This window comes from Nocardia arthritidis (genome assembly GCF_011801145.1).
In the GTDB taxonomy this organism is placed as follows: Bacteria; Actinomycetota; Actinomycetes; order Mycobacteriales; family Mycobacteriaceae; genus Nocardia; species Nocardia arthritidis_A.
The window spans coordinates 1,209,909-1,267,579 of record NZ_CP046172.1; the positions used below are offsets into that span (position 1 = coordinate 1,209,909).

Sequence of the window (57,671 nt, forward strand, 5' to 3'; positions counted from 1 at the left end):
CGGCGTGGAACACGTCGCGGTCGATGCGAGCTTTTTCATCGAACACGGCGACTCGGTCGACGCCAGGCTCGAGAAAATCTTCGAGGAGGCGGGCAAATCGGGCAAGGTTGTGGTCATCAACCGTCAGGGCGGCCGCGGTGTCGACGTCACCGTCAGTCCCGAGGTCGAGGCCAAAGGCGGCCTGCGCGTACTGATTTCGAGTCATTCGGAAAATCGCGACGAGGACATCCAGGTCGAGAACCGCACCGCGCGCGGCGGCAAGCAGGGTAAGGCGGTGTACTTCAACTCGCCGGATGATGCGCTGTACAAACGACTTGCGGACAATCCGTTGATCGAGCACGCGGTGGTCCAATATGTCGGCGACGTCAACGCGCACGACGCGAACCCGACCCCGGAGACGAAGGGCCGGGCCGAGACCGCGGTGGAGCAGCTACGCAAACTGATCGGCCTCGGGCAGAGCCGATTCGCGCGTGCCGCGAATATCCCGGCCCCCACCGCGACGCACGAGCCCAACGCGCCACCGGAAACCGACGAGACCGATAAGCGCGCTCCGCCCGACCCGAACTTCCTGAAACCGCTGCATCCGCCTCCGCAGAGTCAGGGGGCCAACGGCTCCCAACCTGTGTCGTCGAACACCGGCGTGCCGTCCGGGAACGGGTCGACCAGCACCGCTCTCGGCGCGAATCCGCAAGGTGCGCAGGGTGTTCCGCGGCTCAATACACCGCAGACATCGGCGCCCGGAACGACATCCGCGACCCCATCGGGGAATACCGCGTCCCCAGGCACGACGCCCGAGCCGACGAATGGTGCTGCGCCATCGGATACGGCTGCACCATCGAGCACCAGCGCGCCGTCGAGTGCAGCCACGCCGCCGCACACCGCCGCGCCATCGGGTACTACCGCGCCGTCGAGTACCGCAGTGCCGACGAATATTTCCGTCCCGTCGAACACCAGCGTCCCGTCGAGCGCCGACTTCGCCGTCGACACCGACGGCAATCCGGGGCTGACCGGTGTCGGCACCGGCGCCGTACACGCGCCCGGCGGCCCGAACCCGTGGACCCTCCACGCTTTCGATCCGGAAGACCCCACCGCGCCACACAGCGCCGGTTACCGCCCGAACACCCCATCCACCGAATCCGGCACCCCGACATCGGAATCCAACGCGACGTCGCAGCGTCAGAACGGCCTGCCGATCCCCGGCTCCGAAACAGCAACTCCGCAGCCGGAATCCGTTGGCGAACCGCTCACCGACCGCCAGCCCCGGATGGAGAACCCGGACGAATCCAATAATCAACCGCGACAAGGTGCTTCGGCGGGTGCCGGAACACCTGATGCGAACCGGGCCGGAACAACGCTCGCCGTGGACGTCGTACCGCTCGCGGAACTCACCCCGATCCGTACCGATAGTGGCTTCGGCACGGATGATCTCGGTCCGCGCAAGGTCGAGATTCTGCGGATGATCGCATCGGGGCGGTCCGATCTGGAGATCGCGCGCCGGTTGGGGCTGCGCCTGGATACGGTGAAGACCCACGTCAAACAGATTTTCAAGCTGTTGCGGGTCGGGGATCGGACCTTGGCCGTTGTGGAGGCACTGCGGCTGGGCATCCTCACCGAGGATGAGCTCGCCGGGCCGTATGGCGAAGCGCCGGGCGATGATGTGCGCGAGCTGTCGGATCGGGAAAAGCAGATCCTGGTGCTGGTCGCGCACGGCTGGTCGAATCGCGCTATCGCCACGGCGCTGGGACTTTCCTGGAAGACGGTGACGCAACACCTGCGGCGGGTCAATGCGGTGCTGGGCACCGTCAATCGGACCCAGGCGGTGGCGTCGGCGATTTCCTGGGGAATTCTCGACCGGCGGGCCGTCGCCATCGAGCCTTTCATGCGACTGCTCGAGGTCGCCGATCCCGGGCTGTGGCTGACCGCGGGACGAACCGCGGATGCGCTGTATGACGCTGTGCGGCAGGCGATTCGAATCGGTCTGCTGCCCGTCGGCGCGCGATTGCCGACGGAGCCCACGCTCGGTAACCATCCGCTCCTGGCGCAGGAAACGGTGCAGCGCGTCTTCGACAGGTTGCGGGACGAGGGCTACCTGAGCCGCGGCGAATCCAGGGCGACGGTCGCGGGTGTAGAGAGGTGGCCGACCGATACGGCGGATTCGAGGGTCTCGCTCACCCGGCTGTTGGAGCTGTTCGGCACCGAATCACCCAGCGCGCCACAGCAAAACCGCGCCCTCGCGCGGTTGCGCGATGCGTTGCGTGCCGCGATTCGCGCGGGCGAGCTGCAGCCTGGCTGGCGGCTGCCGACGCTGCGGGAACTGAATGCCGATCCCGCCCTGTCGCGCTACGGGTTGCGCCGCGTCTTCAAGGACCTGAGCGACGAGGGGTATCTGATCTCGGGTCGCAGGATCGGCACCGTGGTGTCGAACCCGGAGCGATGGCCGGAATCCGTTGCACCAGAAGCAGATCCGGGGACCGGCGACAAGTTCACCCCCGCCCGCCTGCTGGCGATCCTCGGCGCCGAACCCGGCGAATTCGAGGCACGGCTGGGCACCGGCCGACCGCTGGAGTTGCTGCGCACCGCGCTGCGGGACGCGATCCGCGGCGGTCGATTGCCGGTCGGTGCACAGTTGCCGACAGTCCGCGAGCTCAGCGGTCGATTGGGTATTTCGCCGGGTGTCGTCGAACGCGCATACGACCGACTGCGGGTCGAAGGCTATCTGTCCCGGAGCCGAGGGCCGGGAGGCACCACCGTGGCCCGGTCCGACCAATGGCCGGAGGTGCCCGAGCAGCTCACCCCGGCTCAGGTCTTGGCCACCCTCGGTATCGAGGCGCACGAGGTCGAATCACGCACTGGCCAAGCGGCGTTGCTCGCGGCGCTGCGTGGGGCGCTCGGGCGCGGCGCCCTCGCACCGGGTGTGGTGCTGCCGCGGCCGGTCGATTTCGCCGATAGGGTGGGGATATCCGCGGCGAAAGTGCGGGCGGTCTATCGGGACCTGCGCGCCGCCGGATATCTGCGAGAGCAGGGCGGCGTCGGCACCCTGGTGGCGGATACGGCCCGCCGGCAGGGTCGGCGACCCGCGGCTAGCGCGAATATCTTTGTACGCCCGGTGATTTCGCCGGACGATCTGTTGCGGACGCTCGGCATTGCGCAATCGGACGCCGCCGCACCGGTCGATTGGCGAATGCTGATGGACCGGTTGCGCGATGCGATTCGCACCGGACGACTGGCCGTCGACGACGTATTGCCGCCCGCGCGGGCCTTTGCCGGGTCCACGGTAGTGTCGTCGGCCGGTGTCGAGCGGGCCTATGGACAGCTGCGGTCCGAGGGGTACCTGGTACGGCTGCGCAGCGTCGGTACCAAGGTGGCGAACCCGGCCGGTGATTCGTCCCGGCGGCGCAAACCCGGTGCGCTGCCGAATGTTCCAACTCGCGGCCGGAACGGATTTGTGCCCGGGCCGATCAACGCATTCGATTCGCCCGATCGGGCGGTGTCCGGCGAATGGGCGCCTACTGCGGCCGACGCGTTCGAGCGGCCCGGGTCCGCGCGGGCATCGGAACCTGCCGCCGGGGCGCGGCCCGACGCCGCCGTGCCATCGAACGGTCGATCGCGGGCCGCGTCGGCGGATGCGGTGGCGCGCGCGGCCGCCGCCTCCGGCACTGCCGCGCCGATGGCCCCGATTCAGCTCGAAAATGGTTCCCCCGTCGCGGATCTCGGTTCGCGCCGGGTCGAGATCCTGCGGCTGCTCGGGCAGGGACTGTCCGTCGGGCAGATCGCGCGCCGGTTGGGAATGACCACGAACGCCGCCAAGGTCGAGGTCCGTCAGGCGCTGCGCCTGCTGCGGGTCGAGGATCGGACCGCGGCGGTGGTGGAGGCGCTGCGGCTCGGCGTCATCACCGAGGACCAGCTCGCCGAGGCGTACGGGGACGCGCCCGCGATGCGCGAGCTGACGCACCGGGAAACGCAGATCCTGACCTTGGTCGCGCACGGTTGGTCGAATGCGGAGATCGCGGCGGGGCTGCGGCTGTCCCGGCTGACGGTGCGCAAGCAGCTCGAGCGGATCAACAGACTGTTCGGCACCGCCAATCGAACCCAGGCGGTGGTATCGGCGCTCGTTTGGGGAATTCTCGACCGGCGGGCGGTCGCGTCCGAGCCCTTCATCCGGCTGCTCCGCGCCGCGGATCCCGGGCTGACCTTCACTGTCGGCCGGACCGCCGACTCGCTGTATCACGCTGTGCGCGAGGCGATTCGGCTCGGTCTGCTACCGACCGGCGCGCAGTTGCCATCGGAGCAGGAGGTGAGCGGCCATCCGCTGCTGACGTTGGCGACGGTGCGCGGCGTCTTCGCCAAACTGCGTCGTGAGGGCTATCTGGACGGCAGCAGCCGGTCCGGGTCGACGGTGGCGCCGCCTGAGCGGTGGTCGACCACCGCGCCCGCGCTGCCGGAGATCCCGCTCGCGAAGGTGCTGGAGCTGTTCGGCGGGTCCGGATCCAACCTTTCCGCCGCACGAGTGCGCGATGCGCTGCGCACCGCGATCCGCTCGAACTATCTGCCGCCCGGTACCCCCCTGCCCACGGGCCACGATCAGGGCGACCATCCGGTGCTGTCGCCCTCCGCGTTGCGGCGCATCTACGAGGAGCTGCATGCCGAGGGTTATCTGCGTGTCGGCCGACGGGGCGCCGTGGTGGCCGGCTCGGAGCTCTGGCCGAAATCTGCTGTGCCCGAGGCCGATTCCGGCCCGGCGGAAAGGCTGACCGCCGCCCGGCTGCTGGCGTTGCTCGGCGCCGGATCGGCCGATTTCGAGACGCGGTTGCGGACCGGTCGAACGCTGGAGGTGCTGCGGACGGCGCTGCGCGAGGCGGTTCGCGAGGGCCGGTTGCCGGTGGGCGCGCAATTGCCGTCGGTCCGGGAACTCGGCGCTCGTCTGGGTATTTCGACGGGCTTCGTCAAGGGCGCCTATGCCTCGGTGCGGTTCGAGGGATATTTGACCCGCGGCGCCGGTTCGGCGGGCGCGGCGGTGGCCCGATCGGAGGACTGGCCGCGCGCGGTCAGTCAGCAGCCGACCGCGCCCGTGCCGAAGATCGGTGAACCCGTTGCCCAGCCGGTGATTTCGGACTCGTCCGGCACCGACGGACCGGTGGACGGGCTCGCCGATTACCAGCTGCCCAGCGCCGAACAACTCACTGATTCGGCTGCGCCGCACGGCTGTTGGCAGTACGCGATCCAGGCGGCCGAGCAATTCGGCTACCACAACCTCGATTTCGACATGTTGCGCGAGCACGGCGAACGCTGGCTGCTGCAGGGCGTGCCGACGGACGAGTTCGCGAAATTCGTTCGCGCCGACTGGCAACCGTTCGAATCGCTCGATGAAATGATCGGCCATGTCCGCGAGCACGGCGGCATGATCTTCGGCGCGCTGGTCGCCAACGGCCGCACGGGGTTCTCGCACCTGTTCGTCGTGCATCGGGACAACGCGGGCCGTCCAGTGGTCTCGGAGCAGGTCGGCACCGAGGTCAGAGAGAATATTCCTGAGCAGCAATGGCTGTCGGCGCAGCAAGAGCGTGAGCTGCAGCCGTCCGGAATCGTCATCCGAGCCGCTAAGACCGCCGTGCACCCGCTCGCGCCCGGACAGGAACCGCGCTCGGTGGCCGGTGTCGATCGCTCGGCGTTGCCGCTCGGCGCCCGTGCCGAGGAATCCGGGCTCGCGCCCCGGCTGCGCGAGCTGCACTCCGCGATGCGTACCGCGCGTGCCGACGAATTGCGCACGCGCGCAACGGCTCTCGAACGCCGTGCGGAGGCGGATGCGGCGGCCGCGGCCCACAAGCGCAAACAGGCGCGCCGTCTCGGTCTGCAAGCGGACCGGCTGGACGCCAAGGTGGCGGAGGCCGCCGAACACGTGGAACAGCTGCGCGCTCAGGCCGTCGCGCTGCGCCGCGCCGCGAACGAGCGGACACAGCAGCGGCTGCAGGACGGCATCCAGCAGCTGCGAAACCGGTTGGCCGCGCAGCTGGACGATCCGGATCTGGTGGACGCCCTGCGCACCGACCTCGCCTTGCTCGACCGCGCCGACGCCGCGGCCTATGAGCTGGCGCAGGTGCGGTTGGCGCAGGCAGGTTTGGCGGATCTGGCGCGGCAGATTGAGCGCGGCCGGGCCGGGGTGCGCGAGCTGGCCGACGCGATCGAGGCCGCCGAGCAGGAAGCGTCGGACCTACCGGAGGCCGAGCGGTTGGCGGGGTTGCGCGCCGCCGCGTTGGAGCTGATCGAGGCCGATCAAGCGGTGTTCATGCTCGAGAAGGCGCACCGGGAGCTGACCGAAGCCCTCGAGCAGACCGGCCCATTGGCCGACCGGGAAGCGGCGCTGACTCGGGAGGTCGAGGCGGCGACGCAGGCGCGGGAGCGGTTGGCCGAGCAGTTCGGCGTCTCCCATCCGATGGAGTTGACGGCCGGTAACCGTGGCGCGTTGTCGCCGGGTGGGCAGCGGGTTCGGGCGCTGCGGGCCGTGATCGAGCAATGGAAGGCGCTCGAGACCGAATCGGATCGGTTGGCGCAGCGTCGTGCTGCGTTGCAGGCGATCGATGATCTCGGGTTGTTCCCGATCGCGGCTCGGGTTGGTGTGGAACCGGCGGCGGATGGTTCGACGACCTTCCCGAATCGGCGAGTGGTGGTGGTCGGCACCGAGGCGGAAACCACCGGTTACCGGCAGGCGTTGCAGCGGGTGCTGGCTCCGGGTGCCGACGTGAATCTCATTCTGGGGCTTGCGAAGTCGGACACGATCCCGATGGATGTGGAGTTCGTCCGGTACACGGTGGACGAGCAGGGGCGGCCGACCGGACTCCAGCCGCTGGCCTCGACGGATGCGGTGACGACCAGCAAGGTCGGCCCGCAGTGGGAGCCGGCCAAGCATGCGCGGTCGTGGGAGAAGGAGAAGTGGACGGCCGTCCTCGGGCCGTACTCGCTGTCGTATGGCGCGGTGCCCTATTTCGATGATGTCACCGCGATAAATCACCGTTTCAAGCCGGGCGAAACCATCGAAACCGTTTTCCCGCAACAGCTTCCGCAGACCAAGCCACAGTTCGTTGTGCCGGAGGGTGTGAACGCCTACCACTCCGATCTCGGTAAGAACGTCGTATCGGCTCGGATGCTCAGCGTCGCGATGGCCGCGCGGGTTCCCAATCACCCGTGGGTGGCGGAGTTCGTGCAGAACCGGGAATGGTTGGGTCGCGGCATCTTGCGCCTCACCCAACGGTGGTTGCCCGCGAATACCGAGCACGGACGGGCGGTCCGGCCCACGATGTCCTCGGCGTTCATCAACGGACATCCGCGCCTGGCGTTCGCGGTGGCCAACGTGACGCAGTGGGTGCCGAGCGTGACCAAGGGTCGATGGGTGCAACTGCTCCCGGTGATCCGCGGCACGGGAACGCACCAGTGGTTCGACTACTGGCAGCACGACCCGCAGCAGCTGCGCCGGGCGGATCTGGCGAAGCCGGCTGTCAGCCCGGCGGCGGTGCATCTCGTTGGCACGACGACCCGGGTGTACACCGGGGAGAGCGTCGAGATCCCGGAAACGCTCGCCGAGCGCTGGGCGGCGAATGATCAAGAGCGCGAACGGATTCAGGAGGAAACCGAGCGCGACTACGACCGCTTCGAGCACGACCGCGTACACGGTGGCGACAGCTTCCTGCACCGGATCGCCGAATACGCGGCGCAGAATCCGGATGCCTTCTCCGGCGGCAGCAAGACGCGCTGGACCTACGCCGACGGCAAAGTGGTGCTCGATCCGACGGGTTCGACGATGCCGAAGCACGCCGACGGTTCCACCTGGCTGCGTGATCCCGATGGCAATGTGCGCCCGCACGCGGAGCTCGTGGCGAACCTGGAGTGGGTCCGCGATTATCTGATGCGCAATGCCGAAATGAACCACATCGCAGACATCGTCGCGATGTGGAAGCGGCTGCTGCTCGGAAAACCGTTGCGCGAGGACATTATTGCGATCGAGGCCGCGCTGGCCGAGTCGCAGTACCGCGCGCTGCACCCGAACGCCACCCAGGAACAGGCTCTGGCGTATGCGAAGTCGCTCGGTTACGACTGGGATCGCAGTCGCCCGCATCTGCCGAATGAGCGCAGCCTTTGGGCGAAGCTGACCGGCGCGCGGTCCACCAGCCCCGTCGATTTCACCCCGGAGCTGGATCCGAACGCACCCGACCCCGCGCGCACCCGGCGCTTCGGCACCACCCTGTACTTCGGTGACGGCGGGCAGGGCCGCAGGTACGTGCTCGATCAGCTGCGTCAGATCATGCGCGGTTTCCCGGAGGCGCAGATCGACGAGGCATGCGCGAAGGCGGACGCGCGGATCAAGGCGGCGACGAAGAACTATCGCGGCCCGGTCGACATGGCCAAGGGCGGTGTGCACGTTTCGGCGAAGGTGACCGGCCCGGCCGGGCGGCGCAAGCTGCAGGTCGTCATCGAGGCCGAGGGCGGCGGTGGCATCCTCTACGAGCCGGTCGAACCCGCGACGGGTGCTGTCCGGCGACTCGTCCGCTTCGTCGGCAACCTGATACCGGGCGTGCACACGGAGCGGCCCGGCCCGGATCTGCCGCACCGGATCCAGGGCTACAACCTGACGGAGGATCCGCGCGGGCATATCGGTGCGGAACTCGAAAACGATTCCGGGACAATGCCGTCGGGCGGCGCGCTGCCGACGGGCCGGTCCGCCGGGGATGCGGCGTCGGTCCCCGACGGATCCAGCCCAGCCGCGACCCGTCCCGGCCAGGAGCGGTCCGGTTCGGTGGATCCGCTTGCCGCACAGGCGGAGTCCGGGACGGTAGGTTCGGTCGCCGAGCAGGCGCAGCCGGGTTCGGTGGATCCGCTTGCCGCACAGCCGCAATCCGGGGCGGTAGGGGCGGTCACCGAGCAGACGCGCCCCGGATCGGTCGGCCCGGTTATCGGGCAAGTGAAACCCGGATCTGCGAATAGCACTGCCGCGCAATCGAATACCACGTCCGACGGCTCGACATCGGTTCCGGAGCGGACCCGGCAGCAGTTGACGAGCCTCGCGCCGGTCACCGGCCTGCCCGCGGATGCGCAGGCCGAGCTCGATCGGCTGGTGGCCGAACGCGCGGTGGTATCCGAGCAACTGCCCGCTCTGCGCGCCGCCGTGGCCGAGGCCGCGCCAACAGAGCTTCAGCAGGCCACCGAGCAGCTCGACGCGGCGCTGACCCGGGTGGGTGAACTCGCCGACGAGCTGACGGCGCTGGCCGGTGCCGCCTATTTGGCGGCGCAGGGCGCGGTACCCGTCCGCGACGCGGCGGGCACGCCGATACCCGGAATAGGCGTTGTCGACGACACTCGGGTGATCGTGGTGGGCCGGGGATTCGATCCGTCCGTCCACCGCGCGCTACTCACCGACGCCGCGCGCCGCAGTCCCGGATTGGCCGCGGCGCTGGCCCGTCCCGGCGCCGAAATCCATTTCATACGAGTGGTCGTCCATCCGGACGGCGTGCCGCACGTGGCCGGGCTCGCGTCGCCGTCGGCGCCGGAATTCGTCGCGGAATCGGCCGCCGCGGCGATGCCGGTGGGCCATGTCGTTACGGTTCAAGCGAATTCCGCGACGGTTCGAGACGACCCGCAGGCCGCCGAGCGCGGACATATCGTCTTCGACATCGACGGACAACTGGTGCCGATGCGCCTGGTCGAGGGGCCGGACGGCTGGCAGTTGGTCGCTCCCGATCCGGCGGATCCGGCGGAAACCGCCGCACCGGAACAGGTTTCGCCGTCGGCCGTAACTCGGAGGGAGTCGGCGGGGCGCCGGTTCGCGCAGTGGCTGAAGCAGGCCGTGCGCTACCACAAGGTGAACCCGATTCACCCGCCGTCGGAAATGGTGCCCGCGGGCCAGGCCGTGGTGATCATGTCCATCGGGCAGCTCGCGCACATCGGGCCGCTGGAGCCCGAACACCTGTACGCGGCACATTCCAAGGCGCACAAGGCGAGTCCGCTGATCACCATCCGCGAGATCGTCACGTTCTGGAAGTCGCGCCACCAGATCGCGCGCTTCTTCCGCCCGGGCGCCGGCATGGTCGAGACGCCGATGCCGACGACCAGGGACGGCCGGGAGTACACCTACTGGCGCGACCCGAGCAGCCCCGAGGCGCGGGCGATGTCGGCCGAGCTCACGCGCCTCGGACTACAGCGCTTCGATCCGGTGACACAAGCCGAAAACGCTGCGCCGCAACCGGTTACGACCGGCCCCGAATTGGCAGGCGACGTCGCGGCGCCCGTGCCGGACGCGCGGCCGCAGCCCAGCTCCGCCGCGGCGCGCGCCGAACTCGCCGACTGGAGCGAGCAACTCGCCGATACGGCGCGGCCGCGCGCGGAGGAGGGCGCGCGGCTTTACGCCTTGGCCGCCGAATACGATGTGACACTGGTCGATACGAGTCCGGAATCGGTGCAGGCCGCCCTCGACGAACTGCACTACCGGGCGATGCGCCAGGCGGCTACGGTGCGCGAGCTCGAGGCGGCGCTGCTGCGCCTGGAAGCGGAGGCGCAGCGGATCCCGTTCAACGGGGAGGTCAACTTCATCGCGCCCGACCCGCTCGGGAATTTCGAGCGGGAGGTTCGGGAGGCGACCGCCGCGGTCAAGGCGGCGGCCGAGGGTAAGAGCCTGGTCGAGGGCAAGGGCCGCGGCCTGCGGTGGGCGCTGCGCCTCGGCCGCGCCCTCGGCCTGTGGGAAGGGGTGAACAACCGGAGCCAGCCGGGACACCGCTGGTACGACCTGAACCAGCGCGATACACCGACCGGACGCGCGTACGTCGCGGACGTCGCCCGGCGCGCCGGGCTGCAGAGCGAGGTCGGCATGCGGGCCGAGATCGTCGGCGCCGATCCGGCCGCGGTCGATCCGGCGGAGTTGGCCGCACAGCGCGAGCGGGCAGCCGAATTGGCCCGTATCGCAGACGAATTCGAGGCGCAGGCGGCTCGCTACCGCGCCGCGGACGCGGCGTTCGGTGAGGTCGTCGAGGTGATGGCGGACGTTGCCGGACAGGACTGGGTCCGCTCCCAGGGCGGCGCGGCGCTGGACGCGGCGAAGCATCCCGGCATCGCGCTGGTCGGCGACGACCGGCTCACCCTCGTGGTCATCGACGACGGGTCCGGTCACGACCGGATGCTCGCGAAGCTGCTGGCCGATCCGGATTACGCCGATGTGGCCCGGGCGCTGAATCGCGATGAGATCGGGCTCGAGTACCGGGTGGTCTGGGCGGACCATGCCGGGACGGTGCTCAGCGCCGCGATCGAGGCACCGGAGGTCCGGCACTTCGCCGGTGAGATCGCCGGGCGCCGTCTCACCGCGACGATGTTGCGCGACGCGGACGGCCGCTGGCACGTGCTCGCGGACGGCGTGCCGCCGGAAGTCGCCGCACCGCAGGAGCGTTCGAGCCTGGACCAGCTGACCAGGGCAGAGCTGGAGCAGGGGCTCGCCGAACTGCGCGAACACTTCGACCTGAAACCGGAGCAACTCGCCCCCGGACAGTTGGCCGCGACGATCGCCGCGCTGCGCGACCGCAACGCACTGGACGCGATCGCCGACGAGGCGCTGCTCGACCACGCCCGTACCCTGCTCGCCATCGATCGGTTCAACGCGTTCTACGAGCTGGCCGCGATCCGTGCCAAAGTGGGGCGCATCGCCGCGATCGCCGAGGCGGACCTGACGCCGCACCGGCTCGCGGAGGTGATCGCCGATCCGGAGCAAGGGAATTCGGTCCGTAAGAAGCAGGTGACCGCGCTGCTCGGTTACGTGCAGAAGTTGCGCGGCATCGATGCCGCGGCCGTCGACGCGGCGCGCGACCGGTTGGCCGAGGCGCTGGGTATCTCGGCCGACGACCTTTCCCTGAAGAAGTTCACCAAGAACCCCCGGACCCAGAACCTGCACTACGTTCTGGATAAAACACGAATCGGCCCCACACAGCTGAGCCGGGCGCTCGGCAAGGCGATCCGCGCCGACGCGGCCCGCGCCGTGGCCGCGCTCACCGAATACCTGGACGCGATCGGCGCGATCGATCCGCACACCGACGGGCTGCGGCCGAATCCCGATGCGGCGCCGAGCGATCCGCGCCCCGTCGACCGCGAACTGCCCATGCGGGATCCGACCACCCCCGACTACATTCGCGAGCTCGTCGAGGATCGGGACCGACTGCTGGCCGCGGCGGCGGAATATCCGAGCGCGAATCTCGACCCGGCCGGGCCGCAGCAGCCGAGCCGTAGTTGGCGGCAGATCGCCGGTGTGGTGCTCGAGGACCTGTCACCGGCCGATTACGCGAAGGCCTACGCGGCGATCCGCGCCGGAAAGTTCGCCGATCTCGGTGCCCGCGACGAGGCGCGGCTCGCGGCGATCCAGGAAGTGCTGCGGGATCGGGCACGGAACACCGACGCCGAGATCAGCGCGCTCGAAGAACTGGCCGAACACCTCAACCGCCGCGCGGGGCTTACCGGTGACGGGTCGGCGAATTTCGTTGCACCGCAAGGTGATTCGGCGGACGCTGGACAGGCGAACCGGCCCGTCGCAGCGCGGGTGGCGGATCCTGCTGGTGTGGCGTCGGATCCTGCTGGTGTGGCGTCGGATCCTGCTGGTGTGGCGTCGGATCCTGCTGGCGCGGTGGCGGATCCCGCTGGCGCTGTGACGGATCCCGCTGGCGCTGTGACGGATCCCGCTGGCGCTGTGACGAATGCCGGTGGCGTGGTGGCAAACCCCTCCGGCGCGACGGTGAATCCCGACGGAACCGTGGCGAATACCGCTGGCGCGGTGAAGAATTCGCCCGGCAATGCGACCGACACGCAGGGGTGGACCCGGGGCGAGTCGAGCGCTTACGTACCCGCCGATGCGCAAACGCGCGCCGCGCTCGTCGCACACGGCGCCGCGATCACGGCAGCGCAGCGGCAGCTCGACGCCGTCGCGGACGCACAGCGCGAGGTGCTGCGTGAGCTGGGGGTCGCCGATCCTGCCCTGTTGAGCCCCACTCAGTTGATGGAGGCCGCCCAGCAGCAGGTGTGGCGCTGGCGTGCCGAGAGCGACGAGCTGGCGCGCCGCGAAACGGAGGGCGGTATCCCCGCCGCCGAACTCGTCCAGCATTTCGCGGACCGCAGAAACGCTGTGGCACAGGCACAAAGGGCCCGAGTCGCGGCGACGGCGCTCAGGTCGGCCATCGAGGCCGTCGCGGCTGCCCGGCACACGGCCGCCGTCGCCGGTGCCGGTGCCCTGCTCGATTCGGTGCCCGGACGACGGGTCACCGAGGATGCGGTGGTCACCGACGGCGCGTCGATGCGCGTCACGGTGGCGACGCCCTTCGCCTCGGCCGAGCACGTCGTCAATGCCGAACTGCGGGCGGCCTGGGCGGAACAGGGCGTCGAAACCCGTTATCTGATGGTGCGGGTCGGCACGGACGGCACGGTGCGCGTCACCGAGCTGCACGCGCCGTCGAGTGGTGTCACGTCCGCGACCACGCGGCAGCCCGGCCCGGCCGCCGGCCCCGCAAACGCGACGAACACCGCCCAGCCGAACACCGGGCAGCCGGCCGCATCGAGCGCCGAAACAGCCGTTCCCGCAATCGAATCCAAGCCGCGGCAGACCAGTATCGCGCCCACCCCCGGCAACGGTGACGGCTCCACCGCCCATCCGCGCCCGGCGACGGCGGGCGACCCGGCCGAGCTCGCGGAGCAACTGGCCCGGGCCATCCAGGGCCGGACCGGTGCGGACCGCAACACCTGTGTCGCGGACACGGCGGCCGAGGTTCGGTCACAGCAGGGCGATGTGATGGATGAGCCCGCACCCGAACTCGGCGACGGGCTCGGCCTGGACGGCGAGATCGTCGCGGGATTGCTGCGCGGCGCGCGGCCGACGATATTCGAGGATGCGAACGGCGGCGCGGATTACGGCGCGCTGCTCGATGCGATGGAGCAACACGGCGCGGGCACAACGGGTTTCGTGGTCGAGCTGCGCAACGTTCCGAACGCGGACGATGGCGTCGGCGGGCACACGTTCGCCGTCACCTACCAGGGCGAAACCGCACCCGGCGTGCACACCTACCTGATCGGCGGCAGGACCTACGTCCGCACCATCGGGCAGTGGTTCGAGGACCCCGCCGACGTGCAGCGATCGATTTCGCTGACCGAACTGGCCGGCGGTTCGATCGACAACGTCCGGCAGACCGCCGCCGTGATGTGGCGCGGCGGACGTCTGCTCGCCAACCCGGGCCGCGCGCTCGAGCTGGTGGCCGCCGACCTCTTCGGCGCGACACCGGCACCCCGGCAACCGGGGCATGGCTCGGAAGTTCGCGCGGCGGTCCGGGAGATCCGCGATGTGCTCGCCGAGGAATTGCGGCTGCGTGGTCGCGCGGCCGCGGCGCTTGCCGACGCGCGGGCCGCGCGCGCGGCGGGCGACGACGACCTCGCCCAGCAGTTGGACGAGCGGGCACAGCGCACCGGGCAGCAGGCCGATCGGGTACGTGAACGCGCTGATCGCTTGCGCACCAGGGTGATTCGCCTCCAGCTGGCTGACAACGTCGCGGCGCGTAATGCGCTGCGGGCCCGCCTCGCCGCGCTGCGAACCGAATTCACCGCAGCGCTCGGCGGCGACGCCGCGGCGCGGGAATTCCGCCGCACCCTCGAACGAGCCGATTCGGTAACGGGTCTGGAACGCGACCTCGGCCGCGCCAGCACCGCCGAACAGGCACTGCGCGACCGGGTTCGGGCCGGTGAGCAGGCGCTCGCCCGTCCGCGGGCGGAAATCCAGGCGCTGCGGGCAGTACTCGACCGAACGCTGTCGGCCCCGATTCCGGCCGCGGACAAGCATGCGGCCGTCTTGCACATCCGACGCGAACTGGACCGTATCCGAGCGGAATTCGCGCCGGCGGAGGCCGCTCAGCGTCAGCTTGTCGACCGGTACGAAGCGGCCGTAGGCATGCACGCGGATCTGCTGGAACAACTGGCGCAGGCCAGGGAGGCGCGTGCCGAGCTGGCGCGCCGGTTCGGCATCGCGGATCCGGCCGAACTGGATCCGATGAGCGATCGGGCGCCGTCGACCGCGGTGGAGCGGGTGCGTGACCTGCGCGCGACGCTCGACCAGATACGTCGGGCGGAGCTGGCGCTGGCCGAGCTTCAGCAGCGTCGTGCGGCATTGCGTGCGCTGCATGACGAAGGCGCGATCCCGATTTCGGACCGCGTCGGTGTCGTGCCGAGCGGGCTGCACGATGACGGGCGGATCGCGTTCGGGCGCATCGTTGTTGTCGGCGGGGACACCGGCACGACGGATTACCGTCAGGCGTTGCAGCGGGTGCTGGGTGTGGATGTCGAGGTCGCGATCCGGTTGGCGCGGTCGACGGCGTTCCCGTTCGACGTCCGGTTCAGCGAGGTTCTGGTCGATGCAGGGGGCCGTTATCAGGGCACCCGCGTCTTGTCCTCGCTCGGCCCCGGGGTCGTCATCAAGAAGGGGCCCAAGGGTCGATACCCGGCGCGTTGGACCGTGCCGCAGCCGCCGTTCCTGGCGAAGGCTCCGATCACCGCGATGGGTGATGCGATCGGCTCCTTCGATCATCACTTCAAAGATGGTGAGACGCTCGAATCGGTTTACCCGCAGAACATTCCGTTGTCGAAGCCATTGTTCATGGTTCCGAAGGGTGTGCACGCCTACCACTCCGATCTCGGCGATTACATCTTCAACGCGTTCATCTACACGGTTCGGATCGGCGCGTCGATTCCGAAGCATCGGTGGGTGGTCAATTTCCTGCGCAATCACGAGTGGCCTGGGCGTGTGGTGTTGTGGAGTACGCGGTGGATTCCGACGACGAAGGAGCCGGGGCGTTCGATCCGGTTGCCGCTGTCGGCGGAGTTCGCGCGCAAGCATCCGCGCATCTCGTGGATGGTCGGTGGTGCGGCGCAATGGATTCCGCATCCGAAGAACATGCTCAATGTCATTCCGCTGGTGCGGTTGGCGCGGAATCTGCGGAAGTACAACTGGTTCCCGGACCGGACCGACCCGATTCCGCTGATGCCGCATGCGCCGCTGGGTATTCCGAGCGGTCCGTCGGCGTCGGGGCTCGACGGCAGCGCCCCGTTGCCGTACCACGGCCCCAGCGTCGATCTTTCGGGCATCAAGCCGTACTGGGATGCGAAGGAGGCTGCGCGGCAACGCCATCAAGCGACGGCGGATGCGAAATTCGCTTGGTTCGAGGAGGATCGGACCCAGCACGGCGACAGCCTGTTGCACAGGATCGCCGATCAGGCGATCGCGGACCCGGTCAGGTATTCCGGTGGGGATCGGAAGCGGTGGGTGCGTAATGCGCCGAACCAGCCGTGGGTTCGCGATCGTAAGGGCACCACGCTGCCGAAACATCCGGATGGTTCCACATGGTTGCGCGACAGCGCGGGTAACGTTCGTCCGCGCCACGAGGTCATCGCCAACCTGCGGACCATTCGCGATGAGTTGCTGCGCAATCCAGAGCTGAATCGCCTGCCGGATGTCGCCCAGTTGTGGCAGCGGGCGATCGATGGAACTCTCTCGCGCGCGGATGTCATCGGTATGGAGGCCGCGCTGGCTCGCGGCGCCTACCTCGCGCTGAATCCGACCGCCCGGTGGGCCGATGCCGCCGCGTATGCGAAAAAGCTCGGTTACGACTGGGATGCCAAGCGGCCGCCGCTGACTCCGGAACCGGGTGAACGTGGCGTGTACCGCAGGTTGACCGGCAAGCGGGCGGACGATGTCGGTGGCGGTCCCGAAACGAACCCCTACACACCGGATCCCGCGCGTACTCGGCGGTTCAGCGATCCTTACATCGCACCGGGCAGGCAGCGCTTCGACAAGGTGCTCGGTGATATGGCCCTGGCCATGCACGGCTGGCCGGAGGCCAAGATCGCCGAGGCGCGGCGCGCCGTCGCACGTTTGGCCGGTGAGGTGGCCGCACCCAGCATCGGTGACCTGGCCAATCGGGCGACCCGCAGTTCCTCTCGATTCGGTCGCCTGGTCGACTGGACGATCCGTCAGGATCCGTTGTCGCACGATGTCTTCCGCCACGACATCGAGATCTCGGGCAAGGTGACCGGCGAGGCAGGGCAGCAGACGCTGTCGGTCAAGATTTCGCGGCGCGGCATGGCAGATGTCGAATACGCGCTGCACGAGTACGAAAACAACTGCGTCCCGGACTCGCTCGGTCGACTGACGGTGCGGCAGGGCCCGGTCGTCACCGTGCCGGAGGCGGACCCGACCGATCCGTCCGGATATTCGTGGGCCGAAACCGAACCATTGCTGAATGGTGCGCCGGTCGCCGGATTCACTACCGACGCAACGGGTTCCGCGCATGCGAAGCTGCTGCACGGGTTGATCGGCCGGGGTCTGGACGAGAACGGCGAAGGCGCGACCGCTTGGGTGCTCGATCGCCGAGCAACCGTTGACGCGCACGGTGTTGGTGCGCATTCCTACACGGTGGGCTATGAGGGCCGAAACGGTGACGGTGCACATGTTTTCGATGTCGATGGTCGGCGGGCGGTTTATCTCGGCACCGACGCCCAGGGCCGGGAATGGTTTGCTCACCCCGAAACCGGCGCGCCGGTCTCGCTGGCGGATTTGACGGGTGGTACCCGCCGTGAGACCCAGGAGACCTGGGCGGCGGTCTGGCACGGTGGTGTGGTCGTACCCGCCGATGGCAGCGATCCGAACGCCGCACCGCCGCGCGGTGACATGCGGATCGGCCAGAACACGCCAGAGGCCCCGAGGAATCCGCTGTACGAGTCGATGCGATATTTCGCCGACTCACCCGAAAGACGTTCGGGCGAACCGGATCCGCTGACCACCGGCCAACGCCGTTACGCCCGTGCGCTTTCCGAGGAGCTTGGCGTCGGCCAGGATCTGGGCGATCTGGAGCACCCGCTGCGGGTGATGGCGAGCAAGGCCGACCAGGAATTGCGCACGGGCCCGGCGGAGTTCGAAAACCGGCTCGGCCCAGCGAACCTCGCGGCGATACCGGCCGAGTCGGGACCAGGAATGGAGACGGCGGCACAGGCGCGGGACCGCCTGGCCGCGGCGCTCGGCGTGCCCGCGGCGCGGCTGACCGCGCCGCATCTCGCGGAAACCATTGCCGTGGAACGGGATCGGGTGCTGCGCCGGGCGACCGCGGTCGAGGCGCTGCACGCCGCGGCGCGCCAAAACCTCGACGGGGTCGACCCGACGGTGCGCGAGCAGGGGCGGCAGCGCCGAGATGCGTTGGCGCGCATGCTCGGTGTTCGGGATGAGCAACTGGCCGCCGACGTGCTGGACGACACGATCCAGCGGCTGCGGGCCGAGGTGCTGGACCGGGCCGTGACGGTGAACGATCTCGCGCACGCGGCACAGGCCGCGGGGCTGGGCCCGGAACACGTCGTCATCGAACTCGACGGCGCGCGGATTCCGGCGCGCTTGATGGAGGGCGCGGACGGCGAAGTGGGGGTGCGGCTGACCGAGCGGCTGGCCGCGCCCGCCTTCGGCGACCGGGAGCCCGCGGCGCACGGCCGGTCGGCGCTCGGTCGGCTGCTCGATCGGATCAAGCAGCGCATGCCGTGGCACCGCGGGCAGATCCAGTACGCGCTGGGCAGCGGCTTCAACACCGACTTCTACAAGATGAACGCCCACGACATCCGGGTGCTGGCCGGTGATCACATCGACAACCATGTGGTGCGCGAGGCCGACAAGTACTCCATCCACCACGATTGGGATCTGATCGATCCGTTCTTCACCACGCTGCAGTCGATGAAACTGTGGCGGGGGCGCAAGGCGTTCTTCCGGATGCTGCGTGGCCGGGTGGGCGAGAACGTGGGCATGCTGCCGACGGCGCGGTTACGCGACGGCCGGGCCTACATTCCCGAATACGACGAGGTTCCACGCCTGTACCTGCTGGCACAGCAGACCAGGTGGCAGTGGTTGGGGCTCGACCACAGGTTCGGTCTCACCGCACATCCGCCGCAGGCCCCGATCGAGCCGGCGAAAGCACCGACTGTGGACGTGCCCCAACTGGGCGGCGAGCATGTCGAAGCGATTCCCTCCGCGCAACCGCACGAACCCGCGGAGCTGAGCGAATTCTTCGACTGGAAGGCCGAATTCGATACGGCGGCGCAGACCTGGCAGGAGCGGGCCAATGCGCTGCTCGAGCTCGCACACCGGCATGGGATCGAACTCCCGGATCTGAGCCCGGAGTCGGTCGCGCGGGCCGTCGCCGAAATGCGCTACCTCGGATTGCGGCACACGGCGACCGTGACGGCGCTGCGCCAGGCGGCCGAGCAGTACAACGCCGAAGACGCGAGCGTCCCCTTCCTCGATCACCGCCGCCATACCGCCCCGAACGCGGCCGAGCATTTCGCCAAGGAAATGGACCATGCCCTCGGGCTGAACGGTCAGCGGCAGGCGACCGAGAGCATCCCGATCACCGTCAACAACAACCCCAACCCGCCCCGGCGCTGGTACAACCTCGAGCACAACAGCGACAACCCGGTGGTCCGCAGGCTGTTCTGGCGGACGCTGCTGCGTGAGCAGATCCGGTACGCGCTGTTCGCGTGGGCCGAATTCTTCGGCCTCGGGCCGGAAGAGCTGCGCGGATCGGCCAACCTGGCCCGGACGCTGCGGTCGCTGGATGCCAAGGGCGGCGAAATGCTGGCCGACATCAGGGATTTCGAGGCGCTCGCGGATGGTTTCACGCGGGCCGACCACGAGGTCGACGAACTCGGCGATCTGGTGGCGCACATGGCCGTTCAGGCATGGGTCGCGGCCGAACACGGCACGCCGGTCGACGGCGCACCCGCGCTCGCGGTGCTGCCCGGCGGTGCGCGGCCGCGGCTGGTGGTGTTCGACCACACGGACAATCACGATCAGGTCCTCGCCGACGCGCTGGACGATCCGCGCAACGCGGAACTGGCGCGCGCACTCACCGCGGGCGCGATGGAGCTGGAGTACCGGCAGGCGTACTTCCGTGCGGACGTCGACGGCAGCGGCGAATCGGCTACGGCCGGAAAGGTTTACGCGCAGCCGGTCGAGACGCCGAAGCAGGTCCGTCACCTGAGCGCGGACATGAACGGACGCACGGTCTCGGTGACGCTGCTGCGCGACGGCGACGGTTCGCTGCGGCCCGCGGTGGCGCCGGATCCGGCGCCCGCACCCGCGCAGGCGCCGACGGTACCGCTGCGCGAGCTGGCGCGTCAGCTGGGTGTGTCGTTGGATGAGATCGGTTCGGATCCAGAGCTTTTGGCCGAGGTCATCGCCCGACTGCGGATGGACAACGGCCTGCGGGCGCTGAAGATCGAGGCATTCGCCGATCGCGCGCGCAGCCTGGCCGATATCGACCTGTTCCACGCGCTACACAAGCAACTGCACGACCTGCGCGCGGATCTCGATGCGCTGCGGGCGGATTCGGCTGCGGCCATTGCGGATCTGCGGCGGCTGCGGCCGGATCGGGCGGCCGATATCGATCGGCTCGCGCGGCTGCTGCGCGAGCGCCCGGGCATCCTGGACTGGGATCCGCGCGTCACCGACCACGGCATGTCGGTTCCGCGCGGCGCGGCGCTGCGGCGCGCGCTCGAACTCGGCGGCGACAGCGAGCAATTCCGGGCCGCGCTGCGGAACTGGGCTGCGAGCGCCCAACTGGTCAACGGGGCCGATCGCGACTATCTACGGTTGGTGGACGCCGACCTGACCGAGAACCCGACCGCCGCCAAGACGAACCGGATCTACAAGTCGCTCAAGGCGGGCACGCTGTTCAGCCAGCTGCGTCCGGCTCCGAAGTTCGGCGAGGCGGTCACCGGCCTGATGGCCCCGGCCCCCGACGCCGCGGCGATCGACAAGCTGCGCGCCGAGGTGGATGCCCAGCACGCGCTGATCAATGCCTTCGAAGCACAGGCCAACGACCCGGAACTACTTGCAGACGCACTCGCCGAGCAGGAGCGCGAGGGCGTAAACGACTGTGTACCAAAGTCTTTCACGCGGCTGAATAGTACGCAGCCGCGTCCGGTTGTGACGGTGCCGCGACTGCCCGCCGACCGGCTGACCGGGATGCTGTTCGACGAGACCGAACCGCATCTGAACGGTGCTCGGTTGATGGGATTCGCCACTGGCGCAAGGCGATCCGGCCATGCCAGCCTGCTGGAAGGCTTGATCGCCGAGGGCTGGTCGAAGAAGCGTGGTGGCGCGGTGGCCTGGGTGCTCGACCGGCGCGCGACTCGCCACGGCTCGATCGATGTCGGCGGCCACTCGTACGTCGTCGAGTACCGCGGCCGCAACGCGGGTGGTGTGCACGTGTTCCGTGTCGATGGTGTCGAGGTGACGTATCACGGCGTGGATTCCGAAGGGCAGGAACGTCTTTTCGGTCCGGATGGCATGGTGTCGTTGGCCGAGTTGGTGGGTGCGACTCCGGAGGAGACTCAGGAGACGTGGGCGGCGGTCTGGCGCAACGGCGAGAACATCCTCATCAGGGGCGGTGACCGGAATGCGACGCCGCCCGCCGCGGATCTGCGTATCGGCGCGTCGACGTACGAATCGGACCCGCACGGCAACGAACCGCCACTGGCATTGGGGAGCAAACCGGAATACGAAACCGCGCCCGTCGGCGAACCGGAACTTGCCAATCCGCGGGTGTGGGCGACGCAGCACGTCAACCGGGTCTATATCGAAGATGGCATCGTCTACGGCTCGGACGACCTGCCGTACAACAGCCATCCGCTGGGTGACAACTTGTTGATCACCGCTGCGGGAGAGATCTTCTCGGGTGGGCTCGACGCAACGATTCACCCCACTCTGCAACGGGCGTTCGACGACCCCGACCAGGGTCCCGCCATGTACGGCGTCTGGAAGGTCGTCAACGGCCGGATCGTCGGCCAGATCTTGCCCAACAGTGCGCACTTCGGCGCCGCCGCGCATCAGATGCGCTCCACCGCGCAGCTCCGGTTCTACCTGTCGCGCCACGGTGTCGATGTTGTGGTCGGCGAAACGGAGCAGGGCAAGCTGTTGCAGCCCGAGGCGGACAAACCGAGCGTTGACGCACTCATCGATAACGACCTGCCGCGGTTCGAGTCCGACGAGACGATGTTCCGCGCCGCCTTCGACGAGTCCTGGGTCGACGTCGTAGACAGCACGCGCACCGCTGATACATTCTCGGTGACGTTGGCGCTCAACCCGGTTCGCGGTGTGCCCGGACAGGTGACGCTGGTGTTCACCCGCGAAAACGGCGTTGTGACGGCGCATTACACCGATATCGAGCTCGGAGCCGAGCCGATGCGGGTGGCCGCCGCGTTGCGTGCGCTGCATCAGCAGCTGACACCGTGGCTGACCGCACAGAACGTCCAATTCACCGGCGGCACTGGCGAATTGGGTCGACTGACGGTTGGACTGCCTGGCACGGACCGCCTGGCGGGCGTCGGAGTCGCCCGCAGATGGGCGGACGAAAAGCTGCGCGCCTTCGGCTGGCTCGGCGTCCAGCAGATCTACGACGCGAAGCTCAATGTCTCCGAACTCGCCGCCAACGCGCTGGAAGCCACCACATCCGCCGCCACACCGGTCTGGCTGCGGATGTGGTGGATCGGCGACAAGGTGCTCGTCGAGGTCATCGACACCAGTTCGGGCGCACCGAAAATCACTGCGTCCGAAGATGCTCCGGTCGCCCAGGGACTGGTGTCCGAAGCGGACCGCGACGCGATTCTCGCCAAGGAGGGCGAACGCGGCCGCGGCGGTGGAATAGTCGCGCGCACCAGCGCGGCGAACGGCATCACCCCGCTCGTCGTCGGCAAGTCGCGCTGGATGGTGCTGGACTACGTGGCCGGCGACGAATCCGGCGCCAGCGGTACCCGCGCACCCGCCGACGATCCGGCCCCGGATTTCCAGCTCGACCCGGCCGTGCTCGACATGCTTTCCGATGAGGAACGCGCCGCTGTTCTCGGGGCTGCGCAGGAGTACGCCGAATCGGAAGCGCCGGTGCCCGCGGACGATCCGGACCCGGGTTCCCTGCTGGACGCGGATCTGCTCGGCGCTCTTTCCGACGCTCTTTCCGAAGAGGAACTCGCTGCCGTGCTCGGGGCCGCGCAGGAGTACGCCGAATCGGAACAATCCACCCCGAGGATGATCCGGATCCCGCGCCGCCGGCCGACGCCGACCAGTTCGCCGGGCTCACCGATGAAGAACGCGCCATGTTCTCCGATGCGGAACTCGACGACCTTCGCGCGGCCCTCCAGCTGGACGCGGAACCGGAACCATCCGCGACCGCGCCCGCCGCTGCCACGGAACCGGTAGCGGCACAAGATGTTCCGGCAACAGAGCCGACGCCTGCCCAGCCGCGCGCCGCGTCCGCCTACCCGAGCGGCGTCACGCCGAGCCAGGACCGATACCGCGCGGTCGAGCCGGTGGAGGAGATGGTCCACCGGCCGGATCCGCCTGGCACGACCCGCTACACCGCGCCGACCGTGGACGAGGACGGGTTGTTCCGCGCGGCGGACGGTTCCCTGTACAACTCGGACCCGGCCGGTGAGATCTTCGTGATGGGCACGACTCCGGGTGATTTCCGGGCCACGCGTGACAGGGACGCCGGGCATATCGGGCTGTATCGCACGTGGGCCGACCCGCGGCAGGGCCCCGCCGCCTACGGCACCTGGCTGATCGTCGAAGGTGAGCTGAAGTGGATCGATCCGTACAGCGGATTGTTCACGGACTTCATGAAGGGCCACTTCCTCGCCGAGCTGATGCCGTCGGCGCAGCTGCGTTACGAATTGCTCAGGCTCCGAGTGAATCTCGACGGTGTCTACTTCCGCGGTGAGCATCAGGGCGGATTGTGGAGCTCCGACGAGCCGAGGCTCACGGTGGATCAGCTGATCGACCGCGGTGGCGCGGGCGCCCGCCTCTTCTTCTCCGGTTTCGGCAACTTCTTCTGGGTGCGCCTCATCGCGTCGCAGTCCGCGCCCGGGCGATTGTCGGTGACGCTGGAACTCAATCCGGTCCGCGGCGGCGAGCCGGGCCTGGTCACAGTGGTCTTCGAACGCGAAAACGGCGCTGTGACAGCCCATTACGAGAATGTCCAACTGAACGAAGAGTCGGCTCCGGTGGCCGCCGAACTGCACCGCCGCCTGACCGCATGGCTTGCCGACTCGGGCGCGACCTGGACCGGGGACATCGAGGCGCTCACCGGCCACGAACAGGTCGGGCGGGCCGATCCGGATCCGGAGCGGATGCCGCGGCGCGACGAGCGCATCGAACTTTCCCAACAGCTGCTCGGCATCGAGGATCTGCGCTTCGTCGTCGACGAGTTCAACCGGTACGACGCCGCCGAGAACCTGCATCCGGACCAAAGAGTGCGGTTCGCCGATTTCCGTATAGCGCGGACCCATCTCGCCCGGCTGTACGGCGTCGACCACCGTGAGCTGTTCCCGGGTTCGCCGGTCTTGACAGAGCTCGACCGCACTCGGGATGCGGTACGAGCGCGGCTGGCCGATCTGCTCGGCGTGGCACCCGAGGAACTGGACGTCGTTCGAGTGCGCCAGGAGCTGTCGGCGGCCAGGAACGCCATCCCGGCGGAGCTGGAAGATGTACAGCCGCAACAGAATTCGGCAGCCTTGTCGCACAAAGGCGCGACCGCCCGTGCCGTCGATCCGCGTCGGCCGGTCGATCCCGCGGAAGCGCTCGATCTGCATCCGAGCCGGGCGCGCGGCATAGACATCGATGCGCCACGCGACTTGCGTCGTCGGCAGTCCGACCCGAGTGAGGTCTATGCCGACGATCCGCGAGTGAACGAGGCGGCCCGCGCCAATCCGGCGGAACCCGACGGATCCACCGACGCGGGACAGGCGTTGGTGCGGGCCGCGGCGGCAGGCGACCCGGCCGCGTATACGAGGCTGCGGGAGCTTTTCGGAGCCGACATCATGCGCAGGGCGCACGCAGTTGTTCGCGATCCCGAACTCGCGCGGCGCATCACCGACGAGGTCTTCGCGCGCGCCGATCTCACACTGGCCGCGCTCGGCGACCGGGCGGTGCATCCGTGGCTGCTCGGTATCGCCCGCACGGTGACCGAGGAACACACCCGCGCGCCGCGCTTCGCGCAGCTGATGGCGAAGGCCCTGCAGCAGCTCGGCGTCGCCGCCCAGTTCCGTGGCGTGCTCAGCTCGCTGTACCGGGCGAGCGGCGCCCACATCCGGCGTGCCCTGGACGACCTCGGACGGGACGAGCGGGCACTGCTGACCGCGCTGTTCTGGGAGGGCCGCCCGCGCAACGCGGTTGGGGCCGCGCTGGATTTGGCGCCCCACCCGTTCCGTTCGCGGGAACAGCGGGCCCTCCTGGAATTCCGCAAGTATCTGCTGGCCGATAGCCGCAAGGCGCCCACCGCGGCGGCGTTGCTGGTCAACGTGATTCGGCAGCAGGATCCGGACGCGCTGCGCGCGGCCATCGGCGAACTGCGCGGCGATGCCCGGAAGTTCGCCGAAAAACGTTTCCTGGAACAGCTTTCGCTCGAGAGCGCCAAAACAACCCTGGGCTACAACGACTCCCGGCTCGCTGAGGTTGAGCACCGGGCGATGGACGAGTTGGCGGCGATCCTCTCCGGCGCCAGGCAACTGACGACCGCCAATACGGGGGCGCTCGTCGCTGCCGCGAGGGTGATCGCCGGCACCGCGAAGCCGATCGTCGACACCGCGCTGAACGAACACCCCTATGCGGTACAGCGGGTGATCGATCGACTGTCGCCCGAGCAGAAGCGCCACGTCGAACTGTGGGTGCGGCAGGATCTTTCGGTCACCGAGGCGGCCGAGGCGTTGGGTATCGGACAGTGGGAGAGCGAGCTGCTGCGGGCGCGGATGCTCCACTGGCTGGCCGCGCTCCTCCCCGCCGAAATCGCCCGCGCCGGTGGCGCGTCGAACGGGTCGGCCGAGGAATCGCGGCCTGCCGGTCGGCCCGCCGACCCGGACACCGACCCGAATGTGCTGGACAAGCCCGCACCGCGCAAGAAGGGATCGCGGGTCGATCCGGGACGGTTCGGGACATTCAACGCCTACGATCCCGAACTTCCCCGGGAGGCGCAGGCCCACGCGCAGGATGTTGCCGGGCGGGCGGACACCACCCAGCGACCCAACGAGATCGATTCGACGGTCGCACCCGGTGCCGACGCGCCGGTCCGGGCGGCGGTGGGCGAGCTGCTGCCCGCGCTCGGGTTCGGCGATGTGGTGGCGACGGTCGACGAGGTTCTCGCGAACGCGCTCGAAGACGATGCCCATGTGACAGCAAAGCCGGTGGGCCGCAACAGGGTTCGCATCACTGTCACCGCACCCGACGGGCAGGCGACCACACTGGACGTCACCGGCGATCCAGGCGCGCGAGAACTGAGCCTGGACCTGCCGCTGCGGCACGACGACTCGGAGGCCGCCGATTACGCGCGCCGACAACTGCGTGCGCTGACCGGTGACTGGCAGGACACCGATGGCACGCACGTCCGCGACGCGGTGCTCCTGGTCACCGAGCTGGTCGACAACGTGCAGCGGCACACCGACGGCGACGGGGTGGTGACCATCGCGGTGAGCGGGGCGCGGCTCAACCGGCTGCTGGCCGTCGAGGTCTTCGACCGAAGCCCGGTGCTGCCGTCCGAACCCGACCCGAACAGTGACCACGGCATCGCCGTGCTCCGGGCTCGTGCGCACCGCGCCCACTGGTATTCGCTCGACGACGGCGACATGGGCCCGGCGGACTACCCGGAGCGTAAGGTGGTCGCGTTCGAATTCGACGAGAACAACACTCCCGTTGTGTCCCAAGGCGATTCGACCGAACAGACGAGCGCCGCCGAGTCCGTCGCCCCGCGCGGCGCCGCCCTCGGCCCGGCCGCCAGGGAAGAGGCGTATGCGGAGTTGGCCGCCCTGCTCGGTATCAAGCTGTCCATCGTGCGGCTGCGCTGGTATGTCGTGCGCCAGGGGATCGAGCTGGTGCAGCGCCAGCTGCGCTGCCTGGATGACGCGGGCTGGCGGCGTGCCGTCGCGGGCGGTCGGCTGCCGGAGCTCGTGCACTGGATCGGCAAGGAGATGGTCCGTGACCACGCCATCCACGCCGAGAACGCCCGGGCGATCATCGAGGACGACTGGAACGACGCGGCCCTACAGGAATTGCGGGGACGCGGCGCCGAGCTGAAGCGTGACCTGGCGCAACTGCTCGCCGTAACCGAGTTGGCGGATCACCTCGAGCCGGAGACCGGCGACCCATCAGCGGAGCTGCGCCGCGCCGCCGCCGAGACCGGCGCACCGGAGATCCATCGGCTGCTCGAGCTGACCGAACTGCTCACCGCGGCCGATGCGGCGCAATTGACGGGCGAACGGCCCGCCGAGCCGGATGCCGCCGAACATAATGCCGCACAATCGGGTTCGGATCCGGCGGTGGGTCAGGACGGTGTTGGTGAGCTGGACGGCGGCATGCTCGGTCGGCTGCTGCCGGAGCCGGAGCTGCATGTCGTCGAGATCGCCGGTGCCGATATCACCGACGACCCGGCCGTGCTGTGGCCCGAGGAACGCGCCGCGATGCTCGATGGTCAGCCGCAGATGGTGCGCAGTCGGTTCCTGGAAATCATCAATGGGCGCAGGGCGCTTCATGGCGCGCTGCGGTTGCTCGGCGTCGCCGACGCGCCGGTGCTGCCCGGTGCGCTGGGTGAGCCGCCGACGATACCGTCGGGCGTCCTCGGATCCATCACGCACAAGGATGGCTACTACGCCGCGGTGGCGGCTGACGCGGCTCGGGTGCGGTCGATCGGTATAGACGCCGAGGACAACGAGGCGCCACCGGACGGCCTCATCGAAGAGGCGATCGCGGTACCGGAGGAGATCGCGTGGTTGGCGCGGCAGCGCGCCGATGGCGTGCACTGGGGCCGAGTCCTCTTCTCCGCCAAGGAGAGCGTCTATAAGGCGTGGTACACGCTGACCGGTGATATGGACACCGACTTCACCGACGTCCGCATCATCTTCCACGTCGGCGAGGGAACCCCTATCCACGGAACCTTCGCCGCCGAGCCACGCGGATACATAGTGGAATCGGGCAAAGGCGCCCTGCTGCAGACGATGCGCGGACGTTTCCGCATCGAGGGCGACCGTATCCTCACCGCCGTTGTGGTTTCGCACGAGAACCCGGGGACCACTGAATCGCCCACCACAGCGACCGAACCCACCCCCGAAGCGACGCCGCGGACCACCGTGGCGACACAGCACGACGGCCCCGTGCCGCTGTCGGAGCCGGCCGAGCGGCTCGCCTCCCGCAGTGCGGTGCCCCGCGAGCCGGTCGATGTGGCCGAGGCCCTCGATCTGCCTCGGGGAAAGGTGCGGGGTGACGAGCTCGGTCCGCATTCGCGCGGGCGTCGATTCGACCCGGGCATGGTCTACGCCGACGACCCGAGCCTGGACGACTCGGCCCGGGCCAACCGACCGGGCGAGCAGAACCCGCCGGAAGCAGCGCAATCCGCCCCGAAGCGGCGGCGCCTCGCGATGACGGCGGGCCCTGCCGACGTTCCGGCCGTGCTCAAACGGATGCACAAGCTGCTGCGGACGCTCGCATTCGATGATGCCGCGGCCTCGATCACCGGTGTCGTCGCCGCGGTGCTGTGGGCCGGTGGCGCCCGCGTCGAGGCGGAAATGGTCACCGACAGCATGCTCCGCGTCGTGATCACCGCCGATGATGGCGCACGGACGGTCCTCGAGGTGACCGGCGCCAGGCGTGCGCGCGCGCTGAACCTGGAAATGCCTGTGCGCCAGGGCGATGCGAACGTGGCCGAACAGGCGAGCCGACTGTTGCGCGAGCTGGCCACCGGCTGGCAGGACACGCGCCGGACCCAGATCGACGATGCGGCGCTGCTGATTTCGGCGCTGCTCGACAATGTGCGACAGCACACCGACGGCGGCGGATCGGTGGTCGTCGAGGTGACCGGTACCCAACCCAACCGGCTGCTGTCGGTCGAGGTGCACGACCAGAGTTCGGTGCTGCCCTCCGAGCCGGACGAAGCGAATAGCGAGCACGGCATCGCCCTGCTGAGGGCGCGCGCGCACCGCTCCGGCTGGCAGCTGTTGGACGACGGCGACACCCGTACCGGCGCCGTCGAGGGCAAGACGGTCTTCTTCGAATTCGACGAGAACTACACACCTGCGGCGCCGCAATCTGTTTCGGTCGAGACAGCGGACGCCCAAGCCGAGTCGGTGCCCGTCGATGTGCCCACGCCCGAGAGCGATTCGACGCTCGGCCCTGAGCCCGCGGCATCGCCGGCGGACGATTCCGACGGCGCTGATCGGTCGGATTCCACCGATGGCGATGGGGCGCAACCGGTTCCGGATCAGGGAGGCGGGGCGGCGATGTACGGCGGCCTGCTCCGCCGCCTGCTGCCCGAACCCGAACTGCACACCGTCGAGATCGCTGGTGCCGACATCACCGATGATCCGGCCATCCTGTGGCCCGAGGAGCGCGCGCACTTCCTCGACGGCTATCCGCAGATGGCGCGGAGCCGGTTCCTGGAGATCATCAACGGCCGCAAGGCATTGCACGTCGCATTGCGACTGCTCGGCTTCAACGTGCCGGTCGCGCCCGATTCGCGACACGCGCCGCCCAAGCTGCCGCAGGGCGTCATCGGCGCACTCACCCACAAGGACGGCTACTACGCCGCGGTTGTCACCGAATCCACCCGGGTGCGGTCTATCGGCATCGATGCCGAGGACAACGAGGCCTTGCGCCCGGGCCTCATCGAAAGCGCGGTGGCGGTCGACGAGGAAGTCGAATGGCTCGCCCAGCGGACCGACGGCGTGCCCTGGGGTCGGGTCCTGTTCTCCGCCAAGGAAAGTATTTACAAGGCGTGGTTCGGACTGACCAGAGATTCGCGCACCGACTTCACCGACGCCCGCGTCGTCTTCGACGTCGACAATGGCACCTTCACCGTCGAACCACGCGGACGCATACTGGAATCGGGCCGCGGCGACCTGCTCACCGCGATGCGGGGGCGCTTCCTGATCGAGGGCGACCGCATCCTCACCGCCGTGGTGATCTGGGAGGAACCCACACCGGACGAATTACCCGCCGCCACAAGCGAATCCGCCGACCCCACGCCGGGGCCAGTTGTGGGACGCGACGGAAGCCTCCCGAGCGGCCATCCGTCCCGGCAACAGACCACCGAGCCCGAAAACGCGAAGTCCGAACCCACAAGCGCGGACACGGCGAAACGGCTGCGCACCGAATCGGCCCGCAGGCCGGCGCCGCGGCAGCCCAGCGTCGAGGAGTCCGTCAGCCGCGGTACACCGTCTGTGGCGGCCGACCCCGAGCAGCGTCGAGCGCTGGTCGATGCCGCGTCGCAACTGGCGCCTACCCAGTTGGAACAGGCGATCGGGTTGCTGGAGAACCCGGTGCGGCAGGCCGTACAACTAATCGTTCTGCAGGGGCGTGATATCGACGATGCCGCCGCCGAGATGGCGGTGAGTACGACTCAGGTCGGCGTGTACTACCGCGATGGGCTGAGCGAACTCAGCGCAGTGAGCCAGCGGATTGTGGTGGCGGCCGCTCAGAGCGGCGACGCGGCGTCCTTCGGTGTGCTCCGGACGCTCTACCAACGGCCGGTCGCCGAATGGGTCGCGAAGAACGTTTCGAATCGCCTTGATCCACAGGCGATCACGACGAAGATATTCGCCCGCGCCGCATCCGATATCGCATCGCTCGGTCAGCGTGAATTCGGGGACTGGCTGCACGAATTGGCCGAACGAATGGTGGCCACGGTGAAGTTCGCCCGATTCCGCGGCCTGATCCGGCAGAGTTACCTCGCCACGGAATCCAGCCGGATCCCGGGCTGGCGGGCCGGCGCGCTGGCCACCACCACCCGGCTCGAGTTGGAGCGGGCGGTGGGCTTGTTGGATCGCAATCAGCGCAGGCTGGTCGGACTCCGATTCTGGGCGCAACGACCGGTCGCCGAGGTCGCCGCTCGACTGCGGGTTACCGAAGCGATGGTGCGTGAGCTGGAGCGAGCCGCGGTACACCGGATCGCCGAATATGTTGTCGGCGAGCATATTGCGCGGCGATTGGCCGAGGCCGAAACGCGCGCTCCCGAGTTGACCGTTGCCGAGGCGAAGGCGGCACTGCGACAGGTCCGGGCCGCCGAACTATGGAACGCGGTCGAACGACTGGCAGATGTGGAGCGGGAGGTCGCGATTCGCCGCTTCATCGACCGGCGTGCGCAGCGGGCGCTGGCGGCCGAACTGGGAATCTCGGTGGCACACGTGCAAGCCGTCGAGGGTGTGGCCGCACGCCTAGTGATCGGCCTGCTCACCGAGGGCGACGGGCGACGCAAGCTGTCCAAGGCCGGCGCGCCGACCAGGACGGACCCGCTCCCGGTTGCCGATGAACTCACGACCACGCCGGGCAGACGAACCGTGCTGACCGGCCGCGAGGCGACGGCGGTGATCGAGCGAGCGCAGCCGGAACAGGTGCGCGTGGCCATTGAGCGGCTGGCCGCCGCCGGGCGACTGTTCGAGATAGAGCGGGCGGTGGCGCAGCGGCAGTTCGTTGCGCGGGAGTCGCGTGCGGAAGTCGCGCGCAAGCTGGGTGTTTCGGTGCTGGACGTGGACCGCTACCGAGCTTCGGCGGCTCGCGCGGTCGCTCGCTACCTGGTTGACCGGGGCGCGTCCGTGCCCCGCATCGGACCGGGCACCGGCCCATGGTTCGGTCTGCCGGAGGCGCGACCTCCGGCGCCGAGGCCCGCGATCGCGGTATCCGATGACGGCAGTGTCCCCAGGCGGCATCGGACTTTCACCGCGGCCGGAGCCACCGAGGTGGTGAACCGGGCCACCCGCGATGATTTGGCGGACGCCATAGCCGCACTTCCCGAAGAGTATGCGGAGTTGATGCGGCGGCTGCTCCTCGATGACGAGTCGCGCTCGGCGGCGGCCGCCGCGATGGGTATCAGTCCGGCCGAGGCGGGGCGCAGGCGCGGGCGGGCCATGCAGCGTCTCGCGAATTTCTTGACCCAGAACGGCCTGAACCTGAAGGCGGGTATTACGCCTCGGGCGAAACCGGCCACCGAACCGCACCGCGCCGAGAACCTACGGCCGGACAGTGCGGCGGTACGCGCGAGCCTTCATGGCGGCGGACCGAAAAACTGTGCACCCGAAGCCACTTCGTTCGCGCGTGAGCGGACCGGGAATGGCGGTATCCGGCCGATCGCCGACAGCGTCGAGGTCAGTGCCCGAGGGGTAACCGCCGACGAACTGGCCGAGGCGGCCGGCGCCGATTGGCATCCCGGCGGTTTCACCGATGAAAACGGTCGCCCGTCGCTGGACGCGATGGCCGACCGGGTGCGCGACACCGGCGAAACCATCATCGGCGCGGTGGAATTCGGCACCACGGATGCCGAAGGCGTCGGCGCGCACGCGTTCGTGATGTACCGAACGAGCACCGATGAGGTGCGGGTGCACGAGCAGGTCGATGGCGCGGTACTCGACTACGCGTATGTCTGGGGCAGGCCGCCGGCCGACGTAAAAGGCGTGTACGGCATCGTTTTCAAGGCCGACGGCCAGGCCGAGCGTCCGCTCAACGGCCGGGCGCCGTCGCCGCACGCGGGCGATCGGCCGAGCAGCCGCATCGGTGCGCTGCCCGGCGACCAGGAGCGGCCCGCGCCCTGGCAACCTCGCAAAAGGGGTTGGAACGCTTGGGATTACGACAATCTGCCGGATCTGCTCGCCGGGTTCAGTGAGCGGCACAACTTCGGTCTCTACGGGTTCCCGCTGGCCGATTTGGAGGGCGCCAGGATCTTCCTGCAGTCGATCAACAATCTGCATCGGGATCACTTGGCCGTCATCGAGGATTTGGTCGTACTTTCCGGAAAAGATGAACAGCCGGGGGCCGAGGCGCTCCTCGGTTACCGCAAGCCATCGACGGATGCCGAATTTTCCACCAGCCGTAAAGATTTGGTCGGTCTGCCGGTATTCACCCGAGCGATCATCCTGAAGGCGGCACTCGCACACGAAGGGTCGCTGTATCCGGAGCGCGTGTACGAGGCGGTGGCGCGCGCGTACGCGAGCGCGCTGGTGTTCGAGGGGCGTTGGGCGGCCGAACAGCGCGCGCTGCCCGAATTGCTCGCGCACTACGTCGCGGAAACCGGCGGCGAGGACGGTTTCCAGGAATGGCTGCACGAGCAGTTCGGCCAGACCGTCTTCGACGAATTGGACCAATTCGATGTGCGTGTGGCGCTGGAGGAATCGTTCGTCCGCGCCAAACTCGCACCGGAATCGCTCACGGTCGGCGAGGACATCCTCTTCGGGGTGCTGCACGACGACGCGGCCGAATGGGGACAAAACAATCCTTACGTAGTCGCCGACGAGGACCCCGACGATGTCGCGGCCCGGGTGAATATCGCCGAGGAGATTCGTCGGGAATTCGATATCGAGGTCTTCGGGTTGGATCTGCCCGGAGTAGATATCGAAACGGCCCGAGAGATCAAGGCGGCCATTCGCGCCGTATTCGAACGCCATCCAGACATCGATGTGCGCCGGATCAGGATCGCGCCCTTGGCGGAGGACATTTTGGGTGAGACCGTGCCGTTGTACGACAGCGGTGTCTCGCACTATGTGCGAGAACTGGTGCTGAACGAACGGTACTTCCGCAACCGCGCGATGTTCGAGGCGTTCTCGGCCCGGGACGAGCGGTCCCGCTACTCGGTCGGCGCCGCGCATCCGGTGTTCGGCACGGTGGTGCACGAGCTCATGCACGCCGTGCATGTCGGTACCGGAATCAAAGAGGTGGTTCGCGGCGAATGGGATGCCGCGGCGTACTACGCGGCAATGGGTGTGCTGCTCGACGCCTACAACGCGAGCCACCCTGGGCCGATCGACCAGGCGGAGTTCTACGCCTGGCTGCGCGCCGAGCTCTCCACATACAGCTTCTACGCCGGACCCGATGGAACGTTGAACCTGGCCGAGGCGCTTGCGGAGGCCGGTACTGCGGTGATCTGCTACGGCGGCAGGGCGAGCGTCGCCGCGCGGGCCCTGTATCACCACCTGACTCAGCTGCAACTCCCCGAAGCCGAGCGGGAATACCTTGCGGGCAGCGGGTTTTCGGAACTCTTCCGGAACGTTCCGGGTGCGTATGGGGTCGATGGGCAGATTTCGGTGGTATCCGAGCAGCCGACCGAGAACTCCGCACCGGCCGAGAACTCCGCGCCGACCGAGGATTCCGCACCGACCGAGAACTCCGCGCCGACCGAGGATTCCGCGCCGACCGAGGATTCCGGAGCAACCGAGGATTCGCCGAATGATGCCGAGCCGCCGGACATTCAAGCATTGGCGGCCACCGCGCTGCGCCTGCTGAGCCCGGAGGCAGCCGCCGCGGTGGATGCGGGACAACCGGAGGCGGCGGCGCGTCTGCTGCTCTCCGATCCGACTGATCCGGACGCCACGTTGCGTCGACTGCAATGGTGGCGCAGGCTGACCTTCGACGAGCGGAACGCGCTGGAGGAGCTGTTTCCGTATCAGATCGGCAATGCGACGGGATTGCCGATCGGCACGCGGGACAGCGCGAATCGGCGGTGGCTGGAAAATGAACTGGCCCGCCTGAATACGCTCGAGCTGGCCGATCTGAGCCCGGCCGACCTCGCGCTGCGCCTGGACCTCGTCAGGGTGGCGCGGGGTCTGGCAGCCGCCGAGCTTTCGATCGAATCCGCGCATCCCGATGTGCGCCAACCGGTTTCGGTACATTTGATCTCGGTCGTGCGGGATGGGCACGGGCTGCGGGCGCAGATCGGCATCGGCCCGGTCGGCTCGGCGGCATCGGTTTCCGTACATGCCATGCGGGTCGAGGACTCGGCGACGCCATCGGACGCGCTCGAGAATCTCGCGAGCTGGGCGGTGGCGCAGTACGAGGTGACCGCGCGCATCGAGATGCGTAAAACCGGTCGCGGCAGGGACGTCGACGCGGCGTCGATCGCGGTGCTGGTGACCGGCGAGCCCGAGCAGGCGCGGCAGCGAGTGTCCGAAGCCATTGCCGGGCTGCGCGCCACCCGCGCTGCGGTGTACCCGGGGGGTCTGCGTCGTGGCACACCGGACCTGCATATCTTCGAATCGAATTCCGGCGATATGGATTTGGCGGGTGCGCTGGCCGGCGTCGCCGATTCCGTAACCGTCGTCGAGGACGGCGACTACAGCTTCGCCGACGCCGAGACCAGAAGCCCGAAAGACGAGCTGATGCGCCTCGGCCGGATCGGGGCCGGGCTGGAAAAGGCTGTCCCACAACCGGATCCCGCCCCCGTGCCCGCCGAGCCGAGGTTCCGTGCCGAATCCCCGGCCACCGAGGAAGAATACGAGCTGGCTCGCACCGCGTTGGCGAAGCTCGATCCGGCGGCCACCGCGCGCGACCTGCTGCCCGGCGAATCCGATCCCATCCGCCGGGCCGCGCGGATCCGCGGCTGGTGGGACGGTCTGAACGAGCGCGAACAAACCGCGGTGGCGCACGCTTATCCGCGAGAGGTGGGCAATGCCGACAGTCTCCCGCCCGAGGCGCGGGACGCGGCCAATCGCGGCATGCTCGAACTCGATGTGGCGGCGCTGACCGAACACGAAGCCGAACTCGACGAGCACGAACGTGCGCTGCTGCGTACGTTGCGTGACGTACAGGCTGCGCTCGTCGAGGCTGATCTGTCCGCGGCGCAACAGATCTGGCACAGCCCGGCGGTTCGATTGCTCACATATGAGCCGACCGGCCTGGCCGGGCAGCCCAGGATCGTCGCGGTGGTCGGCGATCCGGAGTCCGCGCCGTCGGTCTCGGTGCTGGTCGCGGGGGATGACCCGGCGGAACACGTGGCGGGGCGGCCGGATACGAGTGCCCGATCGGTGCGTGGGAACCTCACGGCCGCAATCAATCTCGCCGGGGTGGCCGCGGATACCGAGCACGTCCCCGCGGTGGTCGCCTGGCTGGGCCGCGGCGAATCCGCCGCGGCGGACGGGGCGCTGCTCGCCCGGGAACTGCGCGCCCTCACGGCAACCCGGGCCGTGCTGCCGTCGCGAGCCGACGTGGTCGGGGCGCCGGGGATGCACGTCTTCGCCCGCAATGGCACGGGTTCGCTGATCGCGGTCGAGGCCTGGTCCGGCAGGCCTGCGCACGGCGAGGTCGACACCATCGTGCTGGTGTCCTCAACGGGGGTGCCGATCGCCCGCGCCGACGAACTGGGTATCGGCTCCGAAAACGTCTACATCGCAAGCGCTTCGCGCGACGTGGCCACCTGGCTCGGCGCCGATGTGCCCGGGCAGCAGGGCCGCTTCCTGGACCACGGCACCGGAATCGACCCGGCGACGGTGGAATTCGCCGGCCGCCGAATTCGCGCCGAACTCCCGTCGAACTTCGACAACCCGGACAAGATCCGCGACGGCTACTTCGGTTTCGATCCACGCACCGGCCTGCCCACCGAGGCGTTGGCGAATTTCGCCCGAATCGCCTCCGGCCGCGTCGGTGCGGTGACCTTCGAGGGGCACCGCCCCGGCGGCGAGGATCCGACACCTATCGAATTCCGGCCGGTGGCAAGGCCATTCGATCCAGCTGTGCAGCGGGATGCCCAACTCGCCGCCGGAACGGGCGATTCACTGACCGAGCCTGCTCCGGCGAACGCCGACTGCGTCGACCGGTCCATGCGGGTGGGCCGCGACGAACTCGGCCTCCCTGTCGACGTGCCCGACGACGAACCCGGCCTGGCGGGCCGGTCGGGCGCGCAGGCCGAGTTCTACGCCGGCGGCCGCCTGGAGCTTTTCGACTCGCACGACGGTATCGCGGACCGGCTGCTTGACCCGAAAGATCCATTGACCTCGGTATTCGTCGTCGATCACCATGCGGTGGACGCGGACGGCATCGGTGCCCACATGTATCTGATGGCCAACCGTGGCGGGGCGGTCATGGTGAGCGATCCGAGTATCGACGGGGGAGCGTGGCGGCCGTACCGTCGCGGCGCGGCGGCGCAAGCGCGGATCGGCACGGCCACGCTGCGGACCGCCAAGATCTCGGGCATCGCGTTCGGTGCGGATCGACAGCCGTTGCGCCCCAACCATTCGCACGCCCCGGACCCGGCGGCACATCCCGAGGGCAATATCGGCCGCCCCGAGCAGCACGGTATTTCGCCCGACGCGCCGCGTGGGCCGCCGGAGCAGTGGTTGGAAGATCTTGTCCAGCAATTGGATCCGCGAACGGGTTTGCCGCAGGACATCGAGATCACCCATGACGACCGGGAAGCGGCCGCGAACGCGCTGCGCGCACGGCACGGTAGCCGCGCCGAGCCGTCGGCGCTGCTGCGCCCGCCCGACGAGGTGGATCCGCTCGGCTCGGCGCGTGAGCACGCTCGCGCGAACGCGGACTGGTGGAACGGGCTGAGTCACGAGCGGCGGCGGGCGCTGGTGATCACTGATCCCGAATTCATCGGCAATGCGGACGGAATTCCCGCCCCGGTGCGTGATGTGGCGAACCGGCTGGCCATCCGCCGCGACCTGGACGCGTACATCGAACGCCTCGGCGCGCGCTACGAGAACGCGCTCGGTCTGCTGAAACAGCTACTCGCCGGTACGCAGCTGACTCCGGAAGAGCGCACGCATCTCGGTAATCTCATCGCCACCCAGCGGGCGCTGGCGCGGGCGAGCCGGTTGGCCAGGGCCGTGCATCCAGACGTGGCAACCCCGGTGGTGCACGTATTGTCTTACGAGGCAATGGCATTCGCTGGTAAGGGCCGTGCTGCGGTCGCCTTCGGCAATGTCGACACCGCGGAACATGTGTCCTGGCACGCGTTCGGTGCGGGCTCGACGCTCGCGCAGCTGGGGGACAAGCTGAAACTGGTCCGCAACGCATACGAAATGACGTTGCGCACCGACTCCGGGGTGACCGCGGCGCATATCGCCTGGCTCGGCTATGACGCCCCGGGCGGCCGGGAGCGGGCGGTGGGACCGGCCAGGGCAGTGGCGGGTGGTCTGCGGCTGGCACAGGATGTGGTGGCGTTCAACACCACCCGGGCGACGCGGCCGACGAACCATCTGTTCGGTCACCGTTACGGTGCCACCGCGGTGAGCGAGGCGGCGGCGGCAGGCCGGCTGGCCACCGAGATCGGTTCGATCACGCTGCTCTCGGCGCCGGGTTCCGGCTCGGTGCGGCATGCGAGCGAATACGGTATCGGCGTCGAAAACGTCTATGTGGCGGTCTCTTCGCGCGAGGCGGGCCGGATCTTCCGGCGCGACCTCGGCGCGGATGTGACCCTGGACGAATTCGGCGCGATCCGGATCGCCGCCGAATTCCCGGTCGAGGGCGCCGCGGCGACCAGGAAGACCGCGCTGTCCCGGATATCGCTCAAGGCAATGGGTTACGACAACCCGCGGTTCGCCGCGACCGCACCGGTGAACAGTCAGTACTACTGGTTCCTCGACGAGCACAGCAGGACGCCGACCCAGTCGCTAGCCAATATCGGTCGCATCGGCAGCGGTAACGGACATGCGGTGCAACGGGTTTCGCACCGAGTGCGACCCGAGGACGGCGTACGCCGCCGCCCGGTCGATCCGCAGCGCGACACCATGCTCCGGTTCCGCGACGGCACCCATCCGCGACCGGCCGAAACATCCACCGACCCGACGGATTCGGAACTGGTGCGAGCGGCGCTCGAGCGGCGCGGCCCCGGAACCCGGCCGCAGGACCTGCTGCACCGCGGGCACACCGCACAGGATGTCGCGAACGCCCGTGGGTTGGCGACCGCCAATGCCGCTTGGTGGGATTCCTTGCGAGACAAGGACACCCCGCCCGATGAACTCAGCCGAACCCAGTCCGCGCTGGTGCACGCGCATCCGTTCGAGATCGGCAACGCCGACGGCATACCGGCATTCGTCCGCGACATGGCGAACCGGCTGCAGCTGCGGCGGGACTGGGAGACCCTGCTGGCGAAGCGGCCGCAGCGGCCATGGCTCGCCGCGCTGTTCCGGCCCAGCGATGTGACGCCGGAGGATCGCCAGCAGCTGCGAAATGTGCTGTCGGTGATGGAGGGGCTGTCCCGTTCGTCCGCGGTTCGACCCGGAATCGCAACGCCCCCGGTGCATTTGCTCTCCTACGATTCGCTCGCCTTCGGCGGTGAGGGGCGCTGCGTCGTCGCGGTCGGCGATGTCGACACCGCCGAGAATGTCGCGCTGACCGTGCCGGGCATCACCACGACCGCGGAGAAGCTGACGAAGCGGCTCCAGATGGCGCGTGACCTGTACGAGTCGATGGCACAAGCGGATTCGGCGACCACCGTGGCCTCGATCGCGTGGATCGGGTACGACGCGCCGAGCGGTAAGAAGATCTGGCCGGAGACCAGCAACGCGAGACTCGCCGCGACGGGCGGGCGGCTGCTCGCCCGCGACGTGCGCGCGTACTACGCCGGACGGGTCGCCCGGTCCGGTGCCAGCGCGCCGAAGGTCCACCTGTTCGGGCACAGCTACGGCTCCACCACCACGTGCTACGCCGCGGCGGCCGGCCGGCTGGCGCAGGAGGTCAGCACCATCACCCTGGTCGGCTCGCCGGGCGCCGGTCCGGTCCAGCACGCGTCAGAATTCGGTATCGGCGCTGAAAACGTCTATGTCGCAATGCTTTCCTTCGACCCGGTGACGGCGCTCGGTGCGCTGGAACCCGGCCGTGACGGCCGCTTCTTCAACCGCGGCCTCGGCGTGAACCCGGCGATCGCGGCATTCGGCGCCATACGCATCGACGCGCAGACCCCGATTATCGGCTCGTTCGGCCGCGCCTTGCCGGCGCACGGTGCCTACTTCGACTACTTCGACCCCGACACCGGCCGGTCGCCGGAATCCCTGAAGTACTTCGGCATGATCGGCACCGGTCACGGCGCGGACGTCCCCGCCGCCCCGCACCGCCCGGTTCACCCGAACCCCAATCCTCTCCAGCGCACCCTCGGACTTGCACCGAAAGACGTTGAGGGACAACGCGATGCCGCGCTGTACGACCTCACCGAGCGTGCGACCCCGATCGCCGACTGCGTCGACCGGTCGCTGCGGCGGGGCCGAGACGACCTCGGTCTACCGGTGGACGTGCCCGACGATTCGCCCGGTCTGGCGGGCCGCACCGGCGCGCGGACCGAGTCCTATGCGGGTGGCCGTCTGGAGGTCTTCGACTCCCACGACGCGATCGTGTCCAGGCTCGAAAATCCGGAAGACCCGTTGAATTCGGTATTCGTCGTCGATCACCATGCCGTCGACGCATACGGTGTCGGCGCGCACATGTATCTGATGGCCAACCGCGGCGGGGTCGTCATGGTCAGCGACGCCAACGTCGACGGCGGAGCGTGGCGGGTGTACCGCCCCGGCTCGCTGTCGCCTGCGGTACGCCCCGGCGGTCCCGCGCTGCGTATCACCAAAATTTCCGGAATCGCATTCGGCGCGAATCGAAAGCCGCTGCGCCCCAACCATTTGTATGCATCGGACCCGATGGCCCAGCCGGTCGGCAATATCGGCCGCCCTGGGCGGGAAGAAGGATCGCCAGAGGCGCCACGCGGTCCGCCACAGGTTCCGGGCCAACACCGGCGATCTGCGGGCACGGCCGGGGCCCGGCAGGGGGACGGCTCCCTGCCGGGGCAGCGCACACCGTCAACGGACGACGGTCCGAGCGATGCCACGCTGATCGCGGCGGTGCGCGCCGGTGATACGGAGTCGTACGGCCTGCTGTTCGAGCGGCACGTGGCGGTGGCCCGCGCCCAGGCCCGGCACCTCGTCGGATCTGAGGACGTGAAAGACGTTGTGGCCGAAGCCTTCGCGAGGGTGCTCGGCGCGCTGCGAAAAGGTCGCGGACCGGATTCCGCCTTCCGCGCCTATCTGCTGACGACACTGCGCAACATCGTCTACAGCGATCGTGACGCCCGGCGGCTGGTGTTCACCGACGATGTGCGCGGTTACGACTCGGAGGTGCCATTCGTCGACACCGCTGTCCAAAAGTTCGACCGATCTACCGCCGAGCGGGCGTTCTTCTCGCTGCCGGAGGATATGCGTATCGCGCTGTGGCACGCCGAGCTCAACGACCGGCAGGCCAAGGATGTCGCACCGTCACTCGGCATAACCGCCAACGCCTTCAACGTCCGGACCCACCGGGCCCGGGAGGCGCTGCGCCGGGCGTACCTGAGGCTGCTGCTGCCCGACGACGTCGCCCCGGAACACCGCGCCACCGTGGAAAACCTTGGGGCATGGGTCCGTAACGGCCTGGGCAAGCGGGCCACCGCACAGGTGACGGCACATCTGAGCGAATGCGCCGAATGCCGCGAACTGGCCGACTACCTATCCGAGGTGAACGGCACGATGGGCGCCACCCGCCGCGGCGCCACCTCCCAGGACGGTTCGACCGAACACCGCGTCCCGAAGCAGGCGCATCGCGGAACTGCCGGTCGGACAACAGGTTCCGCCGACAGCGATGATTCGGCACCTGCCGAATCCGGTACCGCCGAGCCGAGCGCGCAGGACAACGAAAATCACGCTGATCGGCGCGAAGACCCGGTCGGTGTGAGCCTCGAAGATCTCGCGCCATGGAATATCGACAGCTATCGGACCGTCGCCGAGCTGCTCGATGCGCTGCGGCGCAGTCACAACCTCGTGATCGACGGATTCAGTTCTGCCGCAATGGTATTCGACCGCGTAAAGGAGCTCGTGCAGACCTTGCACGAGCTGATCGAATTGCATCCGGAATTGGATCTGGAGGGTCTGCGCGGGACCGACGAGGGTGTGGATACCCGCATCGAGATCGGTCAGAACCGGGATTTGACCACGGGTGCGGTGCGCCCGCGCCTGGTCCTGAACGAACGGCTGCTCACGGCCGCCGATCTGGCACCGGGAACGGTTCGGGCGGCAGTCGTCACCGGCGCGGCCGAGGCCCTGATCTCGATCGGCAGGCATCGGGCCGAATTGCACGCGCTGCCCGCGCTGATGGCTTACTACACCGAAAACGAGGGTCCGATATACGAATCCGATCCGATGGAGGACTTCGACTTCACCGCCTGGCTGTACCGCGAACTCGGGGACGAGTGCATGAGCACGATGAACCGCTTCCTGCCGTTCGAGTCGCTTACGGCGGCCTTCGCGCAGGGGGTGCGATTGGCCGGTATGCCGCCGGCGTCACCGGTTCGCCGAATGCTGCACGATCTGCTCGTCGCGGACGCAAAGACCTATCAGGGTAAGAACCCGTACGACCCGGCTCTACCGAGCACCGACGACCCGGCGGACCTCGCGGCCAGGAAGGCGATCGCCGACGCGCTGTTCCGCGACTTCGGCATCACCGTGATCGGCTTCGATCTGCCCGGCATCGATCTCGACTTCGTGCGGCAGATCGACGCGGCCATTCGCGATGTGCACGCCATCTTCCCGGAACTGGACCTGAGCGTCGTGCGGATCGCGCCGCTGCCGAGTACTACCAACGCAGGGGCTCTGCCGTCGGAGGCGGAAGGGCGGCCGTATGGGTACTCGGTGACCTTGAACGAGCGGATGGCGATCAACCCGGCCTACTTCAGGGAGGATATGGAACTGAGGGTGCGCAACCGGCACTTGGTCGGTCCGGCCGATCGGCCCGCGTACGCCACGATGGTGCACGAGTTGTTCCATATCGTGAACTTCACTTTCCGATCACGCTTCCGGCCGGAGGACCTCGCCGTGGAGGCCGCGGAGGTTATGGAGGAGTTGATCGATGCGTTCGGCCGGGAGCGCTACGAACGTCATCCGGAGGAATTCGGCACATGGCTGCGGGCGGGGCTGAGCAAGTATTGCTTCGATAAGGACGGAAAGCTTTACCTGCCGGAGGCGTACGCCGAGTCCGGTGCCGCCACCCTGATCCTCGACACCGAATCGACCGTGCCGCAGCGGGTTCTGGCCGCGATCCTAATGCGCAAGGCGATCGCGTACGCCGCGCTGCTCCGCGCGGCCGCCAGGTCCGGTTCCGTCGATGTCGCGGGCGAACACGCCGCGCTGAGCAAAGCCGCGCCAGAGGATGCCGAGCCGCAGTATGCCGCTCCGCAGGATGCGGTTCCGGAAGACGCCCCGCCGATCCCCGCCGGGCTGGAAGAACTCGCGCCATGGAACATCGATAACTATCGGACCGTCGCCGAGCTGGTCGGCGCGCTGCGCACCCATCACGGCTTCGACATCGACGGATTCGGCGACGCCGCAATTGATTTCGTCCGGTTCCGGGAGTTCGCCCGCACCCTGCACGAGCTGTTCGGACGCTACCCCGGCCTGGATCTGGCAAAGCTGTCCAGTGCGACAAGTGGTCCGGCCAGCCTCATCCAAGTCGGCGAATATTTGGATCTGGCCAGCGGCGCGGTGCGCCCGAAAGTCACGTTGAATCAGAAACTGTTCATCGATGCGGCGATAACGCCGGAAGACATTCGCCAGCAGGCCATCTCGCTGGCCGCCGACGTGATGATCACGATCGGGCGCTTCCGCGCCGAACGGCTGGCGCTGCCGGCACTGCGCGACTACTACACCGCAAATGTTGGGCCGCTGGAGGAAACGGCATTCAAGGCGTGGCTGCGCAGCGAACTCGGCGACGGATGCATGAGCACCATGGATCGGTTCCTGCCGTATCAGTCGCTGGCAGCGGCTTTCGTTGCGGTGCACGGTGATACGCCCGCCTCCCCGGTCCAGCGGTTACTGCACGACATTCTGGCCGGCCAGGCGGAGATCTATCGCGGCAAGAATCCCTACGACCCGAGCCTGCCGAACTCCGACGATCCGGCCGAGCTCGCGGAGCGAAAGGCCATCGCGGAAGCGCTGTTCCGGGATTTCGGTATCAGCGCGTTCGGCTTCGACCTGCCCGGCATCGATGTCGAGGTGGTGCGGCAGATCGATGCGGCGATCCGCGATGTCCAGGCGCTGTTCCCCGAAATGGATCTGAGCGTCGTCCGGATCGCACCGCTGTCCAGCCTCGAAAACGCGCTCGCCATGCCCGCGGACCACGAGGGCAGGCCTTACGCGTACTCGGTGACGTTGAACGAACGGATGGCGGGCCACCTGGCGTACTTCCGAGAAAAGATCGAACTCGAGGTGAAGAACGGTTATTACGCCGGTACCGCCGACCGTCCCGCGTACCGCACCATGGTTCACGAGCTGTTCCACGCGGTGAATTTCGTCTTCCGCAGCACATTCCCGGACGAGTACATGCGCACGGAGACGGCGGCCGCCATGGACGAGCTGATCGACGCGTTCGGCCGTCCGCGCTATGAAAGCAACCCCGAAGAGTTCGAGCAGTGGTTGCGCAAGGGGCTGAGCAAATACTCCTTCGGAAAGGACGGCAAGCTCTATCTGCCGGAGGCATACGCCGAGGCCGGCGCCGCCGTCGTGATGATGCGGGAGAAAGCCACTGTGCCGCAACGCATCCTCGCCGAAAGGCTGTCCCGCCAAGCCATCTTCCACCGGCGCGCGGAGCAGGCGAAGGGCGCCGATGCGCTCGACACCGAACGGCCGGGCGACGGGGCGCGATCGACAACGGAGCCGCAGGTGTCGGGGGAGGTCACCCCGTTTGCTGCCGCGGCAGTGGATATCGCGCCGAAAGCCGCACCCGCACGATCTGGTTCCGCATCAGCGGCGGCCGGTTGGCGGGAGGGTGCCGCTGAGCGTCGAGGTGACGTGGCCCGGTCGACGTCGGGGGCGCGCGGCGCCGCGGGGGACGGGGGCCCGCGGGCGACCGAGCCGACGAACGTTGTTCCGGAAGACGCTGTGCCGGAGGATGCCCCGCCGCAGGATGCCCCGCCGCAGGATGCCCCGCCACAGGATGCCCCGCCGCAAGATGCGCCGCCGCAGGACGCCGTGCCCGAGTCCTACTCGGAAAACGCTGTGGCGCAGGCCGATACCGATTTGGATCTGTCGCGCTGCCGCACGCCAGCGGAGGTGGCCGCCGCACTGGCCGCCGCGCATCCCGGCCTGCAAGTGCTCGGATTCGACGGCGCCGGAATCCAACTCGTGCGCGCCCGCGAATTCGCCTATGTCGTCGACCATATGCTCCGGCTGAATCCGGAGGTCGAGGTGCTGACCGTCGCGATCGCGCCGCACGATGACGATATCGATTCGGACACCCTCGCCGGGCCCGCGACGACCGAGGGGCTCGAAGTCGGTCGGCTGTATACCGACGGGATCGTGTTGAGTCACCGGCTCGCGTCCGCGGCCACGCTCCCCGAGGGACGGATCTTCGACGCCGTGGTCCGCCGATTCGGCGAGGCGATGGTGTACGCGGGACGCTGGCGCGCCGAGGCGCAAGCGCTGCCACGACTGCGCGCCCTGTATCGGACCCACCGGCCGGGCGACGGGCCGATCGACAAGTCGTCGTTCAACCGCTGGCTCCGAGACCAATTCGGGATCGACTGCCTGGGCCCGGACGGCCAATTGGATGTGCACCGGGCACTCGTCGAATCATTCCTGGCCGTCGAGCGCACCCCCGAACGGCAGACCCCGGGCCGGGAGGCGCTGTACGGCTTGCTGGCGACCGAGGCCGAACGCTGGAACCGCCGCGGGGCCGCGAATCTACCGGCGCCGACGGCGGAGGAGGCGGCACGCATCGCCGCCGTCGCCGAGGTCAAGGCCGCATTCGAGAACGAACTCGGGCTGGCCACTTATGGTTTCGACACCCCGGGCATCGATCCCGAGGCCGCACGGCAGTTCCTCGCGGCCATCCGCCGTCTACTCGCCGAACATCCCTTCATCAATCTGGGTGCGGTCCGTATCGGACCGCTCGACAACGACACCTATGCGGAGACCATGCGAGTATTCCGCGGAGATCTGGCCTTGCGTACGGAGTCGATCACGCTCAACGAACGCTACGCGGTGAACCCGGAATTGCTCGCGCGCGACTTCGGCAACGATATCGCCATCAGATTTCATCGTGGACGCGCGGAGGACGCGGTGCTGCTGTCGATCCTGCACGAGGGCGGGCATGCGCTGCATGCCGAGACCGGATTCGACAAGTCCAAGGGCGCGCTGGCAGCTGCGGCGTTGGAAGCCTACGCGGCCTTGATGGACAAGTTCGCCGAGATCACCGGTCGTCCGGTCACCTACCCCGAATTCAAAGCGTGGCTACACGATCAGCTCAGCGGCTACTCCTTCGGCAAGGACGGCCTGCTCGACCTGCAAGAGGCGTATGGCGAGGCGACCGTGGCGGTGTTGTCGGGAAGGCCGACGATCGCCGAACGCCTGCTTTACGACCGGTTGCTGGCCGAGGTGCGCCTGGAGACCGAACGTCGCAGGGCCAGAGCCGAACTCAAATTGGCGGACGCGGGTCCGCTGACGCGGGAGACGCGCAGAACCGGCGGCGCCGATCGTTCCCGCTGGCAGCCGAGCGCCGCCGAACTGGCCGTGCGGGACAAGGGCCCGATAGTCGGTGAGCCGCAGCGGTTGGGGCTGCGCACGATGAATCAGGTGTACGCCGTGCGTTTCGCGGACGATTCGCAGTGGGTCTACAAGCCGAGGGCCGGAGAGGCGGCGGCCAAGCTGTGGATTCCGCCGAGCGGTCTCGCGTCACGCGAGGTGTTCTTCTCGCGGCTCGCGGAGCTGGCCGGGTGCGAGTTGGTGCCGACCACAACCTTCTGGATGGGGCCGATGGGGGAGGGCTCGTTGATGGAATTCCTGCCGGGTGCCGGTGTCGCGGACGCACCACAGCACTACCCGAAGGCCGACCGTGATCTGTTGGCCTGCTTGGACTACATTGCCGGTAATACCGACAGACATATGGGGAATGTGCTGTCCGTCGGTGGCAGACCGTTCGGTATCGACAATGGCAACTGCGCGCCGGTGGACGAACAATCCTTCATGCTGAAGCCGCTCGATGACGACGACTACCCGCTCAGCCGCAGATCGCCGCGTATCTTGTCCGAGTTCGTCGCGGATGTGCTACGGCGGCAACGGGATCCGAATCCATTGAACCGGAGGCTCGATCCGGTGGCACTTGCGAAGGTACGGGCGCTGGACCCCGCGAGGGTCGAGGCGATGATGGTGGCGCTCGAATTGGAGCGGTCCGCGATCGACGGTGTACTGGAACGACTGCGGGAGATCCAGGTTCGAGGCCGGATCACCGGCGAGGTCTGGTTGAACTTGGAGCTGTCCGGTCTGGAGACATCCTTGTTGGCGGTGCGTCCGGTCGGCCAGTGGACGCTGTCCGCCTGATCGAGGATTATGAGGAGGCGCGTTGAACATCCCGAGCACGCCCACCAGGGTCTCGCTGTATTGCTCCGCGAAAGACCTTGTCCCGCACAAGGTTGCGGAGTTCGACTGGGATCCGGCCACCGGTGTGTCGCTCACAGTGCTCGACACCGAATGGGCTCGGCTGGCCGAGGAGTACTACGTGAACGGAATTCGATCCCTGGCCGAACAGCAGCTGGTGCGCCCGGATGAACCAGAGGTATTCATGCGGGCACTGGTACAGCCGAGCCGCCTGACCTATTACCAATTCGTCGACGAGAGCGCAAATCCGTCCGGCGAATGAACAGCGAATAAATACCGAGCATATGCTGTGGTCGAATTATCGAGAACGGAGAACAGCCGGTGCGCCACGGATATCCAACGGATGACGAACTGCGGCGGACCTTCGAGTCCGAACTCGCGACCGTGAGCGGCGGTGGCGGCCTGCGTTCCGGCACCGGTCTCGATCTGGAGACGCAGGCCGCGCTGATCGCGATCGCCAGGGCTTATCCGGCCATAACGGACGACCTGATCAGTGCCGCGCGCACCGCTTTCGCCGCGCAGCTCGACGGAACCAACGCCGCGACCCGTCGGGCCGGGATCGAAAACCTCATCGCGGAACGCAACCGCCGCAACGGCTTCGAGCCGAACCGCTGACCCGGTACGGCCCCCGATATTGGGGGAGGTGCCGCCCCCGATATTGGGGGCGCGAAATCGTCCGTGGCGTGTAAATTCCACGGTTCGCTCACACTTCACTTTCCCGTGACCCGCCGGTCGTGCGATCATCACCTCAATACAAACTGATTAGGGTGGATCGGGATGGCGAAGAAAGTCGAAGTGACGACGCATGAATTGCGCGGCGTCGCCGATGATCTGGACGAGGTCGCCCGGCGTGTGCAGGGGGTGCTGAACACGCTGGCCCAGGCGCGCGACGCGCACTGGGGTGTGTGGGGCGACGACGAGTTCGGCGGCAACTTCTCCGGCGGTAACGGCTATATCGCGTCGGATACCAATCTCAACTCCGCTGTCGGGTCGAAAGTTGAACTGCTGCAGTCCTATTCGGGCGGCCTGCGCAGCGGTGCCGACACGCTGGACAAGCAGGATTCGGGTAACGCCGACAGCTTCCAGGTCTGAAATCCGAGGCGCTACAGGGAGGACTCGCGCTGGTGGCGAACGAGATGGCCAAGGCGCGCCTGGCCGAATTGATGGAATCGGTGCAGGCGGGGATACAGGAGATCCAGCGCATGCAGCGGGAGCAGGTCAAGCTCACCGCGTCGGCAAGCGCCGCGGGTAAGCGGGTGACCGTGGTGGTGAACGCCAACGGCGATGTCATCGAGACCAAATTCTCTTCCGACATCGGGGATTTGACGCACGCGGAGATCGCGCGGGCCTTCACCGAGGCGGCGCAGGAGGCCGCCGCGCAGGTGCGGACCAGGACCAAGGAGATGGTCGCCGAGGTCGCGCGCAAGAACGCGCGCGTGCCGCGTCTGTCCGACTTCATCGACGGCATGCCGGACGTACGCGACATGCTGCCCGAACCGCCGGAACCGTCGCTGGAGCCGCCGGGGCGGCAGGGTGTGGCGTTCGCCGACGATATGGGCGTCACCATGGAATTCGCCAACGTCGAGGAGTGGGAACACGATTCGGCCAACCGGTCCGATGTGCGGGATTCGGGTTGGTGATGCGTTTGCGGACAGGTGACCGGGAAAGTTCGGCGGTCGGCTGATGGCCGGGGTCGACGATCTGCTCGACTCGCTTCCGGGGTGGCTCATTTCGGCGCTGAACTTCGGTCAGTCCTACCCCGTCGGTGACGAGCGTGCCCTTTTCGCGCTCGGCGACGCCTGGGAGCAGGCGGGCCGGGATCTGCGCGCGCTGGAACCGGATATCAAGCGCGTCACCGATCAGACCCTGAAGTACTACACCGGTGAGGGCGCGACCCAGGCGCATAGGGAATTCGCGAAGCTCTTCAACGGCAAGGCGTCGGTGGAGGAGAACGCGAAGGCGCTGGAGGAGCTCGGCGACTACACCAGAAACGGTGCCACCGAACTCGAATACACCAAGATCATGGATGTCGGGTTCGCCGCCATCACCCTGTACACCGTGATCTCGTTGATGGCGGCGTGGCCGTGGGGCGAGGCGCTGGTGCCCGTGACGCTCACCGCCGGTCGCGAGACGCTGGAGATCACCGCCGAACAGGGGCTGAAGCGGCTGGCCGCGAAGGCGGGCGAGGTCGGGCTGAAGAACCTGCTCAAGCCCTACCTCAAACAGATCGGGATCGCCGGTTTGAAGGAGGGGGCCAAGGGCGCCGCGCTGGACGCCGGAACTCAGCTCTATCAGATCGGGGCAGGTCACCGTGATCACGGCTTCGACGTCGGACAGACCCTGAAGACCGGGCTGGAGTGGGGCGCGGGCGCCGCGGTCGGCGCCGGATTCGGTATGGGCGCGGGCGCGCTCGGCGCCAAACTCGGATTCGGACCGCGGCTGAACGGGTTGGTCAGCGGGATCGTCGGCGGCGCGGGTGGCGGCCTCGGCATGTACGGCGCCGATGTCGGATGGCAGATCGGCAGCCAGTTGGCGCACGGCTATTTCGACCCGAGCAAGGTGGACTTCACCTTTCACCCCGAAACGCTGACGCCGGGCATAGTGCTCGGCGCCGCGCACGGAATGAAGAGCGGCATCGAGATGGCCAGCCGCCAAGGCCCGCCGCCGCCACCGCCGGCCGGGTCCGTGAGCACCGCCCCGCGCCCCGACACGCCGACACCCGGTGCGGCGGAACGGAATCCGGTGCCCCCGCCGGACCATGCGCAGGCGGACAACCCCACCGGGCAACACCACGACCCCCGGCGACGCAACCCACCGCAAGCCACCCGGACATCAACGGCAAGAACGCGCTCGACACCCCGGGCGGCCACCAGGCCGCCCCGAATGAGCACGGTGATCAAGCGGTGCGGGGTGATCGCACCCCTGCCGCAGCTGCCCCTGCCGCCCCGGCGGCTCACGCGGAAAATGGCGCGCGCGTTGCGGATTCGAGCCAGGCGCCCGCCGACACCGGCAAGGCGGCGGAGACCGCGAAACCTATCGGGGCCGACCGGACCGTCGCATCCGCCCCGAACGAGGTCGGCAAGCAGGCGACCCCGGTCGACCGCATCGCCAAACCGATTGCGGCCGAACGCAACACCCAGGCCCCAGAACGTCCCGCATCCCGTGCCGGTTTGAGCGGTTCCGACGCCGGGAATCGCTCCGCGAGCGTCGCCGCCGGACAAAAGGATCGTCCCGTCCTGGCGGCTCACGCGGCGGCCGAGGCTGATGCCGCCGCACCTCGAGAACATGCGACGTTGCCGGAAAACGCTGTCGTCCAATCGGATTCCCGCGTAGTAGAGCCTGGTTCGCAGGTAGGCGATACGGGTCCGCGGGCCGCAGGACCGGATCATCTTATTGCCGAACCGGACCGGACGGCGGTCAAGCCGGACTCCGAATTGCGGGCCGTCATACCGAGTTCCCGCAGGGCCGAGCCGACCCTGCATGTCGCGGAAACGGATTCGGCCGGAAACCTCATCGCCAAGGATCGCGCCGCGCCCGCCGAGGAACGTGCCATCCTCTCGAACGATCGTGACCCCGAATCCGGTTCGCGCGGCATCGATCCCGGACGGCACCAGCAACCCGGCGAACCCGGACAAAACCACGGCGATTCGGGCCGGCGTGGCTCGGAACCAGCCCGCCATGGCGATCCCGCCGCCCGCCGCGCCGGAATGCCTCGCGAACCCGAACTCGTCGGCGCCGCCCGCGAACCGATCCACGGCACCGCGAGCAATGTCGGCGAGTTCCGCGGCGACGCGCGCCCCGAGGCGGCGGCCCATCTCACGCCGGAGGAGGTGCGGCGCGAGATCGCGGACAATAAATCGCTCATCATGCCCGAGCGCTGCACCTGGGATCCGGAGCGGCAGGCCTTCCGCATGCGTGCGGGCAATCAGGACATCACCGTTTCGGTGCGGGTGGCCGACGAACCGCTGCCGCACGAGGTCGCCCGATTCTCCGGCGAGGGAACAGAATTCCACGTCGAGATCTCACCGACCGCCAGGACCGAGGATGTGGCGCGCGCGGTCGCGCACGAATTGGCCGAGATCAAGCTGGCCGGGGATCCTCGGGTGCGCACCGATCCGTTCAGCGAGCGGCCCAACGAGATGTCGTCGCACCTCGGCGGCCGTTTCGCCGAGCTGAAGGTGCTAGAGGGGCAGCTCGACCGGGCCGGCACCGAGCCCGCCCGCGCGCACGAATTGCCAAGGCTCAGACGAGATCTCACAGATCTGATGAACCGTCTCGGCCTGAAGCGCGAGGCCGAATACGCCGACCGCTGGAAGTTGCTGCGCGAGCACGACCCGGAGCTGGCGACCAGGCTGGAGCACGCCCTCGATCGCGACGGGCCACCGGGCCAGGAGCACGACCACGACGCCCACCCCGACGAAATCCCGCAACACACAGGCGAATTCGAGTCGGGGGAGCGCGGATCCGGGATCGATTTCGGGTCCGCCATCGCCTTCCGCAACGAACTGTACGACGCCGCCCGCGTGGAGACCGCCGGATCCGGCCGGAGCCCGCAGGACGCGGTCCAGCAGTTCGCCATCCATCGGGCGCTGTCGCGGATCTTCAAGCAGAGCCCGGACGGCTGGGTGCTCAAGGGCGGGCAGGGGATGCTGTCGCGCATCCCCGGCGCGCGGATGTCCTCGGATATCGATCTGGTCCGGTCCGACAGCGCCAGGAAGCTCGGTCTCGGCGATCCGGACTTCCCCAAGACGGAGCGTGCGGCGCGGGAGGCCGACCTGCAGGACGAGATGATCGCCGACTACTGTGCCGCACTGGAGCGGGACCACGGCGACAATCTGCGGTTCGTCTTCGAATCGAAGGAGATATTGCAGAGCGGCGGCCTGCGCATCTTCCATCGCGTCTTCGTCGGTGACATCCAGGTGATGCGGCTCGGCGCCGATCTCAACCCGGAACGGAAGATCCCGATGCATGTGGATCCGGAGATCGTGCCGTTCCCGGATCAGCTGCTGCGCACCGACGCGATGGGGACGGAGCCGAACCTGCGGGTGCTGTCCGTCGCGGATACCTTGGCGCACAAGCTCGCCGGCATGCACACCGAGGGCTTCCGGAGCGAGGACGACAAATGCCTGGACTGTCTGCCGTCCAAGACCAGGCAGGGCTTCTTCGAATGCCGCAAGGCGGGCAGCACGCTGCCGTATCGCCCGCAGGATATGGCCGATGTGCTGCTGCTGGCCATGCACAACGAATTCGACGGCGAAGCGACCAAGCAGATGCTGGAGCGGGAATTCGATTACCGCAGGAGCGGCGGCGATCTGCTCGCGCTGACGGGCACGGGTTTCGAACTGCCGAACAAGGATTGGGGCGACTGGTTCGAACAGCATCTGCGTACCACCGACGCGCTGCCGTTCCGCACGCTGGACGAGGCGATGCCGCTGGCGCACTCCTTCCTGGATCCGCTGCTGCGCGACGGTGAATTCCATGGGCAGTGGGATCCGGCGCAGCGCCGCTGGATCGGCGAGCACGACCAGCCGCTGACCGAAACCCATATCCCCACAAGCGAATCCACCGATCAGCCGGTGCCGGAGCCGCGGCAGCGGCCCGCGAACGTGCGGCCGATCGAGGGCACCGGCGCCGGTGCGCCGTCGACCCACTTCGCCGATGCCGAGCACATGGGACGGTGGGATGCGCTGGCGGGCCGCGGCAAATCGGACGAAAGCCTGCGGTTCTACCTCGACAGGATGGCCGCGAACCACTTGCCCGCCGGTGACAAGGTGAAGTCGATGTACCAGTACCTCGAGCGGCTCGGGTATCAGCCGGAGGAGGTCGCCGGTCTCGATGACAAGCACCTGCGGTTCTATGTGCACCAAAGCGGTGAGGAATACATTCACACCCTGGCACTGCTGGCCGACCCGGGCACAACCGTCGAGATCGTCTACACCCCGACCAGGCATTTCGAGGCGCTGCGCGGCGAGGCGTACCAGGGCCACATCGCCTATGTCGGCGAACTGCCCAAGGGTATGACCCTGGAGCAGGCCAATACGGTGGCCTACGCGCGCTGGACCCGAGGTGAGTCGATCCACGATATTCCGCACCACGAGATGGTGCGGGAATTGCTGGAACTGCATGCCAAACCGCTGAAATCGGCGCTGGCGATCCGCGACCGGCTCATCGAGCGCGGTATCGATCCGAGCCGAATTCGCTTGGCGTACACCGAATCCGGCCGAGACCACGTCTACAGCGAATCGCGCTGGCAGCGGGCACACATCTTCACACTGGCTCGGCTGCGCGAGGATCCGGTCGGCACCCGGCAGCTGATCGTCGACGGGTTGCGCGGTGCGGGCGAGGCGGGCGAGATCCGCGCGGCCCGCGCGGAAAACATGGTGAACGAGGTGCTTTCGCGGCACGAACCCGGCGACACCGGGCCGGGGAAGTACACGCTCTTGTGGATCCGCGATTCCCGGCCGGGCGGTATGCACGGCCCGGAGCTGGATACCCGTCCGGCCTACATCCGGCAGATGATCGAAATGCTGCGCGAGCGTCAACCCGACCGGAAGATCCTGCTGGTGGGCGACGACCTGTTCGCGGGCAGGCCCGAACTGCGGGAGAGCTGGGAGCGCGCGGGTGTGCTCGACGGCGTCGATACGAACACGCTGATCAAATTCTGGGAACGGGACGGCCTGTCCCGCGCCGAGCAGGGCCTGTTCTTCCACCGGTTCGGCACCGAGCGCGAGGTGGTGCAGATCGGCATGGAGAGCGGCGCGCTGGAAACCCAGACCGTCCTCGGCGTACCGACCGTGTACAACTCGGCGCTGGAATACGAGGGCACCAAGGCCAACCGGTGGCTGCACTATTCGCAGCGGTGGGAGTACGGCCACACCGTCCGGATCACCGACGAGCACGGAAATCAGGTCTACGACCCGCAAACGAGACGGCCGCTCAAGGAGTTCCAACCGCACGGTCCGGCGCTCGATCCGCCGCTGCGCACCATCGAACGCGTCACCGTCGGCCCCGAACTGCCCGATCCGACGAGCAGGCCGGTCGCGGTCATGCGGGCGTCCAAGGTCTCGGTGACCGCGGACCGCATCACCCGGCTGATCGACACCGGTGAACTGGATCAGTGGTCGCAGCGGCTCGGCCGCTCCACCGGGCCGAAAAGCCACGAGTGGGGGGAGCCGTGGACCGAGAAGGACTGGCGCTCCAGCGCACACTACGCCGACCAGCTGACTCGCTGGCTGCACACCGAGGCGCGCACACCGGACGAGATCGCCACCAAATGGGATGCCATCCGGCTCGCGCTGCAGGGCGTTGTCGAGCCCGGATTCTCCCGGGACGACACCGATTTCAGCACCAGGATGACCCATCCGTTCTTCACCCTGCACACCGACAACGATGCGCCCGTACACCTGACCAACCGGCTGGCCGAGGGATACGCCGCCGAACCGGAGGCGCGCCCGGCCGCGGTCGCCGCCGCGCTGCGGGAGGTATTCGAGACCGCGGACGTCCGTGGACAGGGCGTGCGGGACCTCTCGGCGTTCCGGATGGAACCCGAGGAGCTGGAGAAGCTGCACCAGGCGCTCGATCGGGTCATCTCGCGCAACCAGATTCATCCGCCCGTGCCATACGACGCGCCGCCGGGCGGCTCGGCATGGGACGCGCCTGGTGCGTCGACGCATTCGCGGATACCACCGCTGGACCGGCTGGAGATAACCGACGACCGGATGCGCTACGTGCTGGAGGGCGACGACACCGGCCGCGGCGGCGGTCATCGCTTCGGCACCGGGGTGCCGAACAAGACCGAATTCCCGGAGCGTTGGGACGATGAGACGATCAGGCGCTATGTGCTGGAGATCGCCGCCGCGCCGGATCGGGCGCTTTTCCAGGCCAACGGCAACTGGAATGTGATCGGCTGGCGCGACGGCGTGCAGGTGAGCGTGATCATCAAGCAGAACGGACAGGTGCAGTCGACTTGGCCGGAAAAGGGTCGCGGCGTGCACCGTAACCCACCGGCGAAGTCATGACGCGTTACCTCGATGTGCGCCCGCGTTTTTCAGCGCAGCAGCGCAACTATTTCGGCGGCGATGCGCGCGCCGATCCTATTGTCCCGTCGTTCGGCCGGATCATATGCGGGCTGGAACCGGCCGAGAATTCGATCGACCTCGGGCCGGATTTCGGCGATCCGCTCCGGATAACGCAATTCGGCGTAGGTGCGCAGATTTTGTGGGGACAGCGATTCCGGCCGCACCTCGGGCAGGAAGTAATCGAGGAAATGCACGCCGCCGGTGGGCAGTCCGTACACCTCGGCCATGGTCAGCAAATCCTCGAACAGGATGCGCAGATCCACCATATCGCGGCGGACCGCGTCGGCGACCACTCGGCCGATATCCTCCCGCGTCGCTCTTTCCGCGACGAGGTCGAGAATGGTGCGGTGCGGTGTGGTGACCGGGACGCCGTGGTGGATCATGACATCGTCCGGGGTAAGCGGCGCCACGTCGATGAGCACCGCGCGCGGCGGTATCCGTTCGGTGGCCGAGGTCATCCGGGTGCCCGTCGTCCGGATCACCCCGAGTTCCAGTACCTGACAGGCGGATTCGTGCGATATGACGACATCCTTCTCGATGGCGTCGGGACGTTCCCAGCGGAACAGTTCCGGCGAAACGGCGAGCCAGGCCGCGTACGGAAACGCATATTGCATGCCGTAGGTGCTCGCGGAAATCTGATGCACCGACCAGTCGAGCTCATGCAGCAGGCCGGTCGACGCGAAATGCGCGAGCGCGGCGTCGTCGGCGCCGGCCCGTTTCGCCTGTGCCGTGGTGATCAGGCCGTTTTGGCGCGCCGCGGCAATCGATATTTCATAGAAAACCTTTTCCCACATCGCATCCTCCAAGCGCGAACGGCCGTCGCGGTCAGCACTACTGTAGACAGTGCGGCCCAACGGTTTCCACAAGAATCGAGGAGAACGCTGTGACCGACACCCTGCCATTGGCGCGCACCAATGCCGAGGCGCATCTGTTCCTGGAGTTGCAGCCGTGCCCGGACTGCGGTGAAACTCGGTGCCGCTTCCGCGGTTCCGTCGTCTATTCCGGGGATGTGCTCGCGAGCAGATATACCGGCACCTGTCCGCGCTGCGGCGCCGAACGCGCCTATCGGTTCCGGCTGCCCGACGAAATATTACCGCCGCCCGACGACGCGGTGCGCTTCGGCGGCGACGATCCCTCACAGCTGATCGATCCCGGTGTGTGGCTGTGGTATTCGGATATCGCCGCTAGACAGGCGCCCGCCGAGCGGTCCGGCCTCGACGACGACGCCGCCCACTCGGCGCGGCACGCGCTGGCCACCGCGCTCGCCGCGGTCGAGGAGGTGCTGAAGTTCGTTCCGCCATCCGCGGATCGGGTGCCCGAGCAGGCCTTCACCTCCCTGGACGGACGCGCGCTGTACGAGCGCGAACCCGGCCGATTCAGCACGGTGCGGCTGACCGCGCTGCGCGACCACTACGCCGGGCAACTCGCGGATCGGCGGTGATTCACATCGCGGCAACCGAATGTTCGAACGGTCGAGGGACAGTGTCGAGACGGATAAACCTTAAGCGAATGTCAAGTCGCGGAATCTGGGGCGCTGGATCCGGCCGGATCCGTGTAAATATGTCAGAGAGTGGGCATATGCCCGGCACAGGGCAGCGCCGAGCTAGTCGGGAGTCGATCGATGGCAGATGACGGGAAGCCGCAACCTCCGGATGACTGGAAGACATTACAGGGACTGGTCCAGAGCGATGGGTTGAAGTTCGACCCCAAGTCGGTCACCCAGATGGTCAACACGATCGGTGACGTCAAGCGGTACATCAAGGCCGTGCAGTCCGAGCTGGAGAACGTCTACAACATCAACCCGTTCACCGACCTGTCCTCCAGCGGTGAGCTCGCCGACAGGTTCTCGAAGAAGGCGCACGGCCTGCACAAGACGCTCGCCAATCAGTTGCAGAATCTGGACGATATGACCGATACGTACCTGGCGGCGGCCAAGGCGTACAAGGACGCGGACGGCTACAACAAGTACGACTTCGACAAGATCCGCGACAGCATCCCGTCCGGCCCGGTCACGCTGGACAAGTCGACCATTCCGAAGCCGGATCGCGACCAGTTCAACTACCCGACGCCGATCTGGCCGGGCCAGGACAAGGACGGATCGCTCCCGGCCAATCTGCAGCACGCGGGCAACTACGACAAAGCGACGATCAAAGGCGAAGAGCCGACCACGATCTCGGGTGAGAAGTACGACACCATCCTCTCCCACATGGTCACCACGCAGCCGTGGGTCGCGGCGCAGGATGCCGGATCGCATTGGACCTGGCTCGGCAAGATAGTCCAGACCCAGTTCGACAATCTGAGCAAGCAGGCGGGCGATCTGGAGAGCAGTTGGAACAGTCCGTCCGGCGCGCCGAGGGCCCGCGCGGCGACGCAGCGGTACAGCCAGCAGGGTGCTGA

Annotated in this window: 11 protein-coding genes (2 of these 11 cut by a window edge); 10 read left to right on the plus strand and 1 reads right to left on the minus strand. The window is 68.1% G+C overall.

The features are described 5' to 3' along the window. The 8 genes from F5544_RS05415 to F5544_RS05450 all read left to right on the plus strand — a co-directional run. Nucleotides 1-23,275: the 3' portion of a GntR family transcriptional regulator gene (locus F5544_RS05415; protein ID WP_167472154.1), read on the plus strand. The gene continues 6,095 nt to the left of window position 1, outside the view; the window shows 23,275 of its 29,370 coding nt (coding positions 6,096-29,370); the start codon falls outside the window, past its left edge; its stop codon occupies nucleotides 23,273-23,275. Then, entirely contained in the window at nucleotides 23,173-47,139 is a 23,967-nt protein-coding gene (locus F5544_RS05420; RefSeq protein ID WP_167472155.1) for an alpha/beta hydrolase, read from the plus strand. Before F5544_RS05415 ends, F5544_RS05420 begins: the two co-directional genes overlap by 103 nt. Nucleotides 47,140-47,161: 22 nt before the next feature. After that, complete coding sequence (locus F5544_RS05425; RefSeq protein WP_167472156.1) at nucleotides 47,162-47,458, plus strand: hypothetical protein; 297 nt, start codon at nucleotides 47,162-47,164, stop codon at nucleotides 47,456-47,458. A 59-nt stretch (nucleotides 47,459-47,517) separates the two neighbouring features. After that, entirely contained in the window at nucleotides 47,518-47,811 is a 294-nt protein-coding gene (locus F5544_RS05430) for a hypothetical protein (RefSeq protein WP_167472157.1), read from the plus strand. A gap of 162 nt (nucleotides 47,812-47,973) precedes the next feature. Beyond that, nucleotides 47,974-48,288 (plus strand): hypothetical protein, encoded by a 315-nt coding sequence (locus F5544_RS05435; RefSeq protein ID WP_167472158.1) that lies wholly within the window; start codon nucleotides 47,974-47,976, stop codon nucleotides 48,286-48,288. Between the two features lie 32 nt (nucleotides 48,289-48,320). Next, complete coding sequence (locus F5544_RS05440) at nucleotides 48,321-48,836, plus strand: YbaB/EbfC family nucleoid-associated protein (RefSeq protein WP_167472159.1); 516 nt, start codon at nucleotides 48,321-48,323, stop codon at nucleotides 48,834-48,836. 43 nt (nucleotides 48,837-48,879) lie between these two features. Continuing rightward, complete coding sequence (locus F5544_RS05445) at nucleotides 48,880-50,370, plus strand: hypothetical protein (RefSeq protein ID WP_167472160.1); 1,491 nt, start codon at nucleotides 48,880-48,882, stop codon at nucleotides 50,368-50,370. Nucleotides 50,371-50,489: 119 nt separating this feature from the next. Further along, the gene (locus tag F5544_RS05450; protein ID WP_167472161.1) at nucleotides 50,490-55,214 is read left to right on the plus strand and encodes a nucleotidyl transferase AbiEii/AbiGii toxin family protein; all 4,725 of its coding nucleotides are present in this window, start codon (nucleotides 50,490-50,492) and stop codon (nucleotides 55,212-55,214) included. Nucleotides 55,215-55,243: 29 nt separating this feature from the next. Here the strand turns inward: F5544_RS05450 and F5544_RS05455 are convergent, their stop codons facing one another. Then, the gene (locus F5544_RS05455) at nucleotides 55,244-56,068 is read right to left on the minus strand and encodes a type IV toxin-antitoxin system AbiEi family antitoxin domain-containing protein (protein ID WP_167472162.1); all 825 of its coding nucleotides are present in this window, start codon (nucleotides 56,066-56,068) and stop codon (nucleotides 55,244-55,246) included. 89 nt (nucleotides 56,069-56,157) lie between these two features. Between F5544_RS05455 and F5544_RS05460 the strand changes: the two genes are divergently transcribed. After that, nucleotides 56,158-56,715, plus strand: coding sequence for a hypothetical protein (locus F5544_RS05460; protein ID WP_203217491.1), 558 nt, complete (start codon nucleotides 56,158-56,160; stop codon nucleotides 56,713-56,715). A gap of 180 nt (nucleotides 56,716-56,895) precedes the next feature. Next, nucleotides 56,896-57,671, plus strand: partial view of a hypothetical protein gene (locus F5544_RS05465; protein WP_167472163.1) — the beginning only. 1,024 nt of this gene lie beyond the right edge of the window; the window shows 776 of its 1,800 coding nt (coding positions 1-776); the start codon lies at nucleotides 56,896-56,898; the stop codon falls past the right edge of the window.

What these genes read in the sequence shown, in the direction of transcription:
- F5544_RS05445 (WP_167472160.1), top strand. Translation starts at nt 48,880, where the DNA reads ATGGCCGGGGTCGACGATCTGCTCGACTCGCTTCCGGGGTGGCTCATT.
- F5544_RS05455 (WP_167472162.1), bottom strand. Translation starts at nt 56,068, where the DNA reads ATGTGGGAAAAGGTTTTCTATGAAATATCGATTGCCGCGGCGCGCCAA.
- F5544_RS05435 (WP_167472158.1), top strand. Translation starts at nt 47,974, where the DNA reads ATGGCGAAGAAAGTCGAAGTGACGACGCATGAATTGCGCGGCGTCGCC.
- F5544_RS05420 (WP_167472155.1), top strand. Translation starts at nt 23,173, where the DNA reads ATGTTCTCCGATGCGGAACTCGACGACCTTCGCGCGGCCCTCCAGCTG.